General features: G+C 73.9%; 50 protein-coding genes and 2 pseudogenes (1 of these 52 only partly in view). 30 read left to right on the top strand and 22 right to left on the bottom strand.

Going from position 1 to position 56511, the window contains the following annotated elements; translation table 11 throughout:
• A protein-coding gene (locus tag ACZ68P_RS33550) for a polysaccharide deacetylase family protein (RefSeq protein ID WP_471012857.1) crosses the window boundary here: on the bottom strand, window positions 1-155 show its start. The gene continues 697 nt to the left of window position 1, outside the view; the window shows 155 of its 852 coding nt (coding positions 1-155); the start codon lies at window positions 153-155; the stop codon falls past the left edge of the window.
• Window positions 156-359: 204 nt separating this feature from the next.
• Complete coding sequence (locus ACZ68P_RS33545) at window positions 360-1580, bottom strand: CapA family protein (protein ID WP_471012855.1); 1221 nt, start codon at window positions 1578-1580, stop codon at window positions 360-362.
• A gap of 261 nt (window positions 1581-1841) precedes the next feature.
• Between ACZ68P_RS33545 and ACZ68P_RS33540 the strand changes: the two genes are divergently transcribed.
• The 3 genes from ACZ68P_RS33540 (at window position 1842) to ACZ68P_RS33530 (ending at window position 3558) form a co-directional block, all read left to right on the top strand.
• Window positions 1842-2399, top strand: a complete 558-nt coding sequence (locus ACZ68P_RS33540; protein ID WP_471012853.1) for a sigma-70 family RNA polymerase sigma factor — start codon at window positions 1842-1844, stop codon at window positions 2397-2399.
• A 4-nt stretch (window positions 2400-2403) separates the two neighbouring features.
• Window positions 2404-2817, top strand: a complete 414-nt coding sequence (locus ACZ68P_RS33535; protein WP_471012851.1) for a PaaI family thioesterase — start codon at window positions 2404-2406, stop codon at window positions 2815-2817.
• A 246-nt stretch (window positions 2818-3063) separates the two neighbouring features.
• Window positions 3064-3558, top strand: a complete 495-nt coding sequence (locus ACZ68P_RS33530) for a hypothetical protein (RefSeq protein ID WP_471012849.1) — start codon at window positions 3064-3066, stop codon at window positions 3556-3558.
• 55 nt (window positions 3559-3613) lie between these two features.
• Here ACZ68P_RS33530 and ACZ68P_RS33525 read toward each other — a convergent pair whose 3' ends face one another.
• The 8 genes from ACZ68P_RS33525 to ACZ68P_RS33490 all read right to left on the bottom strand — a co-directional run bounded on the left by ACZ68P_RS33525 (window position 3614) and on the right by ACZ68P_RS33490 (window position 13850).
• Complete coding sequence (locus ACZ68P_RS33525; protein ID WP_471012848.1) at window positions 3614-4822, bottom strand: histidine kinase; 1209 nt, start codon at window positions 4820-4822, stop codon at window positions 3614-3616.
• Window positions 4819-6540 (bottom strand): sodium/solute symporter, encoded by a 1722-nt coding sequence (locus ACZ68P_RS33520; RefSeq protein WP_471012846.1) that lies wholly within the window; start codon window positions 6538-6540, stop codon window positions 4819-4821. The genes ACZ68P_RS33525 and ACZ68P_RS33520 overlap by 4 nt, the downstream gene beginning before the upstream one ends.
• Before the next feature lie 16 nt (window positions 6541-6556).
• Window positions 6557-6976 (bottom strand): hypothetical protein, encoded by a 420-nt coding sequence (locus ACZ68P_RS33515; RefSeq protein ID WP_471012844.1) that lies wholly within the window; start codon window positions 6974-6976, stop codon window positions 6557-6559.
• A 197-nt stretch (window positions 6977-7173) separates the two neighbouring features.
• Entirely contained in the window at window positions 7174-7935 is a 762-nt protein-coding gene (locus ACZ68P_RS33510; RefSeq protein ID WP_471012843.1) for a LytR/AlgR family response regulator transcription factor, read from the bottom strand.
• 27 nt (window positions 7936-7962) lie between these two features.
• Window positions 7963-8838, bottom strand: a complete 876-nt coding sequence (locus ACZ68P_RS33505; RefSeq protein ID WP_471012841.1) for an Fpg/Nei family DNA glycosylase — start codon at window positions 8836-8838, stop codon at window positions 7963-7965.
• Window positions 8839-8946: 108 nt separating this feature from the next.
• Window positions 8947-10284 (bottom strand): wax ester/triacylglycerol synthase family O-acyltransferase, encoded by a 1338-nt coding sequence (locus ACZ68P_RS33500; RefSeq protein ID WP_471012840.1) that lies wholly within the window; start codon window positions 10282-10284, stop codon window positions 8947-8949.
• Window positions 10285-10358: 74 nt separating this feature from the next.
• Window positions 10359-12356, bottom strand: a complete 1998-nt coding sequence (locus ACZ68P_RS33495; RefSeq protein WP_471012883.1) for a SpoIIE family protein phosphatase — start codon at window positions 12354-12356, stop codon at window positions 10359-10361.
• 294 nt (window positions 12357-12650) lie between these two features.
• Window positions 12651-13850, bottom strand: coding sequence for a DUF6777 domain-containing protein (locus ACZ68P_RS33490; RefSeq protein WP_471012838.1), 1200 nt, complete (start codon window positions 13848-13850; stop codon window positions 12651-12653).
• A 232-nt stretch (window positions 13851-14082) separates the two neighbouring features.
• Between ACZ68P_RS33490 and ACZ68P_RS33485 the strand changes: the two genes are divergently transcribed.
• From ACZ68P_RS33485 to ACZ68P_RS33470, 4 genes are all read left to right on the top strand, one after another.
• Window positions 14083-14928: a YndJ family protein gene (locus ACZ68P_RS33485; RefSeq protein ID WP_471012836.1), complete on the top strand. Its 846-nt coding sequence runs from the start codon at window positions 14083-14085 to the stop codon at window positions 14926-14928.
• The gene (locus ACZ68P_RS33480) at window positions 14925-15467 is read left to right on the top strand and encodes a DUF1990 family protein (RefSeq protein WP_471012834.1); all 543 of its coding nucleotides are present in this window, start codon (window positions 14925-14927) and stop codon (window positions 15465-15467) included. Before ACZ68P_RS33485 ends, ACZ68P_RS33480 begins: the two co-directional genes overlap by 4 nt.
• 75 nt (window positions 15468-15542) lie before the next feature.
• Window positions 15543-15707, top strand: coding sequence for a hypothetical protein (locus tag ACZ68P_RS33475; RefSeq protein ID WP_471012833.1), 165 nt, complete (start codon window positions 15543-15545; stop codon window positions 15705-15707).
• A gap of 129 nt (window positions 15708-15836) precedes the next feature.
• A complete protein-coding gene (locus ACZ68P_RS33470; RefSeq protein WP_471012831.1) occupies window positions 15837-17258 on the top strand; it encodes a lipase maturation factor family protein in 1422 nt (473 codons plus the stop codon).
• Window positions 17259-17344: 86 nt separating this feature from the next.
• Here the strand turns inward: ACZ68P_RS33470 and ACZ68P_RS33465 are convergent, their stop codons facing one another.
• The 3 genes from ACZ68P_RS33465 to ACZ68P_RS33455 all read right to left on the bottom strand — a co-directional run bounded on the left by ACZ68P_RS33465 (window position 17345) and on the right by ACZ68P_RS33455 (window position 20056).
• Window positions 17345-17515, bottom strand: coding sequence for a hypothetical protein (locus ACZ68P_RS33465; RefSeq protein ID WP_471012830.1), 171 nt, complete (start codon window positions 17513-17515; stop codon window positions 17345-17347).
• Between the two features lie 234 nt (window positions 17516-17749).
• Window positions 17750-19219 (bottom strand): SDR family NAD(P)-dependent oxidoreductase, encoded by a 1470-nt coding sequence (locus ACZ68P_RS33460; RefSeq protein WP_471012828.1) that lies wholly within the window; start codon window positions 19217-19219, stop codon window positions 17750-17752.
• Between the two features lie 60 nt (window positions 19220-19279).
• The gene (locus ACZ68P_RS33455; protein WP_471012881.1) at window positions 19280-20056 is read right to left on the bottom strand and encodes a (2Fe-2S)-binding protein; all 777 of its coding nucleotides are present in this window, start codon (window positions 20054-20056) and stop codon (window positions 19280-19282) included.
• A 135-nt stretch (window positions 20057-20191) separates the two neighbouring features.
• Here ACZ68P_RS33455 and ACZ68P_RS33450 point away from each other — a divergent pair, with 135 nt between their 5' ends.
• Together ACZ68P_RS33450 and ACZ68P_RS33445 are read left to right on the top strand one after the other, a co-directional pair.
• Window positions 20192-20926 (top strand): carbonic anhydrase, encoded by a 735-nt coding sequence (locus ACZ68P_RS33450; RefSeq protein ID WP_471012826.1) that lies wholly within the window; start codon window positions 20192-20194, stop codon window positions 20924-20926.
• Between the two features lie 117 nt (window positions 20927-21043).
• Window positions 21044-22156 carry a DMT family transporter gene (locus ACZ68P_RS33445; protein WP_471012824.1) on the top strand — a complete coding sequence of 371 codons (1113 nt, stop codon included), beginning with the start codon at window positions 21044-21046 and terminating at the stop codon, window positions 22154-22156.
• Here the strand turns inward: ACZ68P_RS33445 and ACZ68P_RS33440 are convergent.
• The 5 genes from ACZ68P_RS33440 to ACZ68P_RS33420 all read right to left on the bottom strand — a co-directional run bounded on the left by ACZ68P_RS33440 (window position 22037) and on the right by ACZ68P_RS33420 (window position 26731).
• The gene (locus ACZ68P_RS33440; protein WP_471012823.1) at window positions 22037-23395 is read right to left on the bottom strand and encodes a transglycosylase family protein; all 1359 of its coding nucleotides are present in this window, start codon (window positions 23393-23395) and stop codon (window positions 22037-22039) included. The two genes, ACZ68P_RS33445 and ACZ68P_RS33440, sit on opposite strands and share 120 nt — an antisense overlap.
• A 432-nt stretch (window positions 23396-23827) precedes the next feature.
• Window positions 23828-24484, bottom strand: a complete 657-nt coding sequence (locus ACZ68P_RS33435; RefSeq protein ID WP_471012822.1) for an aspartate/glutamate racemase family protein — start codon at window positions 24482-24484, stop codon at window positions 23828-23830.
• Window positions 24481-24825: a GNAT family N-acetyltransferase gene (locus ACZ68P_RS33430; protein ID WP_471012821.1), complete on the bottom strand. Its 345-nt coding sequence runs from the start codon at window positions 24823-24825 to the stop codon at window positions 24481-24483. The genes ACZ68P_RS33435 and ACZ68P_RS33430 overlap by 4 nt, the downstream gene beginning before the upstream one ends.
• A gap of 17 nt (window positions 24826-24842) precedes the next feature.
• On the bottom strand, window positions 24843-25268 hold the full coding sequence (gene panD / locus ACZ68P_RS33425) for an aspartate 1-decarboxylase (RefSeq protein ID WP_471012819.1): 426 nt from the start codon (window positions 25266-25268) through the stop codon (window positions 24843-24845).
• A 323-nt stretch (window positions 25269-25591) separates the two neighbouring features.
• Window positions 25592-26731, bottom strand: a complete 1140-nt coding sequence (locus tag ACZ68P_RS33420; protein ID WP_471012818.1) for a PucR family transcriptional regulator — start codon at window positions 26729-26731, stop codon at window positions 25592-25594.
• An 86-nt stretch (window positions 26732-26817) separates the two neighbouring features.
• Here ACZ68P_RS33420 and ACZ68P_RS33415 point away from each other — a divergent pair, with 86 nt between their 5' ends.
• The 3 genes from ACZ68P_RS33415 (at window position 26818) to ACZ68P_RS33405 (ending at window position 29669) form a co-directional block, all read left to right on the top strand.
• Window positions 26818-27873, top strand: a complete 1056-nt coding sequence (locus ACZ68P_RS33415; RefSeq protein ID WP_471012817.1) for a ferredoxin reductase — start codon at window positions 26818-26820, stop codon at window positions 27871-27873.
• Window positions 27874-27880: 7 nt separating this feature from the next.
• Window positions 27881-28999, top strand: coding sequence for a fatty acid desaturase family protein (locus ACZ68P_RS33410; protein ID WP_471012816.1), 1119 nt, complete (start codon window positions 27881-27883; stop codon window positions 28997-28999).
• A gap of 247 nt (window positions 29000-29246) precedes the next feature.
• Window positions 29247-29669, top strand: a complete 423-nt coding sequence (locus ACZ68P_RS33405) for a hypothetical protein (protein ID WP_471012815.1) — start codon at window positions 29247-29249, stop codon at window positions 29667-29669.
• Window positions 29670-29744: 75 nt separating this feature from the next.
• Here the strand turns inward: ACZ68P_RS33405 and gdhA are convergent, their stop codons facing one another.
• Both gdhA and ACZ68P_RS33395 read right to left on the bottom strand, forming a co-directional pair.
• Window positions 29745-31091, bottom strand: a complete 1347-nt coding sequence (gene gdhA, locus ACZ68P_RS33400) for an NADP-specific glutamate dehydrogenase (RefSeq protein WP_471012813.1) — start codon at window positions 31089-31091, stop codon at window positions 29745-29747.
• Window positions 31092-31464: 373 nt separating this feature from the next.
• Window positions 31465-32007 (bottom strand): GNAT family N-acetyltransferase, encoded by a 543-nt coding sequence (locus ACZ68P_RS33395; protein WP_471012812.1) that lies wholly within the window; start codon window positions 32005-32007, stop codon window positions 31465-31467.
• Window positions 32008-32065: 58 nt separating this feature from the next.
• Between ACZ68P_RS33395 and ACZ68P_RS33390 the strand changes: the two are divergent.
• From ACZ68P_RS33390 to ACZ68P_RS33365, 6 genes and pseudogenes are all read left to right on the top strand, one after another.
• Window positions 32066-32313, top strand: a pseudogene (locus tag ACZ68P_RS33390) (M24 family metallopeptidase); the annotation flags it as partial.
• 186 nt (window positions 32314-32499) lie between these two features.
• Complete coding sequence (locus ACZ68P_RS33385) at window positions 32500-32895, top strand: TOBE domain-containing protein (RefSeq protein ID WP_471012810.1); 396 nt, start codon at window positions 32500-32502, stop codon at window positions 32893-32895.
• A gap of 96 nt (window positions 32896-32991) precedes the next feature.
• The gene (gene modA, locus ACZ68P_RS33380; protein WP_471012809.1) at window positions 32992-33795 is read left to right on the top strand and encodes a molybdate ABC transporter substrate-binding protein; all 804 of its coding nucleotides are present in this window, start codon (window positions 32992-32994) and stop codon (window positions 33793-33795) included.
• Window positions 33796-33910: 115 nt separating this feature from the next.
• Complete coding sequence (locus tag ACZ68P_RS33375; RefSeq protein ID WP_471012807.1) at window positions 33911-35881, top strand: ABC transporter permease; 1971 nt, start codon at window positions 33911-33913, stop codon at window positions 35879-35881.
• 146 nt (window positions 35882-36027) lie between these two features.
• Entirely contained in the window at window positions 36028-38478 is a 2451-nt protein-coding gene (locus ACZ68P_RS33370; protein WP_471012805.1) for a polysaccharide lyase 8 family protein, read from the top strand.
• Between the two features lie 199 nt (window positions 38479-38677).
• A complete protein-coding gene (locus ACZ68P_RS33365; RefSeq protein WP_471012804.1) occupies window positions 38678-39322 on the top strand; it encodes a DUF2278 family protein in 645 nt (214 codons plus the stop codon).
• Window positions 39323-39362: 40 nt separating this feature from the next.
• Here the strand turns inward: ACZ68P_RS33365 and ACZ68P_RS33360 are convergent, their stop codons facing one another.
• Window positions 39363-40886: an alpha,alpha-trehalose-phosphate synthase (UDP-forming) gene (locus tag ACZ68P_RS33360; protein WP_471012803.1), complete on the bottom strand. Its 1524-nt coding sequence runs from the start codon at window positions 40884-40886 to the stop codon at window positions 39363-39365.
• A gap of 663 nt (window positions 40887-41549) precedes the next feature.
• Between ACZ68P_RS33360 and ACZ68P_RS33355 the strand changes: the two genes are divergently transcribed.
• The 11 genes and pseudogenes from ACZ68P_RS33355 (at window position 41550) to ACZ68P_RS33305 (ending at window position 54196) form a co-directional block, all read left to right on the top strand.
• Window positions 41550-41786: a DUF6480 family protein gene (locus ACZ68P_RS33355; protein WP_471012801.1), complete on the top strand. Its 237-nt coding sequence runs from the start codon at window positions 41550-41552 to the stop codon at window positions 41784-41786.
• Window positions 41787-42408: 622 nt separating this feature from the next.
• On the top strand, window positions 42409-43371 hold the full coding sequence (locus ACZ68P_RS33350) for an NAD-dependent epimerase/dehydratase family protein (protein ID WP_471012799.1): 963 nt from the start codon (window positions 42409-42411) through the stop codon (window positions 43369-43371).
• 66 nt (window positions 43372-43437) lie between these two features.
• On the top strand, window positions 43438-45102 hold the full coding sequence (locus ACZ68P_RS33345; RefSeq protein WP_471012798.1) for a carbamoyltransferase family protein: 1665 nt from the start codon (window positions 43438-43440) through the stop codon (window positions 45100-45102).
• Window positions 45099-46163, top strand: coding sequence for a glycosyltransferase family 2 protein (locus tag ACZ68P_RS33340; RefSeq protein WP_471012796.1), 1065 nt, complete (start codon window positions 45099-45101; stop codon window positions 46161-46163). The genes ACZ68P_RS33345 and ACZ68P_RS33340 overlap by 4 nt, the downstream gene beginning before the upstream one ends.
• Window positions 46164-46402: 239 nt before the next feature.
• The gene (locus ACZ68P_RS33335) at window positions 46403-47146 is read left to right on the top strand and encodes a D-glycero-alpha-D-manno-heptose-1,7-bisphosphate 7-phosphatase (protein ID WP_471012794.1); all 744 of its coding nucleotides are present in this window, start codon (window positions 46403-46405) and stop codon (window positions 47144-47146) included.
• Window positions 47143-48294 (top strand): glycosyltransferase family 9 protein, encoded by a 1152-nt coding sequence (locus ACZ68P_RS33330; RefSeq protein ID WP_471012793.1) that lies wholly within the window; start codon window positions 47143-47145, stop codon window positions 48292-48294. Before ACZ68P_RS33335 ends, ACZ68P_RS33330 begins: the two co-directional genes overlap by 4 nt.
• Window positions 48291-49256 (top strand): glycosyltransferase, encoded by a 966-nt coding sequence (locus tag ACZ68P_RS33325; protein WP_471012792.1) that lies wholly within the window; start codon window positions 48291-48293, stop codon window positions 49254-49256. Before ACZ68P_RS33330 ends, ACZ68P_RS33325 begins: the two co-directional genes overlap by 4 nt.
• A complete protein-coding gene (locus ACZ68P_RS33320; protein WP_471012790.1) occupies window positions 49253-50497 on the top strand; it encodes a glycosyltransferase in 1245 nt (414 codons plus the stop codon). Before ACZ68P_RS33325 ends, ACZ68P_RS33320 begins: the two co-directional genes overlap by 4 nt.
• A gap of 215 nt (window positions 50498-50712) precedes the next feature.
• Window positions 50713-51357, top strand: a pseudogene (locus ACZ68P_RS33315) (D-sedoheptulose-7-phosphate isomerase); the annotation flags it as partial.
• 371 nt (window positions 51358-51728) lie between these two features.
• The gene (rfaE2, locus tag ACZ68P_RS33310) at window positions 51729-53114 is read left to right on the top strand and encodes a D-glycero-beta-D-manno-heptose 1-phosphate adenylyltransferase (RefSeq protein ID WP_471012789.1); all 1386 of its coding nucleotides are present in this window, start codon (window positions 51729-51731) and stop codon (window positions 53112-53114) included.
• Window positions 53111-54196, top strand: coding sequence for a glycosyltransferase family 9 protein (locus tag ACZ68P_RS33305; RefSeq protein WP_471012788.1), 1086 nt, complete (start codon window positions 53111-53113; stop codon window positions 54194-54196). Before rfaE2 ends, ACZ68P_RS33305 begins: the two co-directional genes overlap by 4 nt.
• Before the next feature lie 44 nt (window positions 54197-54240).
• Here the strand turns inward: ACZ68P_RS33305 and ACZ68P_RS33300 are convergent, their stop codons facing one another.
• Window positions 54241-55869: an MFS transporter gene (locus ACZ68P_RS33300; protein WP_471012786.1), complete on the bottom strand. Its 1629-nt coding sequence runs from the start codon at window positions 55867-55869 to the stop codon at window positions 54241-54243.
• A 286-nt stretch (window positions 55870-56155) separates the two neighbouring features.
• Between ACZ68P_RS33300 and ACZ68P_RS33295 the strand changes: the two genes are divergently transcribed.
• A partial coding sequence (locus ACZ68P_RS33295) for an SDR family NAD(P)-dependent oxidoreductase (protein ID WP_471012784.1) occupies window positions 56156-56511 on the top strand: 356 nt, incomplete at its 3' end.

Below are 56511 nucleotides of genomic sequence, written 5' to 3'. Positions count from 1 at the left end.
CCGAGGGCGCCGGCGGACCCGGGCGCCGGGCCCCCGGGCCGTACGGGCGTGGCGGCGCGTTCCGACGCGAAGACGCCGACCGTGGCGGTGGCCCCCAGTGCGGCGGCGATGCGCAGCACCGCACGGCGCCCTTTGGGGATCTGATCCTTTTTCATGACTAATAACTCGCATGGCCGATGGCCGGCGCGCCTCCTCCACACCGGCCGCCCGGCCGAAAACACCCGATGAGCCGATAGCCGGCACAGCCCAGGGACGGGACCGTACCGGCGCGCACCGCAAGGCCCGGTCCCCCGACCGGCGGGGTCCGGCCAGGACCGGCGGACGCGGCCCGGCAGGGTGCCGTCCGGCGGCGCGCGGCGCTACTCCCCCATCACCAGCCCGTCGTTTCCCGCGCCACGGCCGAGGACGACCTCGCGGATGGTGTCGCGCACGGCGGTCCGGCCGCCGCCAGCCTCGGGCCCGGCGTTGAGGTTGACCACCCGGCCCCGGGAGGTGTCGAACCACTGGGGGATGAACTCCGCCTTGGTGACCTCCCAGCGCGCGCCCGGTGCGGCGGGCGGGGAGAAGGTGAACCGGCCGAGGGTGCCCTGATTGCCCCGGGGGTCGAAGGACCCCTGGTAATTGATCATGTCGCCGGCGATCTGGTCGCCCATGCCGTAGACGATCCAGGTGCCGTTGACCTTCTCGTACGCCTGCGGCACGTGCGCGTGCGTGCCGACGATGAGGTCGATGTCGGGGCGGCCCCCCGACTGCGAGGCGGTGAGGGAGCTGCCGAGGGTCAGCTGCGTGTCGTCCGGGGCGGTCTGCCACTCGGTACCCCAGTGGAGACTGACGACGACGACGTCGGCGCCGGCCTTCCGGGCCGCCCTGGCGTCCGCGATGATCTTCTGTTCGTCGATCAGGTTGACGGCCCAGGGCTGTCCCGCGGGCAGCGGGTATCCGTTGGTCCCGTAGGTGTAGGCGAGTTGGGCGACGGTCGCGCCGCCGGCCTTCAGGAGCGTGGGGCGCGCGGCCTCGTCGGCGGAGCGGGCGGAACCGGCGTGCCGGACACCCGCCCGGTCGAGCGCGTCGAGCGTGCGGCCGAGTCCGGCGACGCCGTCGTCCAGGGTGTGGTTCGAGGCGGTGGAGCAGGAGTCGTACCCGGTGTCCTTGAGGGCGGCGGCGATCTCGGGCGGCGACTTGAAGGCGGGGTAGCCGGTGTAGGGGCCGCCCTCCTCGCCGTACACCGTCTCCATGTGGCAGATGGCCAGGTCGGCCCGGGAGACGACCGGCTTGACGCCGGACAGCATCGGCCGGAAGTCGTAGCCCTGGCCGTTCGCGTCGACGCCGGCCTGCCGGATGACCGAGGAGTGGGGCAGGACGTCCCCGGAGGCGACGAGGGTGAAGCCGGTACGGGCCGAGGCTCCGCCGGCCCCGGCCGAGGGGTCCGCCGACGCGACCGGCGGGGGTGCGCCGGGAGGCGCGGAGTCCTGCCCGGCGGGCGGCGCTCCGGTGGTGGGGGCCGCGCCGGCACAGCCGGTCGCCGCGGTGAGCAGGAGGGCGGCGAGGGCCACCGCCCGTCGTCTCGTGCGCTGGGTCATGTGCCGGACTCCGCCGTTCATCGGACGAACATCTGTCCTGATGAATTCACAGCGGATATAAGCCACAGTCAAGGGACAAAGCCGCGAAGCTTTCCAAACCCCGCTGAAACGGACGCAGCGCTTCCGTGTGACCGTTCACCGCACCATTCGCCGCTCGGTGCGACCGCTCGTCGCACGGACGTGTGCGTTCCCTGTCCCCTGCCGCCCGCATACGTTCGTATACGCCCGTGGGATGACGAGCCGGCGGGAGAGGTGTGCAGCATGACAACGGCGACGACCGACGAGCGTGCCCTGGCGGAGCTCCAGCGGGATCACGGCCAGGCTCTCCTCGGCTTCCTGCTCCAGCTGACCTACGGCGATCAGCAGCGGGCCGAGGACCTGGTGCAGGAGACCCTCGTGCGGGCCTGGCTCCACCCTGAGGCGTTCGACAGCCCCTACGAGTCGATGCGTCCGTGGCTGTTCACCGTGGCCCGGCGCCTCGCCATCGACGCCCGGCGCTCCCGGCTCGCCAGGCCCGCCGAGATCGGCGACGGGATGCTCGCCGCCACGCCCGACCCGGCGGACGTCACCGAGTCGGCGGTCGCGGCGCTCGACGTGCGGGCGGCCGTCCGGGGCCTGAGCCCGGAACACCGGGCCGTGCTCGTCCGGCTCTACTTCCACGGCCTGACCGTCAACGAGGCCGCGGCCGACCTCGGCATCCCCGCCGGCACGGTGAAGTCCCGCTCGCACTACGCGCTGCGCCAGCTCGGGCGGTGCCTGCCCGGGTACCGCCCCCGGCGCGGGGGCGTTGCCCGGCCGAGGGCCGCGGCCCCACAATGACCGGGTGACGCTGACTCTCGCCGCCGCCGAAAAGGTACTCGCCGACAACTTCGCCCCGTGGGTGCTGGACCTGGGCCTCTCGGTGGTCTCGCTCGACGTCCAGGAGGCGGTCCTGCGCCTCCCCTGGTCGGACCGGCTGGCCCGCGAGGGCGGCGGCCTGTCCGGGCAGGCGCTGATGGCGGCCGCCGACACGGCGACGGTGATCGCGGTCTCGGCCGCCCGCGGCGGCTTCGTGCCGATGACGACCGTCCAGCAGTCGATCAGCTTCCAGCGCGCCGTCCTGGGGGCGGACGTCCTGGTGCGGGCGCGCCTCACCAAGGCCGGCAAGCGGATGGCCTTCGCCGACATCGCGATGACGGCCGAGGGGACGAACGAGACCGCCGCGCACGCGACGGCCGTGTACGCCCTGCTCGGCTGAACCGCCCCGCCCCGCCCCGCCGGGCGGACGGCCCCGCACGGTCCTCGCCGCCGCGCCCTGCCCGTCCCACCCCTCACGGGCGTCCGGCCCGGCCCCGTCTCTCCCACCAGCACCGATGCGGCGGGAGAACGTATCCGAAACCACACCGGCGAGTTGAGTAAAGAGCGACCCGCGCGCGTCTTCTTGGGTGGAGGCTCGTCCTCGGGGTCCTCGACCGACACGACACGTCCGGAGAAGGTGGGAGCGTTGCTGCCCGAGAGTACGAACGGCACCAGCGGAGGCGGGCTCGCCGTCCCGATGGCCTGGCTGTGTGCCGAGTTCACAGCCGGTGATCTGCTGCGCACGAGCTGTCTGGTGGAGCCCGGGTCACTGGAGTACCGGGCCGGACAGCGGACGCTGGCCCTCACCATCCACCTCTGCGAGAGCGCGGACGCCCCGGCCCGGACGGGCCGTGCGGACCGGCTCGACGAGTGGATCACGCGGACCGCCTACGACCAGCCCTGGCCCGAGTGGGTGCGCGAACGGCTCGACGCGCTGACCCGGGCGGGCGGCGAGGGGCCCGATCTGGCCCTGGCCCGCGAGACCTGGCGGCTCCTGGAGGCGACCCACATCAGGGCGGCCGACCTGGGCGGGCTGCCGCCCCTCTCGCCGGCCTTCCCCGTCGACGAGTCGGAGCAGGTCTGGATGCCCGCCTGGAAACTGGGGCTGCCCCTCGGTCACCTGGCCCTGCACCTCTACTGACGGCGCGGCCGTCCGCCGGCCGCGCACCGTCGTGCCGGGGCGCCGCCCCGGCACCTCAGCGGGCCGTCGGGTGGACTCCCGCCCGGTACTTCGGGATCCGCACCGTCACCTTCATCCCCGCGCCGGCGCCGGTCTCGATGACAAGTGCGTACTCCGCCCCGTACACCTGGCGCAGCCGCTCGTCCACGTTCGACAGGCCGATCCCGGAGCCCGAGGGACGTTCCCCGCGCAGGATCGCGCGCAGCACGTCCGGGTCCATGCCCACTCCGTCGTCCTCGATCGTCACCACGGCCTCCGCGCCCGCGTCACGGGCGTGGATCGTGACCCGGCAGTCGTTCACGGAGTCCTCCAGGCCGTGCTTGACCGCGTTCTCGACGAGCGGCTGGAGGCAGAGGAACGGCAGGGCCACCGGGAGCACTTCGGGGGCGATCTGCAGGCTGACCTTCAGCCGCTCGCCGAACCGGGCCCCGGCGAGCGCCAAGTACTGCTCGATCGCCCGCAGTTCGTCGGCGAGCTGGGCGAACTCCCCGTGCCTGCGGAAGGAGTAGCGGGTGAAGTCGGCGAACTCCAGGAGGAGTTCCCGCGCTCTTTCGGGGTCGGTGCGGACGAAGGAGGCGATCGCGGCGAGGGAGTTGAAGACGAAGTGCGGGGAGATCTGCGCCCGCAGGGCACGGATCTCGGCCTCCACCACCCGCGTCCGCGACCGGTCCAGCTCGGCCAGCTCCAGCTGTACGGAGGCCCAGCGCGCGACTTCCGTGGCGGCCCGCACGAGGACGGCGGACTCGCGCGAGCCGTAGGCCACGAGCGCTCCGAGCACGCCGTCCTCCCCGGTGAGCGGGGCGATCACCGCCCAGCGCAGGGGGCACTCGTCCTCCGCGCACCCCGTGTGCGCGGAGCGGCTGCGTCCGGAGGCGAGGGTCTCGGCCACCTGCTCCAGGACGTGGTCGCGGTGGTGGGCCTCGCCCGGCCCGTCCCACGCGAGGACGGTGGAGCGGTCGGTGAGGCAGAGCGCCTCGGTGCCGAGCAGGGACCGCAGCCGCCGGACGGCCTTGCGCGCGGTGTCCTCGGTCAGGCCCGCGCGCAGGGGCGGCGCGGCGAGCGAGGCGGTGTGCAGGGTGTGGAACGTGGCCCGTTCGACCGGGGTGCCGAGGTCCGGGTCGGCGGCCCGTGCGCCGCGCCGGGCGGCGAGCCGCCCGAGGACGAATCCGGCGGCGAGCAGCACGGCCGCGGCGGCGCACGCGGCCGCGAGGGCGATCCCGGTCATCGGCCGGCCCCTTCGCGCAGCAGGTCCTCGGGCAGGTGCAGCCGGGCCAGGATCGCCGGGGTCCCGGCCGGCACGTGCCCGGGGGTGGCCAGCGAGACCAGCACCATGGTCACGAAGCCCAACGGGACCGACCAGACGGCCGGCCAGGCCATCAGGGTGTGCGCCCAGCCCTCGGCCGGCAGCCCGGCCCGGGTCGCCATCACCGCGGTGAGCGCCGACCCTCCGCCGAGCAGCAGCCCGGCCATCGCCCCGGGCGGGGTCAGCCGCCGCCACCAGATGCCGAGGACCAGGAGCGGGCAGAAGGAGGAGGCCGACACGGCGAAGGCGAGACCGACGGCGTCCGCGACCGGGACCTTGGACGCCATGACCCCCACGGCCAGGGGGACGGCGGTGGCCAGGAGGGCCGCCAGGCGGAAGTGCCGTACGCCGCGGGAGGGCAGCACGTCCTGGGTGAGGACGCCCGCCACCGACATGGTCAGCCCGGAGGCGGTGGACAGGAACGCGGCGAAGGCGCCGCCGGCCAGCAGCGCGCCCAGAAGGTCGCCGAGCACCCCGCCGAGCATCCGCTCCGGCAGGACGAGCACGGCGGCGTCGGCGGCCCCGGTGAGGGCGAGTTCGGGGGCGTAGATCCGGCCCAGCGCTCCGTACACCGGCGGCAGGAGGTAGAACACGCCGACCAGCCCGAGCACGACGAGGGTGGTGCGGCGGGCGGCGCGGCCGTTCGGACTGGTGTAGAAGCGGACGGCGACGTGGGGCAGCCCCATGGTGCCGAGGAAGGTGGCGAGGATCAGGCCGTACGTGGCGTACAGCTGGTGCCCGTCCCGGCCGCCGGCCAGCGGTTGTGACCAGCCGAGCGGGTCGGCGCCCGTCGAGGCGCGGGCGGGGACGGTCGCCCCCGGGGGGAAGGCGAGTTCGGTGCCGCCCTCGACCCGGTGGGTGCCCTCGGGGAGCGTGACGGACCGCCCTTCGTACGCGGTGGCGTCGATCCGCCCGGTGACGGTGAGGGTCAGCGGGGTGTCGACCTCGATGCGTACGGTGTCGGCGACGCGGACGACGGTGTGCTCGCGGAAGACCGCCGGGGCGTCGAAGCGGACGCGGGGCGCGTCGTCACCGGACCAGGCGGCGGCGAGGAACAGCGCGGGCACGAGCAGGGCGGTGAGCTTGAGCCAGTACTGGAACGCCTGGACGAAGGTGATGCTGCGCATGCCGCCGGCGGCGACGATGCCGGTGACCACGACGGCGACGAGGAGCCCGCCGACCCAGTCGGGGGCGCCGGTGAGGATCTCCAGGGTCAGCCCCGCGCCCTGGAGCTGGGGCAGCAGATAGAGCCAGCCGATCCCGACGACGAAGAGGCTGGCGAGACGGCGGGCGGGCGGCGATTCGAGCCGGGCCTCGGCGAAGTCGGAGAGGGTGTACGCCCCGGAGCGGCGCAGCGGGGCCGCGACCAGCACGAGCAGGACGAGGTAACCGGCGGTGTAGCCGACGGGGTACCAGAGCATGTCGGGGCCCTGGACGAGGACGAGGCCGGCGATGCCGAGGAAGGACGCGGCGGAGAGGTACTCGCCGCTGATGGCGGCGGCGTTGAGCCCCGGGCCGGCGGTCCGGGAGGCGACGTAGAAGTCCGAGGTCGTGCGGGATATGCGCAGGCCGAGCGCGCCGATGAGCACGGTCGCCACGACGACGGCGGTGACCGCGGCCACCGCGTAGGTGTGGTTCACGTCCGTTCCCCCGGGCTCAGCGGCCCTCGACGAGACCGGTGAAGTCCCGTTCGTTGCGTTCGGCGCGGCGGACGTACCAGCGGGCGACGCCCCAGATGACCGGGTACACGCCGACGCCGAGGGCGGTCCAGACGACGGCCTCGGGGGCGGGGAGCGCGAGCAGCAGGGGCAGCGAGCCGACGAGCAGGGCGAGCGCGCCGAGGGCGGTGAGCGCGGCCTTCAGCTGGCTGCGCATCAGGGAGCGGACGTAGGTGTGGCCGAGGGTGGTCTGCTCGCTGATCTCGAAGCGCGCGGGTGGATGCCCGGCCGCTTTCCGGGCGGCGGGGCGGGGGCCCGGCGCCTGCCCGGGCACGGCGGTCGCGCCGTCGCGCACGGCCGAGGCGTACGTGACGGTCTCGCGCCGCGGCCGGCGCGGCGGTGGCTCCTGCTCGGGCATCGGCGTCCGCTCCCGCCTCTCTTCGTCCGCTGGGCGGGTGAGTCTACGCAGAAGCGATCACGGACGGTAGACGCGTGGGCGGGCGGACGGAACGGGGGGCGGGGGGCGGCCGCCGGAACGGGCGGGCCGGACAGCGAGTCGGGGCGGAACGCGAGGGCCCGAGGTCAGGAGCGCCGCCGGAACGGGCGGGTCGGACGTCAGGGGCGGCCGGCCGCCCGCCGCATCAGCAGGTCCCGCAGGTGACGGGCGTGGCGGCGGCTCACGGAGAGTTCGGCGGAACCGACCCGGACGGAGGTGGCGCCGCCGTCCAGGCGCAGCTCGTCGATCCGGTCGAGGGCCACGAGGTGACTGCGGTGGATCCGGACGAAGCCCCGGGCGGACCAGCGCTCCTCCAGGGTGGACAGCGGAATACGGACGAGGTGGCTGCCGTCCCGGGTGTGCAGGCGGGCGTAGTCGCCCTGCGCCTCGACGTAGTCGATGTCGTCGACGGCGACGAAACGGGTCACACCCGCCAGTTCGACCGGTATCTGTTCCGGCGCGCCGCCGGGCGCGAGGGCCGCCGGAGCGACGTGGGCCAGGTCGCGGACGCGTCGGACCGCCTCGGCGAGCCGCTCCCTGCGCACCGGCTTCAGGACGTAGTCGACCGCCTTCAGGTCGAAGGCCTGGAGGGCGAAGCCCTCGTGGGCGGTGACGAAGACGATCAGCGGCGGCCGGGCGAAGCCGGCGAGCAGCCGGGCGACGTCGAGCCCGGTGAGACCGGCCATGTGGATGTCGAGGAAGACGACGTCGATGGCCTCCTCGCCGTCGGGCCCGGCCTCCAGGGCGCGCCCGATCCTGCGCAGCGCCTCGGTCGCGTCGGTGGCTCCCTCGGCGCTGCGGACCCGCGGGTCGGCACGCAGGAGGTAGAGGAGTTCCCCGAGGGCCGGCTCTTCGTCGTCGACGGCCAGTACGCGCAGCATGGAGCGGAGTGTAGGCGGGGCGGCGGGCTATCTCAGCAGTCGGGACATCCGGCGGTCGGCGAGCGCCTTGCCGCCGGTCTGGCAGGTCGGGCAGTACTGCAGCGAGGAGTCGCTGAAGGACACCTCGCGGATGGTGTCCCCGCAGACCGGGCACGGCTCGCCGGTGCGGCCGTGGACGCGCAGACCGCTCTTCTTCTCCGCCTTCAGCCTGCCCGCCGCGATGCCGTGCGAGCGTTCCACGGCCTCGCGCAGGGTGGTGCGCATCGCCTCGTACAGGGCGGCGGTCTCCGCCTCGGTGAGGTTCTGGGTCGGCTTGAAGGGGGACATCCTCGCCACGTGGAGGATCTCGTCGCTGTACGCGTTGCCGATGCCGGCGATCAGGCTCTGGTCGCGCAGGGCTCCCTTGATCTGACGCCGTTCCCCGGCGAGCAGCGCGGTGAACGAGGCGAGGTCGAACCCGGCGGCGAGCGGGTCGGGTCCGAGGCGGGCGACGCCGGGCACGTCCTGGGGGTCGCGGACGAGGTGGACGGCGAGGCGTTTGGTGGTGCCGGCCTCGGTGAGGTCGAAGCCCTCGCCCGTGATCAGCGCGGTGCGCAGGGCGAGGGGGCCCTTGCCGGGACGCGGAGGTCCCGAGGGCAGGGGGTCCCTCCACTGGAGCCAGCCCGCGCGGGCCAGATGGACCAGCAGGTGCAGCAGCTCGCCCGTGGTGCCGGCGGTCTCGATGTCGAGGAACTTGCCGTGCCGGGCGACCGAGACGACCTCGGCGCCGTCGAGGGCGCCCAGCGGAGGGTCGTACGTCTTGAGCACGCTGATCGCGACCGGGATGACACGGGCGATCTCCTTGCCCACGAGATGCTCGTCGAGGAACTCTCGCAGCGCTTCCACCTCGGGCAGTTCGGGCATGGCTCCACCCTGCCCCAAGCGCGCCCGCGCCGCGCGTTCAACGGCTCCCGTCCGCCGGCCGTCGTCCCCGCGCCCGACCGCTCCCGTCGCCCGCCGTCGTCCCCGCGGTCAACGGCTCCCGTCCGCCCGGTCCAGCAGGTCGAGTTCGTCGCCGAGGGCGTCGGCCAGGGCGTCGAGGTCGGGGACGGCCTTGCCGTCGGCGACCAGGCCGACGTGGACCCGTCCGCCGTAGGGGGACATGGCGACGGCGAGGGACTGGCCGCGGGCGAGCGGCGCCATGGGATAGAGCTCGCGCAGCGGGGCGCCGCCGAGGGAGAGGGCCGAGCGGGGCAGCGGCACGCTGGTGACCAGCACGTCGAAGAGGAGGCGGGCGGCTCCCGACGCCAGCGGCGCCCCGAAGCGGTGGGCGAGCGGTGGGAGTTGGTCGGCCAGCACGGCGACGGCGCCGGCGCCGCGCAGCGGCCCGTCGGCCTTGTTGCGCTCCATCCCCCGCCGTACGGCGGCCAGCCGGGCGTCCGGGTCGGGCTCGGTGACCGGCAGCGCGAGGAGGTACGCGGACAGGCTGTTGCCGGTGGCCGGCGCGGCTCCCGGGCGCCGGCGCGAGACGGGGACGAGGGCACGCGGGTCCACTCCGGGGAGCGGTTCGCCGCGCCCCTCGAGCCAGCGGCGCAGGGCCCCGGCGACCACGGCGAGCAGCACGTCGTTGGCGGTACCGCCCGAGGCGCGGCGCACCCGCTGGATCGGGTCGAGGTCCAGGGCGGCGGTGGCCACCCGGCGGGTCCCGCTGGACTGGGCGGCGAGGGCCGTGGCGCCCCGGGGGTCGACGCGGCTGGCGCGGAGCACGCTGGCGCCGACCTCCACGGCCCGGCCGAGGTCCTCGATCCGGTCACGGGCGGCCCCGACGATCCGCCCGGGACCGGGAAGCCAGGAGCGTGGGGGCACGGGGCGGGCGCGTCGCCGGCCGGCCCCGCGGGCGGCGGCGATCTCGTCGAAGATCCCGGCGCCGATGGCGACGGCCCGCAGGCCGTCCGCGAGGGCGTGGTGGAGTTTGACCAGGACGGCGAAGGAGCCGTCGGGGGCGCCGGTGAGGAGGAACATCTCCCACGGGGGCCGCCCGCGCTCCAAGGGGCGTTCCATGAGGTCGCCGGCGAGCCGGGCGGTCTCGTCGGCGAAGTCCGCGCCCGGCAGGACGATCCTGCGCACGTGCCGTCGTACGTCGAAGTCCTTGTCCGCCGCCCAGGCCGCGCCTCCCACGGGCAGCCAGACGTCGCGGACGCGCATGCGCAGCCGGGGGATCGCCGCCGCCCGGCAGGCGAGCAGGTCGAGGACATCGGTGCCGTCCGGTGCCGGGCCGAAGTGGGCGAGGGCGCCCAGGTGCATGGGGTGGTCGGTGGATTCGAGGTGCCAGAAGGCCAGATCGAGGGGTGCCAGAAGCTCGGTGCTCAACGCATCCTCATGTCCAGGGTCGTGTTCGGAAAGGCAGCGGAAGCCCGAAGTCAATCGCGGACGGTCTGTTACGGTCAAGTACGATCTGTATACACAGGGTTAACTCCGAATTCGCACCAGACGCATTTGCCGCTGCCGCGCGACTCCACGCCCCAGACGTCCGAGATCTGGTCGACGAGCAGCAGCCCGCGCCCCGAGACGCCCGCGTCCCCCGCCTCCCGGCGCCTGGGCAGCGCGCTGGAGCGGTCCTCGACCTCCACCCGCAGCCGCCGCTCCGGGTCACCGAGCATCCGCAGGGTCACGATCGCCCCTCCGTCGGTGTGCATCAGCGCGTTGGTGATCAGCTCGTCGGCGACCAGCTCGATCTCGTCGGAGCGGTCGCCGCCGCCCCATGCCTTCACGGCGGCCCTGATCATGTGGCGGGCCGAGCTCAGCGCCTCCGGGTCGCTCTGCCCGACGTGTTGCTGGAGTCGGCCGCCGGGCCGCGGGAAGTACGCCCCCTCGCGGCGCAGCAGCAGGATCGCCACGTCGTCGTCGCCGCCCCGCTCGTCCACGCTGTCGCACAGGTGGTCGGCGAGCTGCTGGAGGTCGCGCGGCCCGCGCCGTACCAGGGAGGCGAGCCAGCGCATCCCCTCGTCGAGGTCCGATCCGGGCGCCTCCACCAGGCCGTCGGTGTAGAGGACCAGGGTCTGCCCGGGGTCCAGCTCCAGGGCGGTCACCGGATAGTCCAGTCGTCCGAACTCCGCGGAGAGCCCCAGGGGCAGCCCGCCCTCCACGGCGAGCCTGCGGCAGCCGCCGTCGGTGTCCTGGATCAGGGGGTTCACATGGCCCGCGCGCACCAGCTGCACGACGCCGGTCGAGAGGTCCGCCTCGGCGTAGGTGCAGGTGGCGAAGCGCTCGGTGTCCAGTTCGTGGAGGAAGACGGAGGCCCGGGCCATCACCGTCGCCGGATTGTGGCCTTCGGCGGCGTAGGCCCGCAGCACGATCCGCAGCTGGCCCATGACGGCCGCCGCGTGGGTGTCGTGTCCCTGGACGTCGCCGATGACGGTGCCGACCCGGCCGCCGGGGAGCGGGATGATGTCGTACCAGTCGCCGCCGATGTCCCGGCCGAGACGGGCCGAGCGGTAGCGGACGGCTATGTGCGCCCCCGGCACGTCGGGGATCCGGCGCGGCAGCATCGCCTGCTGGAGCCCTTCCGCCAGGTCGTGCTCCTGCTCGTAGAGCATGGCCCGCTGGAGGCTCTGCGCGATGCTGCTGCCGAGCGCGACCAGCAGATTGCGCTCGTCGGCGCTGAAGCCGGTCTTGTCGCTGTAGAGGAGACCGAGCGCGCCGATGGGGCGGGCCTGGGCGATCAGCGGCAGATAGGCGGCCGAGGTGATGCCCAGGCCGCTGATGTGGGGCCACAGGAGCGGGTAGGCCCGCGCGAATTCCTCGGGCGAGTCGATGAACCGGGGCGCGAGGGTACGGATCACCTCGCTCATCGGGTACGGCTCGTCCACGCGGGTGAAGCGGGTGCCGGGCACGAAGGCGCCGTCGGGCCCCTCGGCGACGAGGTGGATCCGGCCGGACTCGAGCAGACCCATGACCAGGCTGGTGGCGCCGAAGTACTCCAGGCCGTGGGAGTCGTTCAGCAGGTCGATGACGTCCGTGACGGTCCGGGCGTGGGCGAGCGCGGCGGTGGTGCTCTCGACGACGCTCGTACGCTTGCGCCGGCCCTCGTCGAGGCCGAGCCGGGCGGCGGACTCGGTCAGCTCTTCCGAGGCGTCGCGGATGATGCCGAGGATCCGCCGCGGGCGTCCCGTCTCGTCGCGGTGGATGATGCCCTGCGTGTGGGTCCAGCGCTGGCTGCCGTCGCGGCGGCGGATGCGGAAGTAGGCGCCGTAGCGGTCGCTGCCGTCCTTGAGGGCGTGGGTGACGAGTGTGTCGAGCCGGCGGCCCTCGTCGGGCAGTACACGGACGCCGAGAGTGGCGGGGTCGTCGTCGTACTCGTCGGGGCGCATGTCGAAGACCCTCAGCGCGCCCTCGTCCATGGTCATGGTCCCGGTGGTCAGATCCCAGTCGAATCCGCCCATCCCGAACTCCTGGCCGAAGGTGCGGAGGAAGCAGCACGTCACACCCCCTGCCCCTGTTTCGCAGCGGCAGCTCTCCGCCGCCTCGCCGCCCCCTCTGCCCGCGTCCATGGGGCCACGCTAGGCGCAGGTCCGGCCTCGCGCACGGCAGGATCACGCGGGGGGGGGACCACGCGGCGGGGCACCGGGCGGAGGGCGGCGGGTCACGACCGGCGGACGGTGGTCGCGGACGGAGAGACGCGGAAGGGATCGGCGCCCGGGAGGGCGGGGCCCGGCGCGCACCGGGCCATGCCGAGGTCAGCCCTCGAAGGTCTCCGGCTGCCGGGCTCCCGGGTCGGCCGGGAAGAGGTCCTCGGGCAGGTCCTCGGGCAGGTCCTCGGGCAGCGGAACGGCCTGATCCGGCCCTGTCGGCGGGTCGGGCTCCCCCGGAACGTCCGGGTCCGGGGGCGTGTCCGGCTCCGGAGGCGGCTCCTGCCCCTTCGGCGGTTCGGGCAGCGGCTCGGGCAGCGGCTCCGGCTCGGTCGGCGGGCCGTCCTCCGGGTCGCCGGGCGCCCGTCCCGTGCCGCCGTCGGGCGGTGGCGTCGGGGCGCCGGGGGGCACCTGGCTCCGGGGCGGCGCGTCGGGGGCGTCCCGGCCGGTCGGCGGCGGGCTCGGCGGCGCGGCGACGAGGTCGCACTCGTCCGGATCGCAGGGAGGCAGGACGTCGGGGTCGCGGTCCCCCTCGCCGTCGGACCCGCTGCGGCGCTCGATCCAGGTGTTGTCGGCGAGGTTCACGATGACCAGGCTGCCGACGACGGTGGTGGTCGGGGTGACGGCCACGACCCGGTCGGGGTGGTAGCCGCTCCAGGGCTTTCCGCTGTGCGCGGCGCCCTTGTCGTCGACGGGCGAACGCAGGGGGTTCCCGCAGGCGCAGCGGACGCGGGGCGCTCCGTAGCCGTCGACGAGGACCGCCGTGCCGGTCTGGAGGACGGCCTGGAAGGGGACGGCCTCGCCGGCCCGGTAGCCGTGGCCGGTGACCCGGGTGTCGGTGCGCAGCAGCACCGGGGTGAGTTCGCGCAGCCAGTCGGCGACGCCGGCCTCCGGGACACCGGCGCTCTCGGCGAAGGCCCGCGCCTTGGCCGGGTTCTCGGTGAGGAGGGCGACCTGCTGTTCGACGTCGCAACTGGCGACGGACCGGGTGCCGCCGTAGAGGCCGGGGGTGGAGCCGGTGACCTCGCGCAGGGCCCGCCCTCGGGCGGGTACCGGGGACGCGGGTGCCTGGGCCCGGGCTGCCGTCCCCGCCGCGACGGTGGTGGTCAGGGCGGTGGAGGCGGTGAAGGGGTCGGGCCCCTGGGCCGTGGCCGACTGCAGGAGGACCTCCCCGAAGGCGGCGGTCGGCTCCTCGGCCCCTCCGCCGCCGCTCGCGCCGCCGGAGGAACAGCCCGCGACCAGCAGGGCGGAGGCCAGCGCGGCGATCGCGGGGAGGGGCGGACGTGACCGACGTAGGGGTGAGCGCACGTGCTTCTCCCGCCTCTTCGCCCCGAGCCGCTTGCTTCGCCCCGAGGGCGTTCGGCGCACCCGGGGCATTCCCCCATGTCTGTCTCATCCCACCCGCTCCCGCCATCGGAGGACGGCCATTCGATGGCCCCGTCGGCGCCGGGGACGCACCCGGCCCAACCACTTGAACACGTTCAAGAGAAGGTCTACGCTCGACAGCAGCACTTGAACACGTTCAAGAGGGGGTGGCCGCATGTCCGTACTGGTCGGGCTGATCGTGATGCTGGGCATGCTGGTCGTCGTACCGGCGGGACTTCGCCTGATCGACGGCCCCCAGCCCGCCGGACTGCGCGGGCTGGCCCGGTTCTGGCCGCTGCTCGCCCTGCCCGGCGCCGTCGCCCTCTGGCTCCCCCGCGGCCCCACCGCCACCGCTCTCGCCGCCCTCTACGCCCTGGCCACGCTGGCACTGGCGCTGCACGCACCGCTCCGGCTCGCCGCGACCGGCTCCCTCGCCCCCGCCGAGATCGCCGTGCTCACCGCCCTGGCGGCCCCCTCGGTCGCCGGACTGGCCCTCGTCGCCGAACGCGCCGGCCACGAGCTCTTCGGCTTCGACCTCGAGATCCTCGCCCTCACGGTCCCCCACTTCCACTTCGCGGGCTTCGCCGCCGCCCTCGTCGCCGGCCTGGTCTGCCGCGCCTCCCCGGGGCCCACCGCACGGTTCGCGGCGCTCAGCGTCCCGCTCGGCACCCTGCTCGTCCTGCTCGGCTACTTCGTGGACGACTGGGCCGAGCTGGCCGGAGCGGTCGTCCTCACCGCGGGGATGTGGGCGGTCGCCCTGCTGACCTGGCGGGACGTCCGGACCGGTGTGACCGACCCGGCCACCCGCACACTCCTGGCCACCTCGGCGGCCGTCCTCGTCGCCACCATGCTGCTCGCCCTGAGCTGGGCACTCGGCGAGGCCACCGGACTGCCCCATCCCAGCCTCACCTGGATGGCCGCCACGCACGGCCTCGCCAACGCCCTCGGCTTCGCGCTGTGCTCGGTGCTCGCCTGGCGCCGGCTGCGCACCCTCCCGCCCCGATCGGAGACCGCGTCATGACCCGTCTGATCCGCAGCTTCGCCACCCCCTCCCCCGGCGGCCTGAACTACCCCGAGGTCGGCGCCACCGCGTCGGGCTCCCTGCCCGCCGGCTATCACCACCTGCACCACACGACCCGGATCGGGCACGGCCGCGAGGACTTCGAGACCGCCGCCGCGGCCGTCACCACCTGGCGGATGCACCGCTCCTCGGGCGCCCGGGTCCGCAGCGAGGCCGTCCGCGCCGAGCCGGGCACCCTCGTCGAGGTATCCGTCGGCGTCGGCCCCCTCCGCCTCGCCGCGCCCTGCGAGGTGGTGTGGACGGCGTACGAGAAGGACCGCGGCGGCTTCGCGTACGGCACCCGCGGCCGGCACCCCGAGCGCGGGGAGGAGTCCTTCGTCGTGGACCTGCACGCCGACGGCTCGGTCCGGTTCACGGTCACCGCGTTCAGCCGCCCCGCCACCTGGTACACCCGCCTCGCGGGCCCGCTCGTCCCCGTCCTCCAGCACGCCTACGCCCGCCACCTCGGGCGCACCCTGCGGCGCCTTGTCGAGGGGTGAAGGGGACACACCGGGCGTTACGCTCCTTCTGTAGGCGTATGCAGAGGTAGGTCCTCCCCATCCGAGGAGCCGGCGATGAGTCAGTACGACGAATACACGAGTCCCTCGCAGGCCGAGGGCGAGCGGCTCGACGAGGACATGGACGCCCAGGAGCGGACGCAGCGGCATCCGCAGACCATGCGCACCACGCCGTCCCAGGCGGAGGGCGAGCGCACCGCGGACGACGAGGGGAAGGGCTGACCCACCGGCCCGCGCGGGGCCGGTGGGGCGGTGGCGGGTCCGCGACGGCCGGGGTGGGTCGGGGGCGTCGCGCGGCTCCGGTGACGGGACGGGGTGAGCCCCGGCCCTTCGGGGCCGATACTGGAGGGGATGGAGTGGTTCACCGCACCCGACTACTGGCTGAGCCGGATCGTGTTCCAGCGCGGGCTCGCCGGGCTCTACCTCGTGGCGTTCCTCTCGGCCGCCCTGCAGTTCCGGGCCCTGATCGGCGAGCGGGGGATGACCCCCGTACCGGAGTACGTCCGCCGGGTGGATCCCCGCAGGGCCCCCAGCCTCTTCCACTGGCGCTACTCCGACCGTCTGTTCGCCCTGGTCGCCTGGACGGGCGCGGGACTGGCGCTCGCTCTGGTGGCGGGCGCGGGAGACGCCGTTCCGCTCCCGGCCTCGATGCTGCTCTGGGCGGTGCTGTGGGCCCTGTACCTCTCCATCGTCAATGTCGGCCAGACCTGGTACGGCTTCGGCTGGGAGTCGCTGCTCCTGGAGACCGGGTTCCTCGCCGTCTTCCTCGGCAACGACGACACCGCTCCACCGGTCCTGGTGCTGTTCCTGCTGCGCTGGCTGCTCTTCCGCGTGGAGTTCGGGGCGGGACTGATCAAGCTGCGCGGCGACCGCTGCTGGCGCGACCTGACCTGCCTGTACTACCACCACGAGACGCAGCCGATGCCGGGGCCGCTCAGCTGGTTCTTCCACCGTCTGCCGCGGCCCCTGCACCGCGCCGAGGTGGCCGCCAACCACGTCGTCCAACTGGTCGTCCCGGTGCTGCTCTTCGCTCCCCAGCCGGTGGCGACGGTCGCGGCCGGTCTCATGGTCGTCACCCAGCTGTGGCTGGTGCTCTCCGGCAACTTCGCCTGGCTGAACTGGATCACGATCGTCCTCGCGCTCTCCGCCGTGGACGGCTCGTCGCTGGTCGGTGACCACCCGCGGCCCGATCCGCCGCTCTGGTACGTCGTCGTGGTCGTGGCCGCGACGGCGCTGCTCCTCGCCCTCAGCTACCGCCCGGCCCGCAATCTCCTCTCCAAGCGCCAGGCGATGAACCGCTCGTACGACCCGTTCCACCTGGTCAACACGTACGGCGCCTTCGGCTCGATCGGCCGCGTGCGGGACGAGATCGTGATCGAGGGGACGGACGACCCGGCGCCGCACCCGGGCACCGTCTGGCGGGAGTACGGCTTCAAGGGCAAACCGGGCGACCCGCGGCGGATGCCCCGCCAGTTCGCCCCGTACCATCTGCGGCTCGACTGGCTGATGTGTTTCGCGGCGCTCTCCCCCGGCTATGCGCGCGACTGGTTCGGGCCCTTCCTCGAGCGGCTGCTCGAAGGCGACCGGGACACCCTGCGGCTGTTGCGCCACAACCCCTTCCCCGACCGGCCGCCGGTCCACGTCCGGGCACGGCTCTACCGCTACCGGTACACGACCTGGCGGGAACTGCGGGAGACCGGCGCGTGGTGGCACCGGACGCTCGTACGGGAGTACGCGCCGCCGATCCGGCTGCGGGAGACGCGCGCCCGGTGAGGGCGAGCGGGCCGGGCCCCGCCGGACACGCCTGTGCCCCCGGCCGGGATCCGGACGGGGGCACAGGGCGAAGCGATGATCGCGACTCAGTCGATACCGGGCAGGATGTGCGGCTCCGCGAGGTCGTCCTCGTAGCCGGCGAGCCGGATGGGGGCCGAGCGGGCCCACACCTCCAGGCTGCCCAGCTCTCCGGACCGCCGTGGCCGCTCCGGACTTTCGGCCGGTCGCTGGTCCTGCTTCGTCAGTTCTGGTGTCACCGCGCACTCCCTTGTGTCGCGTTACCAATGAGGGCTTGGCCGGTCGGTCGCGGTGGCGCCGTTCTCGGGCGGGACCGCGGCCTTGGTGGCAGGCCAGTCCCCGGGCCGGCCGTGAGGGTTTGGTGAAACCCTGGTGGCCGACCGTCGACATCAGACTAACCAAATGAGCGCGCTCGCGCTCTATGGGGCTCAAAAGTGTGACGCGATCGGGTGAATGCCATACGGGTGAGCGATCTACCAGTTGGCGGGCGCGTAGTCCTTCAGGAAGCAGCCGTACAGGTCCTCGCCCGCCTCGCCGCGCACGATCGGGTCGTAGACACGGGCCGCGCCGTCGATCAGGTCGAGGGGGGCGTGGAAGCCCTCCTCGGCAAGCCGGATCTTGTCCGGATGCGGGCGCTCGTCGGTGATCCAGCCGGTGTCGACGGCCGTCATGAGGATGCCGTCGGACTCGAACATCTCCTGGGCGCTGGTGCGCGTCAGCATGTTGAGGGCGGCCTTGGCCATGTTGGTGTGCGGGTGACCCGCCCCCTTGTAGCCGCGGCTGAAGACGCCCTCCATCGCGGAGACGTTGACGACGTACGTCCGCTTCGCGGCGGAGGCCGCCATCGCCGGGCGGAGCCGGCTGATCAGGATGAAGGGCGCGGTGGAGTTGCACAGCTGCACTTCGAGCAGCTCGACCGGGTCGACCTCGGAGACGGTCTGGATCCAGCTGTTGGTGTCGTGCAGGTCGGGGACCAGACCGCCGGCGTCGATCGCGGTACCGGCCGCGATCCGCTCCAGGGAGGCCGAGCCGCCGACGAGGGCCAGCTCGGTCACGTCCTGCGCGGTCAGCGCGTCGCCGCGTCGGGCCGAGGGCAGGGCCGGAATGGTGTCGACGGCTCCGGAGCCGAAGGTGCCGATGATCTGGGCGGGCGGCAGCTCGCCGGCCGGCAGCGGCGCGGACTCGGCGGCGACCAGCTCGCTGTACGCGCCCGGGGAGCGGCGCACGGTCTGGGCGGCGTTGTTGATGAGGATGTCGAGCGGGCCCTCGGCGGCGACGGAGTCGGCGAGCGCCACGACCTGGGCGGGGTCGCGCAGGTCGATGCCGACGACCTTGAGGCGGCCGATCCACTCGTCGCTGTCCGGCATCGCCTTGAAGCGGCGGATGGCGTCGTTGGGGAAGCGTGTGGTGATGGTGGTGTGGGCGCCGTCGCGCAGCAGCCGCAGCGCGATGTACATGCCGATCTTGGCGCGGCCGCCGGTGAGCAGGGCGCGCTTGCCGGTCAGGTCGGCGCGGGCGTCCCGCCGCGCCCGGTTCTCGGCCGCGCAGGGCTGGCAGAGCTGGTGGTAGAAGTAGTCCACCTCGGTGTACCGCGTCTTGCAGATGTAGCAGGAGCGGGGGCGCTGGAGTATCCCGGCGATCTGTCCGGCCTCGGTGACGGACGAGGGGAGGATGCCCTCGGTCTCGTCGTCGATCCGCTGGGCGGAGCCGGTGGCGGTGGACTCGGTGACCGCCTTGTCGTGCGCGGTCTTGGCGGCCCGGCGCTCCTGACGGCGGCGCTGCTTGACGGTCCGGTAGATCCCGGCGGTGGCGCGGCGCACGGCGACCGCGTCGGGGTGGTCCACGTCGAGCTTGTCGAGCTCGTCGAGGACGCTCAGGCAGACGGCCAGGCGCTCGGGGTCGATGCCCGGCCCGTACTCCTGGGTCTCTTCAGTCACCGTCATGCCTTCGCCGTTCCTCGATCGCTCGTACGCTCGCGCGCGCCATCTCTCAAAAGAGGAACTTTACGGAGCCGGAGGCCGTGTCTCCAAACCTGTGGCGGGAGGGTGTTCGAACACACAGTCGCCGCAGAGACCGCCCTGGGGCGAGCGGTAGTAGAGGCAGCAGGTGGTCCGGCGCAGGGCCGGGCCCCGGACGGTGCGGGCGAGGTCCGGGTGGGCGAAGAGCCCGGAGACGAGGGCCGCGGCCCGTTCGCCGACGTCCGGGCGGCCCTGCGCGCGGGCCCACCGGACCAGTTCGCGCAGGGCGCCGGCCAGGGCCGAGCCGGCGTTGCCCCACAGCAGCCGCGGTGAGATCCGGCCGTCCGTCCGGAAGGCGTGGGCCAGGGGGACGAGATGGGCTTCCAGGACGGCCTCGCGCAGCTCCTCCACCGTGCCGGGACGCGTGGCCGTGCCCGTCCACCACAGGTCGTCGGGCGAGGTGGCCGTCCCGTCCCAGTGCACGTGTCCGGGGTCGAGGTCGGGGAACCGGCCGTGGAGCGCCGCGGGACCGAGGGCGACCGACCACAGGCGGGCCGCGAGCCCGAGGTGGGCGAGTGAGGCGGCCACCCGTCGCTCAGGCGTGCGGATGCGGGCGGCGACGGTGTCCACGCGGGTGGTCAGGGGGCCGGTGTGTCCCGCGTACAGGCGGGCCAGTGGCCGGGGTGCGGTGCCGGCGGTCGGTGGGACGGTGCGGGCGGTCGGTGGGGCGGTGCCGGCGGCCTGGGGGGCGGTGCCCCCGCCCGGCGCGGTCGTCCGCAGCGCGAAGAAGCCGCCCACCGACGCGCTCTCGACGAGATCCACCGTCACTCCCCCTCCTCGTTCCGCCCCCGCGCTCGGCATGGGTGCGGTCAAAACTGGGTCACACCCGGTCATGATCGGGTCATGACCGGACCAAGCCGGTCCCGGTGCCCGTTGATCACCGTAACGCTCGGGCGCATGACCACTTCCCCTTCCTCGTCACCCTCCCCCTCCCCGGCCGCACGGACGCCCGTGCCCCGGCGGCGGGCGGTGCTGACCCTCACGGCCGCCGCCGTCGCCGCGGGCGTTCCCGCGGCCCGGGCCGCCACCGCGCCGTCGACCCGCCCACGCACCGGAAAGCCGCCGGCCGCGGCCCGGGCGCTGGCCGAACTCCGGTCCGGGAACGCCCGGTTCGCGGCCCTGCGGCAGATCCACCCGCACGAGGACGCCACCCGGCGCGCGGCCGTCGCCGTCTCCCAGCACCCCTTCGCCCTGATACTCGGCTGCGTCGACTCGCGGGTGCCGCCCGAGCTGGTCTTCGACCAGGGGCTCGGCGACCTGCTGGCGATACGGTCGGCCGGACAGGCACTCGACGAGGCGGTGCTCGGCTCGATCCAGTTCGGCGTCGCCGAGCTGGGCGTTCCCCTGGTGGTCGTGCTCGGTCACGAGCGTTGCGGGGCCGCGACGGCGGCGGTGGAGTACGTCCGCACCGGAAAGCCCGCCGAGGGCCACCTCGCCCGGATCGTCGAGGAGATCGCCCCGGCCGCGCGCGAGACGCGCGGACTGCCGGGCGACTGGGTGGAGAACACGGTGCGGGCCAATGTGGACCGGATACGGCGTCGACTGGCTCGGGATGAGGCGTTCGACGCGGCCCTGATCGTCGGCGCCCGCTTCGACCTGGATACCGGAAAGGTCGCTTTCCACCCCTCCTGACCTGCGGCGGCGTACATCTCAAGGTGTACGCGACGGCCCCGTACTGCGACGGCAGTACGTCGGATGGGGTTCCCAGGTACGACGACGTGAACACCGAAAGGAGAGATCGTTGGAGGTATGAACCCCCTCCTGCTGTCCGTGCTCCTGTCACTGGTCTCGGCGATCGCCTACGCGGCCGCGGCGATCGTGCAGGAGCGCGTGGCGGCGACCGTCGGCGGTCACGCGTACGCCCCGCTGCGCAACCCGGCCTGGTGGGGGTCGGTGCTGCTCAACGGCCTGGGGGCGGCGCTCCACGTGGCCGCGCTCGCCTACGGTCCGCTCAGCCTGGTGCAGCCCCTCGGCGCGCTCACGATCGTCTTCGCGCTCCCGATGGCGGCGCTCTTCGTCGGCCGCCGGGCCGGCCGCACGGCCTGGCGGGGGGCGGTGATGGCCACGGCCGGCCTGGCCGGCCTGCTCAGCCTGACCGGCAGCGCCGGGGCCCGGTCCCTGGACGGGAACGAGCGATGGCTCCTCGCCGCCGGGACGCTGGGCGTGATCGTCGCCCTGTTCGCCGCCGCGCGGGTGGTGGGCCGCTCCGTGCTGCGCAGCGTGATCCTGGCCGCCGCCGCGGGCGTCTCGTTCGGGATCGCCTCGGTGTTCACGAAGACGGTCGCGGTGGAGTGGACGGCGAGCGCGCCGCTCGCCCAGTGGCCGAGCCTTCTGGTCCTCTCGGCGCTCGCGGTCACCGGACTGCTGCTCTCGCAGGCCTCCTACCGGGGCGCGGGCCTCGCGGCGCCGCTGGCCACGGTCACGGTGGTCAACCCGGTGGTCGCGGCGGCCGTGGGCCTGACGCTGTTCGGCGAAACGTTCCGCTACGGCGCGGCCGGCACCGTGGCCGCGCTGATCTGCGGCGCCGTGACGGCGGCCGGCCTCGTCCAGCTCACCACGGACCGCCTGACGACGGCGGAGGACTCGCGCGCGGTGTCAGACCCGTGCCCGGATCCGGTGTCGGACCCGGGCACAGGGGCGGGTAGCGCCTCCCGTCCGGAGCGGCCCGGCGCGATCCGAACGACCGGACCGCAGGCTCGCGGAACGGGTCGGGACGCCGGGGGCGCGGACGGGAACCGCTCGTCAGATCGAGACGCCGCGGCCCCGGAGGTACGCCAGGGGGTCGATGTCGGAGCCGTACCCGGGCCCCGTCCGCACTTCGAAGTGGAGATGCGGTCCCGAGCTGTTGCCGGTCGACCCTGACCGGGCGATGCGCTGGCCGCCGCCGACCCGCTGCCCCTCCCGGACGTGGAGCGCGGACAGGTGGGCGTACTGGCTGTAGCGGCCGTCGTCGTGGCGGATGACGATCTCGTAGCCGTACGCGCCGCCCCACCCCGCCGAGACGACCTTGCCGTCGGCCACCGCCTTGACGGAGGTCCCGGTGGGGACCGGGAAGTCCACCCCGGTGTGGTAGCCGCTGGACCAGGAGGAGCCGGCCTTGCGGTAGCGCGTGCCGAGGGAACCGGAGACCGGGGCGCTGTAGCGGTCGTCGGCCCGGGGCGCGGGCGCCGGCTTCGTGGCGGGCTTGGTGGCCGGCCTGCTCACCGGCTTCGTGACGGGTTTGGCCACGGCCTTCGCCGGCGGCCGGGCCGCGGGCCGGGTGACCGGCTGCGTCCGTGCGGTCGGCGCCTTGGTCGCGGGCGCCTTGCTCGGGGGCGTCACGGTGGGCGGCTTGGCCGACGGTGCCTTGGTCGTCGGCGCGCCGGCGGGCGGGGTCCTGGGCGGCGCGGAGATACGCAGGGTGAGCCGCTGTCCCGGGTGGATCAGGTCCGGGTCGCCGCCGACGACGGCGCGGTTCTCCTCGTACAGGCCCTGCCAGCCGCCCCGCACCCGCTCCTCGCGGGCGATCCGCGAGAGCGAGTCGCCCGGGGCGACCGTGTACATCTCGCGGACCGTCGGCACGCTGGTCGGGGTGGTTGTGGCGGGCGGCTTCGGGGTGGCGGCCGGGGGCTTCACGCCCGTCGGCTGCTGCGCCGGGGGTGCCGGGGACCGGCGCACCGTCCCCTGCTCGCCGGATCCGCGCTGCCCGGGCAGGGACACCGGCCGGACGTCCGGCGCGTCACCGCCACGGGCCAGTCCGGCCCGGGAGGAGCACGTCGGCCAGGCTCCCGGGCCCTGCCCCTTGAGCACCTTCTCCGCGACGAGGATCTGCTGGTCCTTCGAAGCCAGGTCGGCGCGCGGGGCGTAGTGCGTGCCGCCGTACCGCTCCCAGGTCGACTGGCTGAACTGCAGGCCGCCGAAGTAGCCGTTGCCGGTGTTGATGGCCCAGTTGGAGGAGGACTCGCAGGCCGCGACCTTCTCCCACACGTCGAGGGAGGCGGCTTGGGCCGAGCCGGCGCCGATCAGCGGCAGCGCGATCCCGGCGCCGCTCGCGGTGACCGTGAGCGAGGCCCGGTTGATCCGGCTCTGCTGCGGTCTGCGGTGTCGTCCGCGTAAGGCCATGGTCCCCCCTTGGGCGCATCAGCAGCCGTCCAAGTTACGGGCAATCCACAGACCGTGACAAGGCCCCGCACGCAATCCGTGCGGGGCCCGACTTCCTCGCGTCGGCTGCCGCTCAGGGGCCCGCGGGGCCCGGCTGGGGCTGCGGCTCCGGTTCGGGTACGGGCGTGGGCTGCGGCGGTTCGGGCACCGGGTTCGGCGGCGGGACCGGCGTCGGCTCAGGGGCCGGGCCGGGCGTGGGCGGCGGAACCGGGCCCGGAGGCGGGACCGGCGAGGGGGGCACCGGATCGGGGTACGGGTGGGTCATGACGGGCCTCTCGGTCGACTCGGCCGTTCTGCACCAGGTTCTCCCGGTGCGCGTGCCCGCGCCCGCCGGATCCATTCCTTCGGGCGGCCGCCCGCCGCCACGGCGCCGGCGAGGGGGTGCCTCGTCGATCAGGCCGGATCAGGCCGCCGCGCCCCCGGCACGATCGACAAGGCGGCCCTCAGGCCGGTGGCGGGGCTGGAGAGCACCCGCAGCGAGGTGCGCGTGCGGTCGGCGGCGTCCGCCATGGACGCCTGGGCCAGCACGACGGCGACGTCGTCGGCCGGGTCGATCCGGTCCACGGCGGCGGCCACCGCGTCGAGGTAGCCGTCACGGTCACCCGCCTCGAAGCGCTCCCACGCCTCCTCGACCAGCAGGGTGGTCACGGCCGGGGTCCGGTCGCGGGCCTCCTCGCGCAGCAGGTCGAGCGTCGGCCCGACGGTGGACGCCACGGTCGCGACGACCACGATCCTCGCGTGGCGGACGGCCGCGGCCGCCATCGGCCGGTCCACCCTCAGTACCGGCACCCCCAGGGAGGCCGCCTCGCGCTCGGCGACGGCCCCGAGGGTCGAGCAGGTGCAGAGCAGGACCGTCGCGCCGTCGGCGACGGCCCGCGCCAGGAGGTCGTGGACGGCGCCGGCGACCGCCCGCGGCCCCTCGACCCTGGCCCGCGCCAGCAGCTCCTCGGCGACGAGGTGGCGCAGCACGAGCCCGGGATGGTCCCGGTCCCGCAGGCCGTCGAAGACGGGGACGTGGGCGGCCGAGGTGTGCAGCAGGGCCAGGGTCACCAGAGTTCCGGCGTCGCCTTCAGCCGGTTCTTCGCCGCCCGGACCACCTCGGCGGGAGCCTCGGGCGCCTCCTCGGGATGCGCCTGCGCCCAGGAGGCGGCGTACGGACACAGGGGCACGACGGGAACACCCTCGCGCGCCGCGGTCGCGTAGAACTCGCGGACGAGCACCCCGGCGATGCCCTTGCCCTCGTGCCCCTCCTCGACGACCGTGTGCACGGCGACGAGGGCGTGCGACGGGGCGTCCAGGACGAAGTAGACGATGCCACCGACGTAGGTGTCACCCTCGAACGCCTCCAGGCGCCCCTTCTCCCGGTCGTCGCTGATCTGCGGAACCGCCATGCGGAACGTCTCCCTCGTCAGGCGTGCGCGGCGACGGCCTGCGGGCTGCGCCGGGTGTCACTGCCCGGCACCGGCGCGGACGCGTCGGCACCGAGCTCCACGATCCGGTTGTCCGCGTCCACGTGCACGACCCGGGGCACGAGACTCCGCGCCTCGGCGTCCTCGACCTGCGCGTAGCTGATGAGGATCACCAGGTCACCGGGGTGGACGAGATGGGCGGCGGCGCCGTTGATCCCAATGACGCCGGATCCGCGCTCGCCTTCGATGACGTACGTCTCCAGCCGGGCGCCGTTGTCGATGTCGACGATGTGGACCAGTTCGCCGGGCAGCAGATCGGCCGCCTCCATGAGCTCGGCGTCGACGGTGACGGAGCCGACGTAGTGGAGGTCGGCCTGGGTCACGGTGGCCCGGTGGATCTTGGACTTGAACATTGTACGCATCATCGAGGTACTCCTGGACATAGGCTCCCTGCCTGCGTTTTTGCAGGTCAAGGGCTGTTTCCTCACCCTACAACGAGTCGTGATCCCGGGCACGTGTCCCAGGTTTTCCGGGACTCGTGCCGACCACTCATCGACTTTGCTGACGTGCCATCAGGCAGGCCGAGGGGGCTTCACCCGCCCCTCAGGACCGACCACGACGACTTCACAAGCGTACGCAGCTCTCGCCCACGAGCCCCCGTGATCACCGTCACTCCGACGGATCGACGACGGCCCCCGATCGCGGCCGCGTGGGCCGGCTGATGGCACCGAGAACGAGGCCGTACGCGTCAGCGGACCCGCGGACCGACCGCCAGCGTCAGTTCAAGGACCCGTTGTGGCGATGCGAGATCCGGAAACAGCTCCCGCAGCTGCGACATCCGGTACCGGACCGTCTGGGGATGGACGAACAACGCCGCCGCCACCTCGTCCCGCCTGCCCTGGTGCAGCAGCCACGCTCGCAGCGTCTCCTCCAGTCGCCGTGCGGTCGCGACAGGCAAGGTCCGCAGCGGTGCGAGGGCTCGGGTACGCAGGTCCGCGAACGCGTCCATGTCGGCGCTCAGCACCAGCTCGGGCAGGTGGTCCTCGGTGTCGCGGATATCGGAGGAGAGGGAGCGCGCGCGTACGGCTCGTGCGTACGAGGCGGACGCGCGAGTCCATGGCCGGGCCGGGCCCACCACGGCGGTGCGGTCGGTGAGCTGCCGCAAGAGATGGGACCGGTCGGCATCGGGGACGAGCAGCACACCGGTGGCGTCCGGCAGATCGTCGAGGACGAGGGTGCTCGGGTCGAGCGCCCGGTAGGCGGGCCGGGCCTGGGCGGCGGGCAGCAGGACCGCGGTCAGCGATACCGGGGGCTGCCACCCGGCCCGTTGCGCAGAGGCCAGCAGCACGTCCGGGCTCGCGCCGGCGAGGAGGTCGCGGGCCAGGTGTTCCAGGTGGCGCTCGTGGGCCCTGCCCCGGGCGGCCAGTTCGTCGGCGTGGCCCGCGGCGCTCGCGGCGGAGAGCTCGTCGATGTAGGCGAAGGTCAGCTCGGCGAACTTGGCGACCTCGGCGGCGGGCAGGCCCGCGGGTACGGCACCCGCTGCCAGGCATCGCCAGGCCACGCGGGCGCCGACGCGGTACGCGCCGAGCAGGGCGTCCATCGAACGGCCGGAGCGCACCTCGCCGCGGCCCAGCTCGTAGGCCGCGTCACCGGCGTCGCCGCCCGTGGCGTTCCCGCTCGCGAGGTCCAGGTAGTGCCCCAGGGCGGTGCGGACGGCTCGGCGGATGGTGCCGCCCATGCGGCCCGAGAGGGCGTTGGCGTAGGGAGGGACCTCGTCGATGATCGCCTGGACGACCTCGTCGGCGGTGGTCCTCAGCTCGGCCCGAAGTGCGGTGACCGTCGTCTCGTCCAGGGCCAGTTCGCTGGCCCTCCGAAGTGCATGGCTCACGTTTTGTTCCCTGCGAACAATTCAGCCGACCAGATTCACATCTTGCGGTCAGGACTTTACGCCCTGAGGCGCAGCAAGCTGAAGTCATGACGAGTGCAGCCCTTCGCAGCAGGGCGTGGAAACTGCTGGAGATGGTCACGACGCCGCTGCTGCCGTCGGACTACCTCGATCTCATCAGCCCGTTGCGTACGGGCGCTGACCTGCGTGGGCGCATCGAGGCCGTGCACCCCGAGACGGATGACGCCGCGACCATCGTGATCAGGCCGGGACGGGGCTGGCGCGGCCACAGAGCCGGTCAGTACATGCGGATCGGGGTCGACGTCGACGGGGTCCGCCTGTGGCGTGCCTACTCCCTCACCTCGCCGACGAACCGCCGGGACGGCCGCGTCACGATCACCGTGAAGGCGATCCCGGACGGCAAGGTCAGCAACCACCTGGTCCGCAGGGCGAAACCGGGCACGCTGATCCAGCTCGACCAGCCGACCGGTGACTTCGTGCTGCCGCAGGCCAAGCCCGCCAAGGTGCTCTACCTGACGGCCGGCAGCGGCATCACGCCCGTGATGGGCATGCTGCGCGACACCGAGCTCGACGACGTCGTCATGGTCCACTGCGCGCCACAGCCGCGAGACGTGATCTTCCGCGACGAACTGCACAGCCTGGTCGCGAACAAGAAGCTGCGGCTCACCGAGGTACACACCGATACAGACGGCGTGCTCGACATCGCCCGTCTCGACGCACTCGTGCCCGACTGGGCCGAGCGCGAGACCTGGGCCTGCGGGCCCGCGGGCCTGCTGGACGCCGCCGAAGAGCACTGGACCGAGAACGGCGTACCAGAGCGCCTGCACACCGAACGCTTCCGCCCCAGCATCGTCGTCGCCGGCGACGGCGGCGAGGTTACGTTCAGCGTCACGGGCAAGACGGTCGAAGCGGACGGCGCCACGCCGTTGCTGGACATCGGCGAGGAGGCCGGCGTGCTCATGCCCTCCGGGTGCCGCATGGGCATCTGCTTCGGCTGCATCACGCCGCTCAAGGCGGGCGCCGTCCGTGACCTGCGCACCGGCGAGATCACCGAGGCCGAGCCGGGCGTCCTCATCCAGACCTGCGTGTCCGCCGCCGCGGGCCCCTGCGACATCGAACGATAGGAAGACCTTGACCGCTATCGACCCCACCGCCCACCTGACCGCGGAGCAGATCGAGGAGCTCGGCCGCGAGCTGGACGCGATCCGCGACGAGGTGATCGCCGACCGCGGCGAGAAGGACGCCGCCTACATCCGCAAGGTCATCTCGGCGCAGCGCAAGCTCGAGCTGGCCAGCAGGGGCGTGCTGCTGTTCTCGTTCTTCCCGCCCGCGTGGCTGCTCGGCACCGCCGGGCTGTCCGTGGCGAAGATCATGGACAACATGGAGATCGGTCACAACATCCTGCACGGCCAGTGGGACTGGATGCGAGACCCGAAGATCCACTCCTCCACCTGGGATTGGGATCACGTCTCGCCGGCCGACCAGTGGAAGCACTCGCACAACGAGCTGCACCACACGTACACCAACGTGCTCGGCAAGGACAACGACCTCGGCTACGGCATCATGCGCGTCGACGAGGACCAGAAGTGGCACCCGTTCCACCTCGGCCAGCCGCTGTGGAACTTCATCAACGCCTGCTTCTTCGAGTACGGCATCGCCGCGTACGACCTGGAGCTGGGCAAGAACCTGCACAAGCGCCGCCGCAAGAACCCGGAGTTCCGCGCGCGGGCCAAGGCCGTGGGCCGCAAGATCCGCAAGCAGGTCCTCAAGGACTACGTCATCCACCCCCTGCTGTCGGGCCCGTCGTTCCTCACCACCCTCGCCGCCACGTTCACCGCCAACCTGGTCCGCAACGTCTGGACCCACTCGGTGATCATGTGCGGGCACTTCCCCGAGGGCGTACAGGTCTTCGAGCGCCGGTCGATCAAGGGCGAGACGCGCGGCCAGTGGTACCTGCGCCAGATGATGGGCTCGGCGAACATCAGCGGCAGCAAGGCCATGCACTTCATGACCGGCAACCTGTCGCACCAGATCGAGCACCACCTGTTCCCGGACCTGCCGAGCAACCGGTACGCCGAGGTCGCGGTGAAGGTGCGCGCGCTGTTCGAGAAATACGAGCTGGAGTACGTCACCGGCCCGCTGCCCAAGCAGGTGTTCTCCGCGTGGCACAAGGTCTTCCGGCTCTCGCTGCCGAACAAGAAGCCCAAGGTCGCAACGCCGGACCGCGAGCAGGAGCTCGTCGCGGCCTGACTCCCGGCGTCAGGACCGTGCACTGCACACCACTCCCCCACGCCTGTGGGGAGACGGGCCCCGAAATGTGCGCCCCTCGCGTCGCCCGGCCGCTGCACTGCCCGCGGCACTCGTGTGTGGCGCACCTGGTCGAGTCCGGGTACGACCCGTTGTTCGTCCAGCAGGCCGGGCCCTCCCGCGCCTTTGGTCTTCCGGCGGTCTGGGTATCAGACCAGGGGTGATCGGCGAGCGGGGGGGCGGACTTCGCATGGGGGCAGCGGACGAGCAGGACCTTGAGGACGGGGAAGGCTGGCTGACGAAGGCCGAAGTCCGGGACCTCTGGCCTCAGATCAGGCCGAGCAGCATCAGGGCCGTCGCGCGGGCCAACAGCGTACGGACCTCGGGTGCGCCTTCCCCGGACCTGACCCGCGAGCCGACGTTCCACGCGGCCGACGTGCGCCACGTGGCCGCGCGGATCGCCCGGGGTGAGGCCGAGGTCGCGCCCTGGCAGCGCGCCGACTCCGACGCCGCGCGTGACGACGCCACACCCGGTCCACCGGTTCGGGATCCCGGCAGTTGGGGGCCCGACAACGTGCCGGGGCTGATCCTGCTGGCCATCATCGTGGGGCTGATCCTCTGGGGCCTGACCTCTCCCGACAACCACGGCACAGTCACGAACTTCGTGCGGTGAGTGCGCCGACCCACCGTGACCGGACTCTCGGCGGGGCGGGGCGGGGCGGACGCCGACGGACCGCGTGCGGTGGTCTCAGATGACGCCCTGGGCCGTCATGGCCCGCGCCACCCGCAGGAAGCCGGCCACGTTGGCGCCGAGTGCGTAGTCCTCGGGGTTGCCGCCGTAGGTCTCTGCGGTGTCACGGCAGTCGGCGTGGACGCCGCGCATCACCGTGGCGAGCCGGGACTCGGTCTCCTCGAAGGACCAGCTGTCGCGGGACGCGTTCTGCTGCATCTCCAGCGCCGAGGTGGCGACACCGCCCGCGTTGGCGGCCTTTCCGGGGCCGAAGAGGACTCCGGCCTCCCTGAGCACCCTCACCGCCTCGGGGGTGCAGGGCATGTTGGCGCCCTCGGCGACGGCCAGGACGCCGTTCTTGACCAGGGCGACGGCGTCCTCGCGGCGCACCTCGTTCTGGGTCGCGCACGGCAGGGCGATGTCGCACGGGACGTCGAACACGGTGCCACGGGCCGAGAAGCGCGCCGTCGGCTTCGCCTCGGCGTAGGCGGAGATCCGTTCGCGCCGCACCTCCTTGACGTCCTTGAGCAGCTCCAGGTCGATGCCGTCCTCGTCGACGACGTACCCGGAGGAGTCGCTGCACGCCACCACGCGGCCGCCCAGGGCGTGCGCCTTCTCCGCCGCGTACACGGCCACGTTCCCGGAACCGGAGACCACCACGCGGCGCCCGTCGAGGCCCGTCCCCCGGGTGGCGAGCATCTCCTGGGCGAAGTACACCGCGCCGTAGCCCGTGGCCTCGGTGCGGACGTGGGAGCCGCCCCAGCCCACCGGCTTGCCGGTGAGGACACCGGACTCGTAACGGTTCGTGATCCGCTTGTACTGGCCGAAGAGGAAGCCGATCTCCCGCGCGCCGACGCCGATGTCGCCCGCCGGCACATCGGTGTGCTCGCCCAGGTGGCGGTGGAGTTCGGTCATGAAGGACTGGCAGAACCGCATGATCTCGCCGTCCGAGCGGCCCTTGGGGTCGAAGTCGGCGCCGCCCTTGCCGCCACCGATCGCCATCCCGGTCAGCGCGTTCTTGAAGATCTGCTCGAAGCCGAGGAACTTCACGATGCCGAGGTTGACGCTCGGATGGAACCGCAAGCCACCCTTGTACGGGCCGAGCGCGCTGTTGAACTCCACCCGGAAGCCTCGGTTCACCCGCACGGCACCCTGGTCGTCGACCCACGGGACCCGGAACATCAGCTGCCGCTCGGGCTCGACCAGCCGTTCCACGATCCCGGTCTCGGCGAACTCGGGATGCCGCTCCAGCGCGGGCGCGAGGGAGTCCAGCACCTCGGCCGCCGCCTGGTGGAACTCCGTCTCGCCGGGGTTGCGCCGGCGGACCTCGGTGTAGACGGCCTCGATGTGCGCGCTGACGTTCATCGGTGTGTCTCGCCTTCCTTCGCCGAAAGTCCCGTCGCCCGCGGGCGACGGCACCCAGTCGTGATCGGACCCTAGCCTGTGCGGGTCCTAAGGCGGTCCCGCGCTCCGCCGGCCCCCGGAGGACGCGCCGCGGGGGGCGTCGCCGCGGGCTCGGTCCCGCCTCGAACGGACCAGCCTTCCGGCGCCGTGCAGTCCGGAGTGAAGACCGAGGCACCCGCCGAGAGCCGGGGCCACGCCGCCGGAAGTCCTCGAGACACCGCCCGGAAGCGCCCCGGGGTACGCGGGCCGGATCAAGGCGGCGGCCGAGGCGGCGATCCCCACTGTCGCTGCCGGGAACGGGCGACACGGGTCGGGTCGACGGCCGGCGGGCGGGCTAAGCCGCCGAGTCCCGCTTCCAGTCCTCGACCAGGAGGCCGAGCAGCACCTCGTCCATGAACTCGCCCATCACCCAGGCCGAGGAGCGCAGCACGCCCTCGCGGACGAAGCCGTTGCGCTCCGCGGAGCGCAGCATCGCGGCGTTGTCCGCCAGCGTCTCGATCTGCAGCCGCCGCAGGCCGCGTACGTCGAAACCGTAGTGGGTCAGGACCGCGACGACGTCGGTGCCGTAGCCCTTGCCGCGGCAGGAAGGCAGCAGTCCGAGACCGATGTGCGCGCACCGGTTGTGGTTGTCGATGCCCCACAGCGTCGCGGTGCCGACGAGTGTGCCGCCCTCCAGCTCCACGACGGAGAACGGGACGCTTCCCTGCTCCTTGTCGTCCACCACCAGCCGCGGGTCCTTCGAGTCGGGCGAGATCGGCCGCCACGGCCCGCCTTCGGCCCGCGAGGCGTTGACCACGTCGTTGTAGAGCTCGGTCCGCAGGACCGGGATGTCGTCCTCGTGACGGGCCCTGAGCCCGACCTTGTTACCCCTCAGCATGCGAGCTTCCTATCCGACCGGTCCGACCGGCGGCAATCGATTTAGCGTGATCCGGGACGGCGAGGACGACATCGCCTTCGCCGACCTCGGTCCGATCCTCGAGGAGTACGAGGCCGACTTCGGCCGCACCTTCGTCTTCGGGAACGATCCGGTCAAGCACCGGCTCCGCGACGACCCGGTCACCTCCTCGACGCCGGGCGGCGCCTTCCGGGCAGAGCCGGAGACCACCGCCCGCCGGCGGTGCGCGGAGGTGGAGCGCGCGGGCACGGAGCGGGCTGGCCCCTGGGCCGGTGGCACGCGGGCCACGACCTGGAGTGCGGCTGTGCCCGAGGTCCCTGCCTGGCCCCGTGCGGTGCGGACCCGGCGCGTGCCCGCCCGTCGTGGCGAGGAGAATCCCGGCCTTTGGCGGTTCCTCCAAGCGATCTCGCATCTGCCCTGAGGAAGCCACGAATCAATTGCAGGTGAGAGCCTCGCGGCCCTACGGTGTCGCATATGCAGTCCTACACCATCGGGCAGGCGGCACGCCTGCTCGGCGTCAGCCCCGACACCGCCCGCCGCTGGGCCGACGCCGGCCGCGTCGCCACCCATCGCGACGAGGGCGGGCGCCGCCTCATCGACGGCCGCGCTCTGGCCGCCTTCTCCGTCGAGGTCGCCCAGAGCGGCCAGGGCGAGGACGACACCTCGTACACCAGCGCGCGCAACGCGTTCCCCGGCATCGTCACCGCGGTCAAGCTCGGCGACGTGGCGGCGCAGGTGGAGATCCAGGCCGGTCCGCACCGTCTGGTGTCCCTCCTGACCAGGGAGGCCGTCGAGGAGCTGGGACTCGAAGTCGGCATGCAGGCCACCGCCCGCGTGAAGTCGACCAGCGTGCACATCGACCGCACCTGACACCTCGCGCAGATCAGCGGCGTCGCCCGTCACCGGCGCGGCTCACCACCATCCGTTCGGACGGCCCCTGCCGGCCGTCGTCCCCAGGAGAGCCCCATGCCTTCCCCCTTCACCGGACGCCGCGCCGCCACCGCCGCCCTGACGGCCGCGCTCCTCGTGCCGCTGGCCGCCTGCGGCGACGACGGCACGAAGAGCGCCGCCGCCGAGGGCACCGCGTCCGCCTCCGGCGCCCCCGAGGCCGAGCTGACGGTCCTGGCCGCCGCCTCCCTGACCGATGTCTTCAAGACCGCCGGCGCCGCGTACGAGAAGAAGCACCCCGGGACCACCGTGACCTTCTCCTTCGCCGGCTCGCAGGAGCTCGCCGCGCAGGTGAAGCAGGGCGCTCCCGCCGATGCCCTGGTCACCGCCGACACCAAGACGATGGACGGGCTGCGGGCCGACACCGGCGCGCCGACCGTCATCGCCAGGAACCGCCTGGTCATCGCCACCGGCGAGGGCAACCCCAAGAAGATCGACGAGTTGAAGGACCTCGGCGACCCGGGGCTGAAGGTCGTCCTCGCCGCGCCCGAGGTGCCCGCCGGGCGCTACAGCGCGCAGATCCTCGACGCGCAGAAGATCGAGGTGAAGCCGGTCTCGCAGGAGCCGAACGTCCGCGCCGTGCTCAGCAAGGTCGAGCTGGGCGAGGCCGACGCCGGCCTCGTCTACAAGACCGACGCCGAGAAGTCCGCCGACAAGGTCGACGCGGTCGCGATCCCCGACGAGCAGAACGCCATCGCCGCGTACCCGGCCGCCACGCTCAAGGCGTCGAAGAACTCCGAGGCCGCCGCCGCGTTCGTCGCCTGGCTGAGCGGCCCGGAGGCGCGGGAGATACTGCGGCACGCCGGCTTCCAGCTGCCGTGACCGCGTCCGCGTCCGCGCCCGTGCCCGTGCGGAGGCTGCCCGGGTCTGGGGGACCGGGCGGCTCCGGTACGGCTCCCTCCGTCACCGACTCCTCCTCCGAGCCCGGGAACCATCGATGAAACGCCTCCGCCCCCTCCCGCCGGCCTCGACCCGGACGCCGCGTGTCCGGCGCGTCTCGCGGGCGCGCGCGCCGCTCGCGCTGGCGGTTCCCGCGCTGCTGGCCATCGTGTTCCTGCTGATGCCGCTGATCGGGATCCTCGTCCGCACCTCGTGGGGCGAGCTCGGAGCCCACCTGACCAGCCCGGGTACCACCCGGGCGCTGCGTCTCTCGCTCGTCGTCTCGCTCTGGGCCCTCGGCCTGTCGTTGCTCCTCGGCGTGCCGCTGGCCTGGCTGCTCGCCCGGATGGACTTCCCCGGCAAGGCGTTCGTCCGCTCCCTCGTCCTGCTCCCCATGGTCCTGCCGCCCACCGTCGGCGGGGTCGCCCTGCTGCTGGCCTTCGGCCGCCGCGGCCTGCTCGGTCCGTGGCTGGAGGACACGTTCGGCGTCACGCTGCCGTTCCACACCTCCGGCGCGGTCCTCGCTGCGACGTTCGTCGCCATGCCCTTCCTCGTCATCAGCCTGGAAGGCGCGCTCGGCGGACTCCGTCCCCGCTACGAGGAGACCGCCGCCTCGCTGGGTGCCTCGCCCCTCCGGGTGTTCCTCACCGTGACCCTGCCCATGGTCGCGCCGGGTCTCGTCGCCGGCGCCGCCCTCACCTGGGCCCGGGCGCTGGGCGAGTTCGGGGCCACCATCACCTTCGCCGGCAACCTCCCCGGCACCACCCAGACCCTGCCCCTCCAGGTCTATCTGCTGCTCCAGGAGGAGCCGGAGGCGGCGACGTCCGTCTCCCTGCTGCTGCTCGTCATCGCCATGCTCGTCCTGATCGCGCTGCGCGGACGCTGGACCGGAACCCCTAGCGACCGGTCCCGACCCGCAACGCACGCGGCGGACGAGCCGGGCCCCGCCCCCGCGACGCCTCCCGCCGACCCCGCACCCGTCGCGGCGCGGGACCGCTGGCCCCTGCACGCCGAGGTCGGCGGCTTCACCGAACTTACCCTGGACGCCGAACCGGGCACCACGATCGCCGTGGTCGGCGCCAACGGCGCGGGCAAGACCACCCTCCTGCGCGCCCTCCTCGGCCTGACCCCGCGCGCGCACGCCACCGTCCGTCTCGGCGACACCGACGTCACCGCGCGGCCTCCGCACCGCAGGGGCATCGCCTGGGTCCCGCAGGACGGCGCTCTCTTCCCGCACATGAGCGCGCTCGCCAACACCGCCTACGGCCTGCGCGCCCATGGTGCCTCCCGCGTCGAGGCCCGCCGCGAGGCACAGCGGTGGCTCGACCGGCTCGGCGTCGGCCATCTCGCGCGCCGCAGGCCGGCGCAGCTCTCCGGCGGACAGGCGCAACGCGTGGCCCTCGCGCGCGCACTCGCCGCCCGCCCCCGGCTGCTCCTTCTCGACGAGCCGCTCGCCGCACTCGACCAGACCACGCGCGCGCACGTGCGCCACACCCTGCGCCGGCATCTCGACGGCTTCGGCGGCGTCTGCCTGATCGTCACCCACGACCCGGTCGAGGCGGTCTCCCTGGCGGACCGCGTCCTCGTCCTCGACGACGGCCGGACGCTCCAGGACGCCCCGCCCTCCGAGGTCACCCGGCATCCCCGCTCCCCGTGGGTGGCCCGCATGCTCGGGCGCAACGCCTGGCCCGGTACGAGCACCCCCGAGGGGCTGCGACTGGCCGACGGCGGCCGCCTGGTGGTCGCGGAAGCCCTCCCGACGGGCACCGAGGCCCTGGCGATCATCGCCCCCGAGGCCGTCTCCCTCCACCGCGACAGGCCCGCCGGCAGCCCCCGTAACGTCTGGCCCGGCACCGTCCGGGAGATCACCACCTCCGGCAGCCGCCTGCGCGTCCTGGTCACCTCCGACCGGGCCCCCGACCTGGTCGCGGAGATCACTCCGCAGGCAGCGGCCGAACTCGGCCTCGGCGACGGCACGACGGTGTGGACGAGCGTGAAGGCGACGGAGGTGACGGTCGTGACCCTCTGACGCGGACGCCGTGGACGGCCCGGAGAGATCAGGGCGCGGAGCGGACGGAGCCATTGACTCCGGGTTCGCCCCCATGAGAGAAACCGCTTGCTAAGGCGCGCTCCTCCCCGCGCCGTCGCCCCACCTGCCCCGGGGGTCTTCTCGCCATGCGCTCCTCCGTCCCCTCTCCCGTTCCCGCCTCCTTCCTGTCCCGTCGCGGTCTGCTGCGCGCGGCCCTCGGCGCCGCCGCCGTCACGCCGTTCGCGGTGCCGGCAGCCGCCGCACCCGCCGTCGCCGCCGATGCCTACGACGCGCTCCGTCGGACGTGGCGGGACCTGCTCCTCGGCACGAACGTCGACCCCGCCGTCGAGCCCTTCGCCTCGAAGCTGGCCGCGCTCGGCGCGACCGCCCGCGACCTCCGCGCCTCCATGGCCCCGGTGAACGGCTCCCTCTGGCCCGACCTCCCCTACCTCGACCCGGAGCCGGACACGGACGCCGAGTCGTACACGTACTCCGGCAATCTGCAGATCAGTTACAGCCGGCTGCGCACCCTCACCGAGGCGTACGCACAGCCCGGAACCGGCCTCAGCGGTGACACCGGCCTGCGGACGGACATCCTCGCCGGACTCGACCACCTGCACGACCAGGCCTATCGCGCGGGCCGGGCCCGCTACGGCAACTGGTACAACTGGCAGATCGGCATCCCGCAGGCCCTGCTCGACATCGACGTGCTCCTGTACGAGCACCTGGGAGCGGCCCGCCTCGGCGAACACACCGCCGCCGTCGACCACTTCGTACCGGACAGCGCGGTCGCGAACTACACCGGCACCTCCACGGGCGCCAACCGGGTCGACCTGTGCAGGGTCCTGGCGCTGCGCGGTGCCGTGGGCGGGTCCCCGGCGAAGCTGGCCCTCGCCCGGGACGCGCTGTCGCCGGTCTTCCCGTACGTCACCTCCGGGGACGGGCTCTACGCCGACGGAAGCTTCGTCCAGCACCTCTACGTGCCCTACGCCGGCTCGTACGGCGCCGTCATGCTCGGCGGCCTGTCGATGCTGTTCGCCCTGCTCGCAGGCTCCGCCTGGGAGGTCACCGACAGCGGCAGGCAGGTCGTCCTCGACTCCGTCGAGAAGGCGTACGCGCCGTTCCTCTTCAACGGCCTGGCCATGGACGCCGTCTCGGGGCGCGCGATCAGCCGGGGCGTGCAGAAGGCGGACACCCGAGGCGTGCGTCAGGACGACCATCTGCGCGGTCACGCCGTCATCGCGTGCGTGGCCCTGCTCGCGCGGAGCGCGTCCGCCGCCGAGAGGACCCGCTGGGAGGGCATGGTCAAGGGCTGGATCGCGCGCGACTACTACAGCCCCCTCCTCTCCAGCCCCGCGCTCGGCGTCGCCGCGCTCGCCCGCCTGAAGAGCGTGGACGGCGGTACGGTCGCGGCGACGCCCGAGCCGTCCGGGCACCGCCTCTTCCCCGGCATGGACCGGGCCGTGCACCGCCGCCCTGGCTGGGCCGCCTGCCTGTCCATGGCGTCGAACCGGATCGCGTACTACGAGAACGGCAACGGCGAGAACCTGCGGGCCTGGCACAGCGGATCGGGGATGCTGTACTGGTGGGGCGGCGACTTCGCCAACGGGCAGTACAGCGACGACTTCTGGCCCACGGTCGATCCCTACCGGCTGCCCGGCACCACCGCCTCCCGCACACCGCTGGCCGACGGCGAGGGCGGGGTGTGGGGCGCCGCCCGGCCCGACGTGCGCTGGGTCGGCGGGGCGACCGACGGCACGTACGCGGCCGTCGGGCAGTACCTGAAGGGACTGTCCTCCACCCTCCTGGCCAAGAAGTCGTGGTTCTTCCTCGACGACTCGATCGTCTGCCTCGGCGCCGGGATCCACGGCCGCGACGGCACCGGCGTCGAATCGGTCGTCGAGAACCGCAACCTCGGGGCGGACGGCGCGCACGCCTTCACCGTCGACGGTACGGCCCAGCCCGGCACGCCCGGCTGGAGCGGCACCCTCACCGGCGCCCGGTGGGCCCATCTCGCGGGCCACGCGGGGTACGTCTTCCCCGGGGGTGCCACCGCACCGCTGAAGGCGCTGCGGCAGGCGCGTACCGGCGCCTGGTCGGACATCAACAGGAGCGCCGTGACCGATCCGGTCACCCGCAGGTACCTCACCCTCTGGTTCGACCACGGCACCGACCCGACGTGGGCCGCGTACTCCTACGTCCTGATGCCGGGAGCGAGCCAGGCGGCCACGGCGGCCCGCGCCGCCGACACGGCCTGGCTCGCGATCCTCGCCAACACCAACGACCAGCAGGGCGTCCGCGTCCCCTCCCTCGGCTTCACGGGAGTCAACTTCTGGGTCGGCGGCACGGTCGGCGACGTGACGGCCGGCGCTCCCGCCTCCGTGATGATCCGCGAGACGGGAACGACCGCGACCGTCTGCGTCTCCGGTCCCCTGCGCGACGGCGCGGCCATCGACCTGACGTGGAACCGGCCGGTCTCCGCCGTCCTCTCCAAGGACCCCGCGGTCACCGTGCAGGGCACGGGCTCCGCGCTCCGTCTGCGCATCGCGCCGGGCACCCTCGCGGGGGTGCACAAGGCGGTGGTCCGGACGGGCTGAGAGACACCGGACCCGGGCATCGCACCCGCCACACCGGAACCCGACCGCGGCACCCTCCGCGCCGGGCCGACCGAAGGCACCCACCACACGGCGACGGAGCGCTTGGCGTGCGGTGGGTGGCCGGCGCGCGACCAGGGAGGCCGTTCGGACGGCCGCGCCCTGATGGCCGCCAGGGCGGGCCGGTGGTTCACTCGGGAACGTGCCTTTCGACCACTACGGCGTCCTCGTCGGAACCCTGCGGCATCACTTCCGCGATACGCCCGACACCCAGGGCTCCTGGTTCCACGTCAATCTCAGGGTCGACGCGCCCGGCGGCCAGTACAGGTGCGCCGTCGACGTGGACAGCCACCAGTCCGCCACCGGCGTGCAGTGGAAGACGTTCACCCTGGATGCCTCGGACCTCGGCCCGGTGACCGCGCTGCCGGCCGGGTATCACGATCTCGCCCGGACGGCCGGCTCCGGGGCCCTCGACTACATCCGGCACCGGGCGCTGCGCGGCCGCCCCGGCTGCGCCGGGCGCCTGCTGTCGCGGTGGACGACGTCGTCCCGGCCGTGGTCGTCCGGCTCCAACCTGGACGCCGCCCTGGCCCTGGAGCCGATCCTCGTCGTCGGACGGCCGATCCTCGTCTTCGGCGAACCGTTCGACGTGGGTCTGGGCATGCACAACATCCACCAGAACCAGGGCGATCCGCAGGGCAGCCCGTGGTGGGAAGAGAACGGCGTCTGGCAGGACGGAGCGACCGTGACCCGCCGCCCCGACGGCCGCTACGACGTCTTCCTCAACAAGTTCTCCACCCAGAAGGACCGCACGGACGCCGAGGGCCATCCGCTTCCGTCTCCCTAGGCGGCCCGTGCGGTCCGTACGACCGGTGATCAGCGGCACGTCATGTCAGGGCCCGGTCGGTGGCGCCGATCGGTTCGCCCGCCGTCTCCCCGGCCTGCGCCGGGACGCCGCCCTGCACGGCGGCGCCACCGCGCAGGGCGGTCAGGAACGAGCGGGCCCAGTGGCTCACGTCGTGGGTGAGGACGTGACCGCGCAGGGCGGCCATGCGGTGGCGGGCCTCGGCCGGGGTCATCTCCAGGGCGCGGGCCAGCTGGGTCTTGACCTCCTCCAGGTGGTACGGATTGACCTGGAGGGCGTCGGTGAGTTCGGCGGCGGCGCCCGCGAACTCGCTGAGGACCAGGGCGCCGCCGAGGTCGTGGCGGCAGGCGACGTACTCCTTGCAGACCAGGTTCATCCCGTCGCGCAGCGGGGTGACGAGCATGACGTCGGCCGCGCGGTAGAAGGCGGCGAGCTCCTCGCGGCCCACCGAGGTGTGCAGGTAGTGCACGGCGGGGTGTCCGACCCTTCCGAACTCCCCGTTCATGCGGCCCACCGCCCGTTCGATGTCCTCGCGCATGCGGATGTAGTGCTCGACGCGCTCGCGGCTCGGGGTGGCGATCTGCACCATGGTGGTGTCCCGGGCGGAGATCCGCCCCTCCGCGAGGAGTTCGTGCAGGGCGCGGAGCCGGATGTCGATGCCCTTGGTGTAGTCGAGCCGGTCGACGCCGAGCACGATCTTCCGCGGGTTGCCGAGGTCGGCGCGGATCCGGCGGGCCCGGCGCTCGATGTCGGGTCTGCGTGCCAGCCTGTCGAGTTCGGCGGCGTCGATGGAGATGGGGAAGGCTCCCACCCCCACCGTACGGTCGCCGACGGTGAGTCGGCCCGGCTCGTCGCCGACGTCGGAGACGGGCCGGCCCGCCTCGGCCTCGGCCAGCGTCCGGGCGAGCCACTGGAAGTTCCGCGCCCCGCCGGGACGGTGGAAGCCGATCAGGTCCGCCCCCAGAAGTCCCTGCACGATCTCGGTGCGCCAGGGGAGCCTCATGAAGAGCTCGACCGGAGGGAACGGGATGTGCAGGAAGAAGCCGATCCGCAGGTCGGGCCGTTGTTCGCGCAGCATCGCGGGGACGAGCTGGAGCTGGTAGTCCTGGATCCAGACCGTGGCCCCGGGCCCGCTGACCTCGGCGGCCGCCGCGGCGAACTTCCGGTTGACCTGGACGTACGCTTCCCACCAGTGGCGGTGGTACTCCGGCGGCATGACCACGTCGTGGTACAGCGGCCACAACGTGGCGTTGGAGAAGCCCTCGTAGAAGTCGTCGACCTCCTCCACCGTCAGGTCGACGGGATGCAGCAGCAGTTCGCCGTCCTGCCAGGACCCTCGGGTCGTGCCGCCGACGCCGGGCCAGCCGACCCACGCTCCCCGGTGGGCGCGGAGGAAGGGCTCTAGCGCGCTCACCAGACCGCCCGGACTGCGGCGCCACCGTTCGGCTCCGTCCGCGTCCCGCTCCAGACTCACCGGCAGCCGGTTGGCCACGACGACGAGACCGGCACCGGTCGCCGTCGCTCCGTTCTTGTGCAGCTCTTCCATCCGGGTGCCTTCTTTCGCGAGATCACTCGGTCCTGGCCCACCGGGGACCGGTGTACGTCAGTTCCGGAAGTCGACGATCGTCTACAGATCGGTGGTGCCCCTTTCGTTCTCGAAAATGTCCACCCGCTCGTCATAGTGCCGAATGTGCGGGACGTGCACAGGAGGGCCTTTTCCGTCAACCCGTCCGGGCCGCGACATCTGCGGGAAAGACGTGATGACGTGGGCACTTGTGTGCAAGGGGAAACTGCTGCAACCAAAGGGAACAGAGAAAAGGAGGGTGCGGAGGGCGGACGCGGGGAGTGACTGTCGTGCATGCCGCGCCGGCCTTTCGCGAGCATCAGCCGGTGTCGAAATCCTGCCGCTCGCGGGAGGCGCCGTGGAGAATGGAGCGGTCGCCGGCCTTCCCCCGCGCGTGGCGACGCGGGGGAAGTCCGAAGCTTCGGCGAAATCCGCCGCATTCCGTTCGACCCCCGGAAGGAACTCGGTCACCGATCGCGAAGCCGAGCACCCGTCTGATCGAATTCCGGCCCCTGATCCCGAGCGCGGAAAGCGAATCGGACCAGCCGTATCCCCGGCGCCGCAGGGCCGGGCGTCGAGTAAGCCTCCGTGGTCTGGGTAGGCGCCGACCGGCTTCCTCGGAGGAGCGACAGGGAGGTGTCCCCCATGAGCACACCGAGCAATCCGGACCCGGAGCCCCGCACCACCCCCGGTCTCGACGCGGGCGGCGGCGTGCCCCCCGGAGAGACCCCTCCGGCCGAGGCGGGCACGGGCACCGGCACCGGCCCTCACCGGCCGCCCCGCCGCGGCTGGGCGCGTGGCCCCCTGGTCGTCGTCTGGGTCCTCGCCCTCGCCTGCGCGCTGTTCTTCCTCGCGTACGCGCTCGTGCTCGCCACGCGCTGACGCCGCCCGCCCACAGGCGCAGGGGGCGACAACCGGGACCCGCCCGCGGGGCTCCCGCGGGCGGGTCGATCCATCATGCTGCAGCGCGCGCCGGCCGACTCCGGCCTGCCGCCTGCCGCCTGCCGCCTGCCGCCTGCCGCCTGCCGCCTGCCCACCGTCAGCGTGCGCCCCGACCTCCGGACACCCATGGCTCCGCGCCCCGGACGCCATGCCTTCGTGCCCCCCCGGACGCCCATGCCTCCGTGCCCCCGCACCGGCTCCCCTCCCGCACCCCGCCCTACCAAACTCCGGACATTAGGCACAGAGAAGGGCACCTTTGGGTGAAAGGGTGATTTCAGCGAGTAGCGCTGCTCGGCAGGGGTACCAGCGGCCCCGGAGGCCGAGCACCCGCTCCCTCCTCGTCCCTGCATCCGCAGAGCCTCTCGTACGAGCCGCCTCCCGCGCTCCCGAAGAGCACCCGGACAGCCGGTTTCGTCTGGCGGCCCGCACACACGTGACGGACGCTGAAGTTCCGCACCGGCCCCCCGGACCACGCGCCCCACGCCGGGGCGCGGGGGCGCCGCCGGCTTCTCGTTCTCGTGAGCTGCGGTTCGTCCCCCACGTCCGTCGGAGGAGATCACCCATGACCACTTCATTCGCGACCGGCTGGCAGCACGCGGTCGTCACGGGCGGCGCCGGCTTCGTCGGTTCGCACCTGTGCGCCGCCCTGCTCGAGGCCGGAACAGCGGTGACCTGCGTCGACGACTTCAGCACCGGGCGCCGGTCGAACGTCTCCTCCCTGATGGACGACCCCGGCTTCACCCTCCTGGAGGCGAACGTCTCCGAACCGTTCTCCGTCGACCGGCCGCCCGACCTCGTCCTCCACTTCGCCTCGCCCGCCTCCCCCGCCGACTATCTGCGCCTCCCCCTGCACACTCTGGAGGTCGGCAGCCTGGGGACGCGGAACGCCCTGGCCCTCGCCCGGGCCTCGGAGGCGCGCTTCGTGCTCGCCTCGACGTCCGAGGTGTACGGCGACCCGCAGGAACATCCGCAGAACGAGCGGTACTGGGGCCACGTGAACCCGGTCGGACCCCGCAGCGTGTACGACGAGGCCAAGCGCTTCGGCGAGGCGCTCACCACGGCCGAGTCGTCGGAGCACGGCACCGACACCGCCATCGTGCGGCTCTTCAACACCTACGGCCCGCGCATGCGCGGATACGACGGCCGGGCGGTGCCCACCTTCGTACGGCAGGCCCTCGACGGCGCGCCGCTGACGGTCACCGGGGACGGTCTGCAGACCCGGTCCCTCTGCTACGTCGACGACACCGTCCGAGGCATCCTCGCGACCGCCGCCCACGGGATGCGCGGCCCGGTCAACCTCGGCAACCCGACCGAGATCACCATGCTCGACCTGGCCCGCTGGATCGTCGAACTCACCGGCTCGCGCTCGGAGATCCGGTTCATCGAGCGGCCCACCGACGATCCCGCCGTCCGCTGCCCTGACATCACGCTGGCCCGCGACAAGCTCCAGTGGGAGCCCACGGTCCAGGCCGAGGAAGGGCTGCGGCGCACGATCGCCTGGTTCCGCGCCCATCAGGACGACTGACCCCGCGCATCACGCCCTCCTCGCGAGAGACAGCCGTGCCCCGACAGCGGAAAGGCCCCCGCCACCATGCGTGTTCTCGGAATCAACGCTCTCTTCCACGACCCCGCCGCCGCCCTGGTCGTCGACGGGAAGACGGTCGCCGCAGCGGAGGAGGAACGATTCTCCCGGCGTAAGCACGGCAAACGTCCCGTGCCGTTCTCCGCCTGGGAACTGCCCGAACAGGCGGCCCGCTGGTGCCTGAAGCGGGCCGGTCTGCGGCCCCAGGACCTCGACGCCGTCGCGTACTCCTACGACCCCGCACAGGCCCTGCCGGCCGACGCCATGGGCCTCGACGACCCGTGGGACCACCTCCGCCAGACGTACGCGCGGGAGGTGCCCGGGTTCCTGCAGACCGCGCTCCCCGGCCTCGACCCCGGCATCGTCCGCTTCGTCGGCCACCACATGGCACACGCCGCGTCGAGCGCCTTCGCCGCGGACGACGCCGAGACGTCCTCCGTCCTGGTCCTCGACGGCCGCGGAGAACGCGGCTCCCACCTGTCCGCGCGACGGACCGGCGACCGCATCGAGCCGCTGTACGCCCAGGAACTCCCGGAGTCCCTCGGCCTCGTGTACGAGGAACTCACCGACCACCTGGGATTCCTGCGGTCCTCCGACGAGTTCAAGGTGATGGCACTCGCCTCGCACGGCACGCCCCGCATGCTCGCCGAACTCCGCCGCTACGTCCATCCGACGGGCGAGGGCGGCTTCCGCGCGAGCGGCGTGCCCTGGGACGAGTTCTGCCCGCCCCGCGCACCCGACGAGCCGTGGACCCAGGCTCACGCCGACGTCGCGGCGAGCACCCAGGCCGTCCTCGAGGAGACGATGCTGGACCTCGTGCGGTGGCTGCACGGGCGCACGCACGACCGGCTGCTGACCCTCGCCGGCGGTGTCGCCCTCAACTGCGTCGCCAACTCGCGGATCGCGCGCGAAGGGCCGTTCGATCGCGTGTGGGTGCAGCCCGCCGCCGGTGACGCCGGCACCGCGCTCGGGAGCGCGCTGCTCCTGTCGGCGGGGGCGGGCGACAACCCGGAGCCGATGCCCACGGCCGCCCTAGGCCGGGACTGGTCCGACGCGGAACTCGCCGGCTGGCTGAAGACGGCGGCGATCCCGTTCGAGCGCCCGCCCGACATCGCCGCCGCCGTGGCCGAGGCACTGGCCGACAACGCCATCGTGGCCTGGTTCCAGGGGCGTTCCGAGTACGGGCCCCGGGCCCTCGGCCACCGCTCGCTGCTCGCCCACCCGGGACACGCGGGCAACCTGGAGCGGCTCAACGACGTGAAGGGCCGCGAACAGTTCCGGCCCGTCGCGCCCATGGTGCTCGCCGAGCGGGCGGCCGAGATGTTCGACGGGCCGCTCCCCAGCCCCTACATGCTCTTCGTGCACGACGTCGCCGCCGAGTGGCGCGAACGCATCCCGGCGGTCGTGCACGTGGACGGAACGGCACGGATCCAGACGGTCGACCGGGACCGGGAACCGCTCGTGGCGCGCATGCTCGAGGAGTTCGAGCGCCGCACGGGCCTGCCGGTCGTGGTCAACACCAGCCTCAACACCGCCGGACGGCCCATGGTGGACGACCCGCGCGACGCCCTGGAGTGCTTCGGCTCCTCCCCGGTCGACCTGCTGGCCATCGGCCCCTTCGCGGTCCGCCGCGGCGAGATGTTCCGTCCCGGCGCGAACGGGTGGTCGCGATGAACGGCCCCCGCCCCGCGCTCTCGTACGCCGTGGTCGTACCGACCCTCGGACGGCCGAGCCTCGGCCGCTGCCTCGCCGCCCTGGCCGCGTCCCCCGGGCCGAAGCCGACCCGGATCGTGATCGTCCACGACCGTCCCGGCGGCGGGGCGATCCCCGGGCTCAGGATTCCCGAGGCCCTCAAGTCCCTGACCGTCGTGGTGCCCGGTGGGGGTCGCGGTCCGGCGGCGGCGCGCAACACCGGCGCCGTCGCGGCGGGGCCGGTGCCCTGGATCGTCTTCCTCGACGACGACGTGGTCCCCTCGGCCACCTGGGGCGATGGCCTGGAACGGGACCTCGCCACGGCCTCGTCCGACACGGCGGCGGTCTCCGCCCGCATCGACGTGCCCCTGCCCGCGGACCGCCGCGCCACGGACTGGGAGCGCAACACGGCCGGCCTGGCGACCGCCCGCTGGATCACCGCCGACATGGCCTTCCGCCGCGAGGCGCTGGAGGCCTCGGGAGGCTTCGACGAACGCTTCCGGCGCGCCTTCCGCGAGGACGCGGACCTGGCGCTGCGGCTCCTGGACGGCGGCTGGGTCCTGGCGGCGGGAACCCGCCGAACCACCCACCCCGTGCGACCGGCGGACCGCTGGGTCTCCGTACGCCAGCAGGCCGGCAACGCCGACGACATCCTGATGAGGCGGCTGCACGGGCCGGACTGGTGGTCCCGCGCGGACGCTCCGCGCGGACGCATCCCCCGCCACCTGGCGGTGACCGCGGCCGGCGTCGGCGCGCTGGGCTGCGCCGCGCTCGGCAGGCGGGGAGCCGCGGCCGTGTGCGCGGCCGGCTGGCTGGCCGGCACCGCCGAGTTCGCCTTCGCCCGCATCGCCCCCGGCCCGCGCACGCCGGAGGAGATCACCGCCATGATCCTGACGAGCGCGGTCATCCCGGCGGCCGCCACCTGGCACCGGGTACGCGGCATGATCGTCCACCGGTCGGCCCGCCCCCGTGACCGGGCCCGTCCCCCGGTCCTCCGCCCGGCGGCTCCGGACGAGCCCCTGCGCGAGGGGGTCCGCTCATGACCGGCCCTTCGACGACGACCTCCCGGCCCCACCCGCCGGACGCGCCGGGAGGTCGCGCGGGCGCGGCGAGCGGGGTCGGCCCCGCCGGCACGAACGGCGTACACCCCCCGCACGCCGCCCCGGCGCACCCGTCCGGCCCCGGGCGCCCCGGCCCCGGCCCCGGCGGCACGGCGGCCGCACGTCCCGCCGCCGCGGATGCAGGGCGCCCTCCGGGCGTAGGCGGCGGGCGCTCTCCGGCCGTGCGTCATGGTCGCTCGGACCGCCACCCCAGGCGCTCGGAGGACGCCGAGCCCTGGCTGCTCGACGGCGAGGGAGGCAGGGCAACACCGGCACCGGCCGGAGCGGGAAGGGCACGGGCGCCGTACGCGCGACTGCCGGAGGCCGTTCTCTTCGACCGCGACGGAACGCTGATCACGGACGTGCCGTACAACGGCGACCCGGACCTGGTGACGCCCATGCCGGGCGCCGCCGACGCCGTGAGTGCCCTCCGCGGCCTCGGTGTCGCCGTGGGTGTGGTGAGCAACCAGTCCGGCGTGGCGCGGGGCCTGCTCACCCGTCAGGACGTGGAGGCGGTACGGCTACGGGTGGACGACCTGTTCGGCCCCTTCGCCGTGTGGGCGGTCTGTCCGCACGGCCCGGACGACGGCTGCTCCTGCCGCAAGCCCGCGCCCGGTCTGGTCCTGGCAGCCTGCGCGCGGCTGGGCGTGCGGCCGGCCCGCACCGTGGTGATCGGCGACATCGGAGCCGACGTCGAGGCGGCCCGGGCCGCCGGCGCCCGGGGCATCCTCGTGCCGACCCCGGTGACCCTGCCCGACGAGGTCGAGGCGGCGGCCGAGACCGCCGCCGGTCTCCCGGACGCGATCCGCGCGATCCTCCTGGGCGCCGCCCCTCGCCCGCACGCACCCCACACGGGCGCGGCCCACCGCCCCTGCACACCCGCCCCCGGCACAAGCGACCCGCTGCCCCGCGGAGGCGCCCGATGAACGCACCCCCCACCACCCTCCCGGGCACGGCCCCGCGCGAGCGGTCCGCCGCCGCGCGGAGGTCTCCGCTCAACGCGCCCCGCACCCTCGTCGTACGCCTCGACAGCGCCGGGGACGTCCTGCTCGCGGGACCGGCGGTGCGGGCGGTGGCCGCGGGATCCGCCCGGACCGTGATGCTCTGCGGCCCACTCGGCGCCCCCGCCGCCGAGGTGCTCCCCGGCGTGGACGACGTCCTCGTCCACGACGCGCCCTGGGTGGGCCTCGACCCGCCGCCGGTGTCGCCGCGGGCCTGCGCGGCCCTGGTCGACGCCCTCGCCGCGCAGCGGTTCGACCGCGCCCTGATCCTGATCTCGTACCACCAGAGCCCGCTCCCCGCGGCCCTCCTCCTGCGCCTCGCCGGCGTGCCGTGGATCGCCGCCGACAGCGAGGACTATCCCGGCTCCCTGCTGGACCTGCGGCACCGCCGCCTGCCGGACCGGCACGAGGCGGAGGCCGCGCTGGACCTGGCACGGGCCTGCGGCTTCCGGCTTCCGCCCGGCGACGACGGGGCCCTACGGGTCACCGAGCGGCCCGACACCACGGGGCTGACCGGACCGGAGCCGTACGTCGTGCTGCATCCGGGAGCGGCGGTGCCCGCACGCGCCTGGAGCCCGGCGCGCGCCGAGCGGGCCGCGGCCGCGCTGCACCGCGCCGGGCACCGGGTCGTGGTGACCGGTGGCCGCGCCGAGAAAGCGCTGACCGCGCGGGTCGCGGGCCGGCGCGGCCTCGATCTCGGCGGCGCCACCCCCGATCTGCGCACCCTCGCGGGTGTCCTCGACCGCGCCCGGTGCGTGGTGGCGGGCAACAGCGGCCCCGCCCATCTGGCAGCAGCCGTGGGAACCCCCGTCGTCTCTCTCTTCGCGCCGGTGGTCCCCGCCGAGCGCTGGCGCCCCTATCGCGTCCCGCACGTGCTGCTCGGCGACCAGGACGCGCCCTGCGCGCTCAGCAGGGCCCGGATCTGCCCCGTCGAAGGGCATCCGTGCCTCGACGCGGTGAGCGACGCCGAAGTGATCGCGGCGGTGACGACGCTCACCGACCGGCCGGTGACCGGCGCCGCTCCGGCCCGCCCGGAGGACACCTACGGGGCCGAGCGAGGAGCGACGGTATGAACATCCTCCTGTGGCACGTGCACGGTTCCTGGACCACCGCGTTCGTCCAGGGCCCCCACACCTACCTGGTCCCGGTGACACCGGACCGGGGCGCCGACGGACGCGGCCGCGCCGAGACCTTCTTCTGGCCGTCGACCGTGCGCGAGGCGACCCCTCGGGAGCTCGTGGACGCGCCCGTGGATCTCGTCGTGCTCCAGCGTCCGCACGAGGAGGAGCTGGCGACCCGCTGGCTCGGTGGCCGCCGCCCCGGCAAGGACGTGCCGGCCGTCTACCTGGAACACAACACTCCGCGCGGTGACGTGCCCGACACCCGGCACCCGCTGGCCGACCGCGACGACCTGACGCTGGTTCACGTCACTCACTTCAACCGCTTGTTCTGGGACAACGGCCGTACCCGCACCACCGTCATCGAGCACGGCATCGTCGACCCCGGTCATCTCTACACCGGCCACCTGCCGAGGGCCGCCGTGGTCGTCAACGAGCCCGTGCGACGCCATCGTTACGTGGGTACGGACCTGCTGCCGCTGCTCGCGGAGGCCGCGCCGCTCGACGTCTTCGGCATGCGGACGGAGAACCTCGCCGACCATCTCGGCCTGACCTCCGACCGGTGCCGCACGGCCGATCTCCCCCAGGGCGGGCTGCACGCCGCCATGGCCCAGCGCAGGCTCTATCTGCACCCCGTGCGCTGGACCTCGCTGGGGCTCTCGCTCCTGGAGGCCATGCATCTCGGGATGCCGGTGGTGGCGCTCGCCACCACCGAGGCCGTCGAGGCCGTCCCGGCCGGCACCGGAACGCTCTCCACCCGCCCCGAGATCCTCGCGCGGGCCGCCCGGCACTACCTCGCCGAACCGGAGGCGGCGGCCGAGGACGGCGCGCGGGCCCGGCAGGCGGCTCTCGAACGGTACGGCCTCAAACGCTTCCTGGACGACTGGGAGCACCTCATCGCGGAGGTACGGTCATGACATCGCTCTCCTCTCCCGACGGCCGTCCGCTGGCCCTGGCCCTCGTCTCCGAGCACGCGAGCCCGCTCGCGGCCCTGGGCGAAGTCGACGCGGGCGGCCAGAACGTCCACGTGGCCCACCTGGCCGGGGCGCTCGCCGACCGCGGCCACCAGGTGACGGTGTACACACGTCGGGACGATCCGGCCCTCCCGGTGCACACGTCCCTACGGCCGGGCGTCGAGGTGCATCATGTCCCCGCCGGACCCTCCGAACCGATACCGAAGGACCAACTCGCGCCACACATGCGGGAGTTCGCACGCTATCTGGCCGGCCACTGGCAGGCCCGCGCCCCCGACGCGGTCCACTCCCACTTCTGGATGTCCGGCGTCGCCGCCCTGTGGGCGACCCGCGAGACCCACCTGCCGCTCCTGCACACGTATCACGCCCTCGGCACCGTCAAGCGGCGGCACCAGGGGCGTGCGGACACCAGCCCGCCCTCCCGGGTCGTCTGCGAGAGGGACGTCGGCACGGGCTGCGACCGTGTCATCGCCACCTGCCGGGACGAGGTCGACGAACTGGCCGCCATGGGCGTTCCGCGCGGCAAGGTCGACATCGTCCCCTGCGGGGTCGACCCGGAGGTGTTCCGTCCGGACGGTACGGTCGCGCCCCGCGGACCGTACCCGCACCGGCTCCTGCACCTGGGGCGACTCGTGCCGCGCAAGGGCGCGGCGGTGTCGATCGCCGCCCTGACCCGGCTGCGGAGCGCGGAACTGGTGCTGGCGGGTGGGCCGCCCGCCGACCGGCTCGACCGTGACCCGGAGGTCCGGCGGCTCCGCTCCCTGGCGAGAGAGGCGGGCGTGGCGGACCGGGTCCACTTCCTGGGCGGCGTGCCGACGGCGGAGGTGCCCGCCCTGATGCGCAGCGCGGACGTGGTCCTCTGCCCTGCCGACTACGAACCCTTCGGCATCGTGCCGCTGGAGGCCATGGCCTGCGGGCGGCCGCTCGTCGCCAGTGCCGTGGGCGGCCAGCTGGACACGGTCGCCGACGGGGTCAACGGCCTCCTCGTGCCCCCGCGAGACCCCAGAGCCCTCGCCGCGGCCGTGACTGTGCTCCTCGCCGATCCAGCCCTGCGCGTGGCGTACGGGAACGCCGGCCGCAGACGCGTCCTCGAACGGTTCTGCTGGGCGCGGGTGGCAGCCGCCACGGAAGCGTCCTACCGCACGGCGCTCGCCGCGCGGGCCCCGGTGGCGGGGGCGTTCTGACCTCCGCCCGCGCGACGACCCCGGGTGCGGTCCGGATCGCCGGGCGGTCCGATTCCGCCGGGCGGTGCTGTTCCGCCGGCGGAATCTGGCCGCCGGGCGCGAGCGGCCGGGGCCGGGTGCCCGCTGGACGGTCCGGACCACCTCAGTCGAGCCCTGAGCCACGAAGCCGGAAGGAGGTGCGGCGGGCGCGGAACAACGCGCCCGGCCGGCACACCATGAGCGAATCCCCCACGTCACGTCCCTCACGCACGTCTCCCCCACCACACCCGTACGAAAGCGCCGAGCGGCACTGCCAGTCGCTCCACGACGCTCTGGAACGGCTGCGCGGCCGGGAGCTGGGCGTCCTGGCCCGGTGGGGCGAGCATCTCTCCGAGGTGCTCCCCGCGGGCGCCCGGCTGCTGGCCGCGGGCAACGGCGGCAGCGCCGCCCAGGCGCAGCACCTGACGGCGGAACTGGTCGGGCGCTATCTGGAGGAGCGGCCCGCCTACTCCGCGATCGCGCTGCACGCGGAGACGTCGAGCATCACCGCCATCGGCAACGACTACGGCTTCGAGCACGTCTTCGCCCGGCAGGTCGCCGCGCACGGCCGCAGCGGCGATGTGCTCATGCTGCTGTCGACCTCAGGCCGCAGCGCCAACCTCCTCTCCGCCGCCATGACCGCCCGCTCGGCCGGGCTGCGGGTCTGGGCCCTGACCGGCGCGTCCCCCAACCCGCTCGCGGAGGCGGCCGACGAGGCCCTGTGCGTCGACGCCGCCACGACGGCGACCGTCCAGGAAGCCCATCTGGTGGCCGTCCACCTGCTCTGCGAGTTCTTCGACGCCGCCGTCGCCACCGGGCGGGGCACGCGGACCGCCCGCACGGGGACCCCCGCCTCTGCGGCGGCGAACGGGGCGCCCGGCCGCCGGGCCGTGCTGAACGGGGCTCCTCGCAGCGCCGCGGGACGGAAGGGGGCGGTACGGAACGGGGCGGCACGGGAAGGGGCGGTACAGGAAGGGACGCCTCGGAACGGCGCGGCACGGCACGGGGCGGTACAGGAAGGGGCGCCTCGCAGCGCCTTGGCACGGAACGGCGCGGCACGGGAAGGGGCACCTCGGAACGGGGCGCCGCAGGAGAGAGCGCCTTCGAGCGGGGCGCCGGCCGATGGGACCGTGCCCGCCGTACCCGCCGGCCCCGCCGCGACCGCTGCCCCGGCCCCGAACCCCGCGCCCGCGCCCGCCCTCCGGAGGTCGCCGTGAACTCCTCGTCCGGACCGCTCGTCGTCGTCGGCGACCTCCTGCTCGACGAGGACGTCGAAGGAGACGCGACGCGGCTCGCCCCCGACGCCCCCGTGCCCGTCGTCGACGTCGCGACGCGACGCACCCGCCCCGGCGGCGCCGGCCTGGCGGCCGCGCTCGCCGCACGCCACGGCGTCGAGGTCGTCCTCGTCACCGCGCTCGGCCGGGACGAGGCGAGCGACACCGCCCGGCGCGCGCTGCGGGACCGCCTGACGCTGGTGGAGATCCCCTTGGAGGGGACGCTGCCCGTCAAGACCCGGGTCATGGCCGGCGGCCGCCCCCTCGTACGCATGGACCGGGGCGGGGGCACACCCGGGGCCCCGGGAGCACCCGCCCTGGCCGCCCTCGCCTCGGCCCGGGCGATCCTCGTGGCGGACTACGGCCGCGGCACGGCGGACGCCCTGCGCACGGCGCTCACCTCGGCGGCCCCGCGCGTACCGCTCGTGTGGGACCCGCACCCCCGGGGCGGCCCGCCCGTGCCGGGGGCCCGCCTGGTCACCCCCAACGCCGCCGAGGCGGCCGCGCTCAGCTCCGTCACCGGAACCTCGCTGCGCGCGCACGCCGGCCGGGGCGCCGACCTCGCCGGACAATGGGGCGCCGGCTCCGTCTGCGTGACGCTCGGCGAACGGGGCGCGCTCCTCGCCCGGCCGGGCGCCGCCCCCGTCCTCGTACCGCCGCCCTACCGCGCCACCGGCGACCCGTGCGGGGCGGGCGACTGCTTCGCCGCGACGGTCGCCGCCGCCCTCGTCGGCGGCGCCCTCCCCGAGGAGGCGGTCACCCGCGCGGTCGCCGAGGCCGCGGCCTTCGTGAACGCCGGCGGCGCCGGCAACCCCGGCCTGTGGGAGACCGCGCCGGCCCACGGCACCGAGGCACCGCCGAGCCGCGACGCCTTCGAGCTGGCTCGTCAGGTCCACGCGCGCGGCGGCACGGTGGTGGCGACCGGTGGCTGCTTCGACCTGCTGCACGCGGGCCATGTGGGTCTCCTCGAGAACGCGGGCAGGATCGGCGACTGCCTGATCGTCTGCGTGAACTCCGACGCCTCGCTGACCCGGCTCAAGGGCCCGGGGCGGCCGCTCAACCCGCTGGCGGACCGGATGCGGGTCCTCGGCGCGCTGGGCAGCGTCGACGCGGTGGTGGCCTTCGAGGAGGACACGCCCGTCCGGCTCCTGGAAACCCTGCGGCCGGACGTGTGGGTGAAGGGCGGGGACTACGCCGCCGACGACCTGCCGGAGGCCGAGGTGCTGCGGACGTGGGGCGGCCAGGCGGTGGTCCTGCCCTATCTCGACGGCCGGTCCACCACGTCCCTCGCGCACCGGGCCGCCCGGGCGGCGGCCGACCGATGACGGAGTCGGAGGGGGGCGCAGGGGCGGCGGAGGTGCCGGGCGGGGCGTACGGGACCGCGGGCGGGCCGCCGGGATCCCGCCCGAGCGTTCTGGTGCTGCGCGCCCTGGGGCTCGGCGACCTGCTGACCGTCGTACCGGCCCTGCGGGCACTGCGAAGGGGCTGTCCCGGCCACGAGATTGTGCTGGCCGCCCCGGAACGGCTCGCGGAGGTCGCGCGCGCCACCGCGGCGATCGACCGGCTGCTGCCGACGTACGCTCCCGGCCGCGAGGTCCCGGCCGTGCTGCCGTGGACCGGTCCGCCACCCGACCTGGCGGTCGACCTCCACGGCAACGGCCCGCTCAGCCACCGCCTCCTCGACCGGCTCGGCCCGGGCGAGCTCTGGGCATACGGCCATCCCGACCTGCCGGGGCAATCCGGGCCCCGATGGCGGCCGGACGAGCACGAACGGGAGCGCTGGTGCAGGTTGCTGCGCTGGTACGGCCTCGACGCCGACCCCGGCGAGGTGCGGATCCCCGGACCGGCCGTCGCCTCCCCGATGCCGGGGGCCGTGGTGATCCACCCGGGGGCGGACGCCGCCGCCCGCCGCTGGCCGGTCGACCGGTTCGCCGCCGTGGCCCGCGACGCACGGGCGACCGGGCACCCGGTGGTGGTGACGGCGGGGCGGGGCGAGCACGAGGCGGCACACGCCGTGGCGGAGCTGGCGGGCCTGCCCGCCACGTCGGTCATCGGCGGGCAGGACGACGTGCCGTTCTCCCGGCTGTGCGCGCTGATCGCGGAGGCCCGCTGCGTGGTGGTGGGCGACACGGGCCTCGCCCACCTCGCCTCGGCGCTGGGCACCCCGTCCGTGGTCCTGTTCGGCCCGGTGGCGCCCCGGCTGTGGGGCCCGCCGGAGGAAGGCCCCCACCGCGCGCTGTGGCACCCGTCCCCGGACGACGACCCCCTGCGCCCGGGCGACGCCCACGGCGCCCTGCCGGACGCGCGGTTGCTCCGCATCACGGTGGAGGAGGTACGGGGGGCACTGGAGAGCCTGTTGAGGGAGACCGACGCGGCGGCGGGGGCGGGGTCTCGGGCGGGGCTCTGACGGCGGTGGTTCCGTGTACGGGGCCCCCACCGTCAGACCCCACGTCAGACCGCCGCCTCCACCTCCGGCCGCCCCACCGCGAGCACGGGCCTGACCGGCACGATCTCGGTGGCCGGGGTGGCCCCGGCCGGCGACGCCGCCCGGGCGCGGCGGGCGCGGGTGAGGAGGGCGGTGCCCACGGTGGCCGCGACCACCAGGCCGCCTGCCACGAGGGCCGCGCGGACCCCGAGCAGCTCCATCAGGAATCCCAGGGTCGGAGGCGCCGCCAGGCCCCAGAGCGTACGAATGCTGTTCCAGGCGCCGAGCACCCGGCCGCGCATGTGCGCCGGCGGGTCGGTCTGCAGGACGGTGTTCTGGGCGGTGTCCGCGACGGACTCCGCCACCGCCATGGGCAGGACCAGGACCAGCAGGACGGCGACCGAGGGCACCACGCCCGCGAGGACCTGGAGCAGCGCCCCGGCGAGTGTGAGGAGCGCGACGAGACGCACTCCGGGGCGGCGCAGCCGGGCGCCGAGGACCGCGCCGACGATGCCGCCCACGGCCAGCACGGTGGCGACGGTGCTGAACGTGCCTGCGTCGCCCGCGAGGGGGCCGGTGACGAGGACGACCAGGGTCAGGGAGTAGTTGCGGCCGAACAGCGCGCTGACGGCGTTGAGGCCGGCCAGGGCGACGAGCCTCGGCCGTCGGGCGAAGAAGGTCAGCCCCTCCCGCACTCCGCCGCCGCTCCCGCTTCCCTCGCCGCTTCGGATGCCCCGGCGCAGCCGTCCGAGGCCCGCGCCCTTGAGCGGGGCGGCGGTGGTGGTGGCGGGGCTGGCCCGCTTGACCAGCGTGACCGCCGTCGAGGGCTCGGCCGGCTCGTCGCGCCGTACGGGCTTGAGGAAGGGGATCACGGCGGCGACGAAGAGGAACGACAGCCCGTTCGCGACGTAGGCCGCGGCCGTGCCCAGGACACCGACCGTCACACCCGCGAGCGCGGCTCCGGCGAGCCGGCCCCCGCTGTGGGCGAGGGAGCCCACCCCGATCGCGGAGGGTACGTCCTCGGTGCGCACGAGATCGTTGCCAAGGAGGGCGCAGGCCGGGCCGTCCACCGTGGCGATGAGCCCGGTGAGCGCCGCCAGGCCCATCAGCAGGGGCAGGTTCAGCTGGTCGAGCGCCACGAGTACGGCGGTGAGCACCGCGACCCCGGCCAGCAGGGCCTGGCCGACCGCGGCCGTCAGCTTCCGGGGCCAGCGGTCCACGACGGCTCCGCCCAGGGGGCCCAGGAGCAGGCCTGGGGCGGCCTGGACGGACATGGAGAGTCCCGTCGCGGCGGCGGAGCCGGTGATCTGGAGGACCAGCAGGTTCTGGACGGTGAGCTGCATCCAGGTGCCGGCGTTGGAGACGAAATTGGCGACGGCCCACCAGCGCATGCTGCGCCCGCGCAGCGAACGCCACGGGGAGCTGTCGCTCCGGGCGGCTCGGGACGCGGAGGTGCCGGGGGCAGGGGCGGATGAGGGCGGCGTGGAGGAAGACACAGGAGTACCTGGGAGCGCGCGGCGGCGCGGATGGGGGAGGGAGGCGGCAGGACCCGCCGTGCCTCCCCGTGGTGCTGGAGCGGCGTTCCGCGAGCGCTCGGCGGTGAGCGGCGGGGCGGTCCCGGCGACCATCGTGGCAGACGGTTCCCGAGAAGCCATGGGCCGCTCGCCCGGGGCCACCTCGCCAAGGACCCGAATACGGCCAACGGGCTTGCGGCATATGCGCTTTCGCGCTTCTGGTGTGCTTGCTCACACCCCGCCCGCACCCTCCCCCGACCCTCCCGGGCGGGGCTTTCGGGCGACCGTCCGGAGCCCCGCCCGAGGGGGCTCCGTTGCACCCAGCGGCGTAATCCGGCGCGCCCGCCGCCGCACGACGTACGCAGAGTGAGACAGGACACAGAAAGCGGACTCCACACCGTACGGATTCCACTCCGAAGGGAACGCGATGAACAGCGGCGTACAGGTCGAGCTGGACGGCAGGCAGGCCCTCGTCACCGGCGGGGCGCGGGGACTCGGCGCCGCGATCGTGCGGCGGCTCGCGCGGGCCGGGGCGTCGGTCCTGGTGGCGGACGTACGCCAGGATCTGGCGAAGGAGCTGTGCGAGAGCCTGCTCGCCGAGGGGTGCCGGGCACGGCCGGTCGTCCTGGACGTCTGTGACGCGGAGGCGGTGGGCGAGGTCTTCCGGGATCTGGACGACACCGGTGAGGCGGTCGACATCCTGGTCAACAACGCCGCCATCGACGTCACGAAGGCAGTGGAGCAGCTGTCGGCGGAGGAGATGACCCGGGTCATCACCACCAA

It is taken from the genome of Streptomyces sp. NPDC036822 (genome assembly GCF_055609145.1).
This window is presented reverse-complemented; position numbering and strand designations above follow the sequence as displayed.

Excerpts from the sequence above, each read along its gene's own strand:
- ACZ68P_RS33515 (WP_471012844.1), bottom strand. The coding sequence starts at position 6,976 with ATGCCCGAGCAGGAGCCACCGCCGCGCCGGCCGCGGCGCGAGACCGTC.
- ACZ68P_RS33360 (WP_471012803.1), bottom strand. The coding sequence starts at position 40,886 with ATGGAAGAGCTGCACAAGAACGGAGCGACGGCGACCGGTGCCGGTCTC.
- ACZ68P_RS33495 (WP_471012883.1), bottom strand. The coding sequence starts at position 12,356 with ATGGGCGGATTCGACTGGGATCTGACCACCGGGACCATGACCATGGAC.
- ACZ68P_RS33470 (WP_471012831.1), top strand. The coding sequence starts at position 15,837 with ATGGAGTGGTTCACCGCACCCGACTACTGGCTGAGCCGGATCGTGTTC.
- ACZ68P_RS33395 (WP_471012812.1), bottom strand. The coding sequence starts at position 32,007 with ATGCTGAGGGGTAACAAGGTCGGGCTCAGGGCCCGTCACGAGGACGAC.
- ACZ68P_RS33525 (WP_471012848.1), bottom strand. The coding sequence starts at position 4,822 with ATGACCGGGATCGCCCTCGCGGCCGCGTGCGCCGCCGCGGCCGTGCTG.
- ACZ68P_RS33475 (WP_471012833.1), top strand. The coding sequence starts at position 15,543 with ATGAGTCAGTACGACGAATACACGAGTCCCTCGCAGGCCGAGGGCGAG.
- ACZ68P_RS33545 (WP_471012855.1), bottom strand. The coding sequence starts at position 1,580 with ATGACCCAGCGCACGAGACGACGGGCGGTGGCCCTCGCCGCCCTCCTG.
- ACZ68P_RS33540 (WP_471012853.1), top strand. The coding sequence starts at position 1,842 with ATGACAACGGCGACGACCGACGAGCGTGCCCTGGCGGAGCTCCAGCGG.
- ACZ68P_RS33300 (WP_471012786.1), bottom strand. The coding sequence starts at position 55,869 with ATGGCTTCTCGGGAACCGTCTGCCACGATGGTCGCCGGGACCGCCCCG.
- ACZ68P_RS33355 (WP_471012801.1), top strand. The coding sequence starts at position 41,550 with ATGAGCACACCGAGCAATCCGGACCCGGAGCCCCGCACCACCCCCGGT.
- ACZ68P_RS33445 (WP_471012824.1), top strand. The coding sequence starts at position 21,044 with ATGAACCCCCTCCTGCTGTCCGTGCTCCTGTCACTGGTCTCGGCGATC.
- ACZ68P_RS33385 (WP_471012810.1), top strand. The coding sequence starts at position 32,500 with ATGCAGTCCTACACCATCGGGCAGGCGGCACGCCTGCTCGGCGTCAGC.
- ACZ68P_RS33375 (WP_471012807.1), top strand. The coding sequence starts at position 33,911 with ATGAAACGCCTCCGCCCCCTCCCGCCGGCCTCGACCCGGACGCCGCGT.
- gdhA (WP_471012813.1), bottom strand. The coding sequence starts at position 31,091 with ATGAACGTCAGCGCGCACATCGAGGCCGTCTACACCGAGGTCCGCCGG.
- ACZ68P_RS33440 (WP_471012823.1), bottom strand. The coding sequence starts at position 23,395 with ATGGCCTTACGCGGACGACACCGCAGACCGCAGCAGAGCCGGATCAAC.
- ACZ68P_RS33485 (WP_471012836.1), top strand. The coding sequence starts at position 14,083 with ATGTCCGTACTGGTCGGGCTGATCGTGATGCTGGGCATGCTGGTCGTC.
- ACZ68P_RS33330 (WP_471012793.1), top strand. The coding sequence starts at position 47,143 with ATGAACGCACCCCCCACCACCCTCCCGGGCACGGCCCCGCGCGAGCGG.
- ACZ68P_RS33320 (WP_471012790.1), top strand. The coding sequence starts at position 49,253 with ATGACATCGCTCTCCTCTCCCGACGGCCGTCCGCTGGCCCTGGCCCTC.
- ACZ68P_RS33460 (WP_471012828.1), bottom strand. The coding sequence starts at position 19,219 with ATGACGGTGACTGAAGAGACCCAGGAGTACGGGCCGGGCATCGACCCC.
- ACZ68P_RS33430 (WP_471012821.1), bottom strand. The coding sequence starts at position 24,825 with ATGGCGGTTCCGCAGATCAGCGACGACCGGGAGAAGGGGCGCCTGGAG.
- ACZ68P_RS33325 (WP_471012792.1), top strand. The coding sequence starts at position 48,291 with ATGAACATCCTCCTGTGGCACGTGCACGGTTCCTGGACCACCGCGTTC.
- ACZ68P_RS33415 (WP_471012817.1), top strand. The coding sequence starts at position 26,818 with ATGACGAGTGCAGCCCTTCGCAGCAGGGCGTGGAAACTGCTGGAGATG.
- modA (WP_471012809.1), top strand. The coding sequence starts at position 32,992 with ATGCCTTCCCCCTTCACCGGACGCCGCGCCGCCACCGCCGCCCTGACG.
- ACZ68P_RS33450 (WP_471012826.1), top strand. The coding sequence starts at position 20,192 with ATGACCACTTCCCCTTCCTCGTCACCCTCCCCCTCCCCGGCCGCACGG.
- ACZ68P_RS33405 (WP_471012815.1), top strand. The coding sequence starts at position 29,247 with ATGGGGGCAGCGGACGAGCAGGACCTTGAGGACGGGGAAGGCTGGCTG.
- ACZ68P_RS33305 (WP_471012788.1), top strand. The coding sequence starts at position 53,111 with ATGACGGAGTCGGAGGGGGGCGCAGGGGCGGCGGAGGTGCCGGGCGGG.
- ACZ68P_RS33480 (WP_471012834.1), top strand. The coding sequence starts at position 14,925 with ATGACCCGTCTGATCCGCAGCTTCGCCACCCCCTCCCCCGGCGGCCTG.
- panD (WP_471012819.1), bottom strand. The coding sequence starts at position 25,268 with ATGATGCGTACAATGTTCAAGTCCAAGATCCACCGGGCCACCGTGACC.
- ACZ68P_RS33350 (WP_471012799.1), top strand. The coding sequence starts at position 42,409 with ATGACCACTTCATTCGCGACCGGCTGGCAGCACGCGGTCGTCACGGGC.
- ACZ68P_RS33345 (WP_471012798.1), top strand. The coding sequence starts at position 43,438 with ATGCGTGTTCTCGGAATCAACGCTCTCTTCCACGACCCCGCCGCCGCC.
- ACZ68P_RS33370 (WP_471012805.1), top strand. The coding sequence starts at position 36,028 with ATGCGCTCCTCCGTCCCCTCTCCCGTTCCCGCCTCCTTCCTGTCCCGT.
- ACZ68P_RS33510 (WP_471012843.1), bottom strand. The coding sequence starts at position 7,935 with ATGCTGCGCGTACTGGCCGTCGACGACGAAGAGCCGGCCCTCGGGGAA.
- ACZ68P_RS33340 (WP_471012796.1), top strand. The coding sequence starts at position 45,099 with ATGAACGGCCCCCGCCCCGCGCTCTCGTACGCCGTGGTCGTACCGACC.
- ACZ68P_RS33505 (WP_471012841.1), bottom strand. The coding sequence starts at position 8,838 with ATGCCCGAACTGCCCGAGGTGGAAGCGCTGCGAGAGTTCCTCGACGAG.